The organism is Williamsia sp. 1135 (assembly GCF_002095395.1).
In the GTDB taxonomy this organism is placed as follows: domain Bacteria; phylum Actinomycetota; class Actinomycetes; order Mycobacteriales; family Mycobacteriaceae; genus Williamsia.
In genome coordinates, this window is the sequence record NZ_MJEI01000077.1 from 1 (window position 1) to 57,671 (window position 57,671).

General features: G+C 62.5%; 54 protein-coding genes and 1 pseudogene. 38 read left to right on the forward strand and 17 right to left on the reverse strand.

All coding sequences use genetic code 11. From position 1 onward, the window contains the following. Both BFL43_RS07595 and BFL43_RS07600 read right to left on the reverse strand, forming a co-directional pair. The coding region (locus BFL43_RS07595) for an IS3 family transposase (protein WP_168176492.1) at positions 1-912 on the reverse strand (912 nt) is incomplete at its 3' end. Beyond that, positions 864-1,169, reverse strand: a complete 306-nt coding sequence (locus tag BFL43_RS07600) for a transposase (RefSeq protein WP_084889730.1) — start codon at positions 1,167-1,169, stop codon at positions 864-866. The genes BFL43_RS07595 and BFL43_RS07600, both read right to left, overlap by 49 nt. Between BFL43_RS07600 and BFL43_RS07605 the strand changes: the two genes are divergently transcribed. Next, the gene (locus tag BFL43_RS07605; RefSeq protein WP_240498123.1) at positions 1,116-1,592 is read left to right on the forward strand and encodes a GntR family transcriptional regulator; all 477 of its coding nucleotides are present in this window, start codon (positions 1,116-1,118) and stop codon (positions 1,590-1,592) included. The two genes, BFL43_RS07600 and BFL43_RS07605, sit on opposite strands and share 54 nt — an antisense overlap. A 186-nt stretch (positions 1,593-1,778) precedes the next feature. Here BFL43_RS07605 and BFL43_RS07610 read toward each other — a convergent pair whose 3' ends face one another. The 7 genes from BFL43_RS07610 to BFL43_RS07640 form a co-directional block, all read right to left on the reverse strand. Then, a complete protein-coding gene (locus tag BFL43_RS07610) occupies positions 1,779-2,021 on the reverse strand; it encodes a hypothetical protein (protein WP_084891972.1) in 243 nt (80 codons plus the stop codon). Beyond that, entirely contained in the window at positions 2,018-2,347 is a 330-nt protein-coding gene (locus BFL43_RS07615) for an NIPSNAP family protein (protein ID WP_084891973.1), read from the reverse strand. Before BFL43_RS07615 ends, BFL43_RS07610 begins: the two co-directional genes overlap by 4 nt. 22 nt (positions 2,348-2,369) lie before the next feature. Then, the gene (locus tag BFL43_RS07620; RefSeq protein ID WP_240498124.1) at positions 2,370-2,873 is read right to left on the reverse strand and encodes a flavin reductase family protein; all 504 of its coding nucleotides are present in this window, start codon (positions 2,871-2,873) and stop codon (positions 2,370-2,372) included. A 52-nt stretch (positions 2,874-2,925) separates the two neighbouring features. Beyond that, positions 2,926-3,918 (reverse strand): ribose-phosphate pyrophosphokinase, encoded by a 993-nt coding sequence (locus tag BFL43_RS07625; protein WP_084891974.1) that lies wholly within the window; start codon positions 3,916-3,918, stop codon positions 2,926-2,928. Between the two features lie 90 nt (positions 3,919-4,008). Further along, a complete protein-coding gene (locus tag BFL43_RS07630) occupies positions 4,009-4,932 on the reverse strand; it encodes a PfkB family carbohydrate kinase (protein ID WP_084891975.1) in 924 nt (307 codons plus the stop codon). A gap of 39 nt (positions 4,933-4,971) precedes the next feature. After that, positions 4,972-5,727 (reverse strand): glutamine amidotransferase, encoded by a 756-nt coding sequence (locus BFL43_RS07635; protein ID WP_084892022.1) that lies wholly within the window; start codon positions 5,725-5,727, stop codon positions 4,972-4,974. 113 nt (positions 5,728-5,840) lie between these two features. Beyond that, the gene (locus tag BFL43_RS07640) at positions 5,841-6,932 is read right to left on the reverse strand and encodes an LLM class flavin-dependent oxidoreductase (protein ID WP_084891976.1); all 1,092 of its coding nucleotides are present in this window, start codon (positions 6,930-6,932) and stop codon (positions 5,841-5,843) included. A gap of 777 nt (positions 6,933-7,709) precedes the next feature. On the opposite strand from BFL43_RS07640, the gene BFL43_RS07645 reads away from it, so the two are divergent. The 7 genes from BFL43_RS07645 to BFL43_RS07675 all read left to right on the forward strand — a co-directional run bounded on the left by BFL43_RS07645 (position 7,710) and on the right by BFL43_RS07675 (position 15,857). Further along, on the forward strand, positions 7,710-9,182 hold the full coding sequence (locus tag BFL43_RS07645; RefSeq protein ID WP_084891977.1) for an aldehyde dehydrogenase: 1,473 nt from the start codon (positions 7,710-7,712) through the stop codon (positions 9,180-9,182). Between the two features lie 76 nt (positions 9,183-9,258). Next, on the forward strand, positions 9,259-10,530 hold the full coding sequence (locus BFL43_RS07650) for an amidohydrolase family protein (protein WP_084891978.1): 1,272 nt from the start codon (positions 9,259-9,261) through the stop codon (positions 10,528-10,530). Between the two features lie 82 nt (positions 10,531-10,612). After that, positions 10,613-10,801, forward strand: coding sequence for a tautomerase family protein (locus tag BFL43_RS07655; RefSeq protein WP_084891979.1), 189 nt, complete (start codon positions 10,613-10,615; stop codon positions 10,799-10,801). Between the two features lie 115 nt (positions 10,802-10,916). After that, positions 10,917-11,918, forward strand: coding sequence for a LacI family DNA-binding transcriptional regulator (locus BFL43_RS07660; RefSeq protein ID WP_084891980.1), 1,002 nt, complete (start codon positions 10,917-10,919; stop codon positions 11,916-11,918). A 781-nt stretch (positions 11,919-12,699) separates the two neighbouring features. After that, the gene (locus BFL43_RS07665; protein WP_084891981.1) at positions 12,700-14,166 is read left to right on the forward strand and encodes a nicotinate phosphoribosyltransferase; all 1,467 of its coding nucleotides are present in this window, start codon (positions 12,700-12,702) and stop codon (positions 14,164-14,166) included. A 96-nt stretch (positions 14,167-14,262) separates the two neighbouring features. Further along, entirely contained in the window at positions 14,263-14,901 is a 639-nt protein-coding gene (locus tag BFL43_RS07670; protein WP_240498125.1) for an HAD-IB family phosphatase, read from the forward strand. After that, positions 14,898-15,857: a nucleoside hydrolase gene (locus tag BFL43_RS07675; RefSeq protein ID WP_084891982.1), complete on the forward strand. Its 960-nt coding sequence runs from the start codon at positions 14,898-14,900 to the stop codon at positions 15,855-15,857. The genes BFL43_RS07670 and BFL43_RS07675 overlap by 4 nt, the downstream gene beginning before the upstream one ends. Before the next feature lie 19 nt (positions 15,858-15,876). On the opposite strand, the gene BFL43_RS07680 is transcribed toward BFL43_RS07675, so the two are convergent. From BFL43_RS07680 to BFL43_RS07695, 4 genes are read right to left on the reverse strand one after another with little or no spacing between them, the layout of a single operon-like run. Then, positions 15,877-16,827: a PfkB family carbohydrate kinase gene (locus tag BFL43_RS07680; RefSeq protein ID WP_143695163.1), complete on the reverse strand. Its 951-nt coding sequence runs from the start codon at positions 16,825-16,827 to the stop codon at positions 15,877-15,879. Further along, positions 16,824-18,320, reverse strand: coding sequence for a cytosine permease (locus BFL43_RS07685; RefSeq protein WP_084891984.1), 1,497 nt, complete (start codon positions 18,318-18,320; stop codon positions 16,824-16,826). The genes BFL43_RS07680 and BFL43_RS07685 overlap by 4 nt, the downstream gene beginning before the upstream one ends. A gap of 42 nt (positions 18,321-18,362) precedes the next feature. Then, positions 18,363-19,379, reverse strand: coding sequence for an ADP-ribosylglycohydrolase family protein (locus BFL43_RS07690; RefSeq protein WP_084891985.1), 1,017 nt, complete (start codon positions 19,377-19,379; stop codon positions 18,363-18,365). Continuing rightward, on the reverse strand, positions 19,376-20,074 hold the full coding sequence (locus tag BFL43_RS07695) for a GntR family transcriptional regulator (protein WP_168176557.1): 699 nt from the start codon (positions 20,072-20,074) through the stop codon (positions 19,376-19,378). Before BFL43_RS07695 ends, BFL43_RS07690 begins: the two co-directional genes overlap by 4 nt. 81 nt (positions 20,075-20,155) lie before the next feature. Between BFL43_RS07695 and BFL43_RS07700 the strand changes: the two are divergent. From BFL43_RS07700 to BFL43_RS07715, 3 genes and pseudogenes are all read left to right on the forward strand, one after another. After that, positions 20,156-20,459: pseudogene (locus BFL43_RS07700) on the forward strand (MBL fold metallo-hydrolase); the annotation flags it as partial. A 2,985-nt stretch (positions 20,460-23,444) separates the two neighbouring features. After that, complete coding sequence (locus BFL43_RS07710) at positions 23,445-24,365, forward strand: ParA family protein (RefSeq protein ID WP_084891988.1); 921 nt, start codon at positions 23,445-23,447, stop codon at positions 24,363-24,365. Between the two features lie 218 nt (positions 24,366-24,583). Continuing rightward, the gene (locus tag BFL43_RS07715; protein WP_168176558.1) at positions 24,584-24,919 is read left to right on the forward strand and encodes a hypothetical protein; all 336 of its coding nucleotides are present in this window, start codon (positions 24,584-24,586) and stop codon (positions 24,917-24,919) included. Between the two features lie 2,007 nt (positions 24,920-26,926). On the opposite strand, the gene BFL43_RS28865 is transcribed toward BFL43_RS07715, so the two are convergent. Further along, positions 26,927-27,073 (reverse strand): hypothetical protein, encoded by a 147-nt coding sequence (locus BFL43_RS28865; protein ID WP_168176559.1) that lies wholly within the window; start codon positions 27,071-27,073, stop codon positions 26,927-26,929. 411 nt (positions 27,074-27,484) lie between these two features. Between BFL43_RS28865 and BFL43_RS07720 the strand changes: the two genes are divergently transcribed. Then, positions 27,485-27,706, forward strand: a complete 222-nt coding sequence (locus tag BFL43_RS07720) for a hypothetical protein (protein WP_143695165.1) — start codon at positions 27,485-27,487, stop codon at positions 27,704-27,706. 1,836 nt (positions 27,707-29,542) lie between these two features. Here BFL43_RS07720 and BFL43_RS28465 read toward each other — a convergent pair. From BFL43_RS28465 to BFL43_RS29400, 3 genes are all read right to left on the reverse strand, one after another. After that, complete coding sequence (locus BFL43_RS28465) at positions 29,543-30,505, reverse strand: GAF domain-containing protein (protein ID WP_143695166.1); 963 nt, start codon at positions 30,503-30,505, stop codon at positions 29,543-29,545. Between the two features lie 80 nt (positions 30,506-30,585). Beyond that, positions 30,586-31,962: a cytochrome P450 gene (locus BFL43_RS07730; protein ID WP_084891992.1), complete on the reverse strand. Its 1,377-nt coding sequence runs from the start codon at positions 31,960-31,962 to the stop codon at positions 30,586-30,588. An 85-nt stretch (positions 31,963-32,047) separates the two neighbouring features. Beyond that, positions 32,048-32,323: a helix-turn-helix transcriptional regulator gene (locus BFL43_RS29400; RefSeq protein WP_240498126.1), complete on the reverse strand. Its 276-nt coding sequence runs from the start codon at positions 32,321-32,323 to the stop codon at positions 32,048-32,050. Positions 32,324-33,552: 1,229 nt separating this feature from the next. Between BFL43_RS29400 and BFL43_RS28470 the strand changes: the two genes are divergently transcribed. From BFL43_RS28470 to BFL43_RS07860, 26 genes are all read left to right on the forward strand, one after another. Then, on the forward strand, positions 33,553-34,452 hold the full coding sequence (locus BFL43_RS28470) for a hypothetical protein (protein ID WP_143695167.1): 900 nt from the start codon (positions 33,553-33,555) through the stop codon (positions 34,450-34,452). Positions 34,453-34,535: 83 nt separating this feature from the next. After that, the gene (locus BFL43_RS07740; RefSeq protein ID WP_240498127.1) at positions 34,536-36,218 is read left to right on the forward strand and encodes a cutinase family protein; all 1,683 of its coding nucleotides are present in this window, start codon (positions 34,536-34,538) and stop codon (positions 36,216-36,218) included. Positions 36,219-36,319: 101 nt separating this feature from the next. Then, on the forward strand, positions 36,320-37,504 hold the full coding sequence (locus tag BFL43_RS07745) for a hypothetical protein (RefSeq protein ID WP_143695168.1): 1,185 nt from the start codon (positions 36,320-36,322) through the stop codon (positions 37,502-37,504). Between the two features lie 37 nt (positions 37,505-37,541). Beyond that, on the forward strand, positions 37,542-37,814 hold the full coding sequence (locus BFL43_RS28475) for a hypothetical protein (RefSeq protein ID WP_143695169.1): 273 nt from the start codon (positions 37,542-37,544) through the stop codon (positions 37,812-37,814). Further along, the gene (locus BFL43_RS28480; RefSeq protein ID WP_143695170.1) at positions 37,814-38,719 is read left to right on the forward strand and encodes a hypothetical protein; all 906 of its coding nucleotides are present in this window, start codon (positions 37,814-37,816) and stop codon (positions 38,717-38,719) included. Before BFL43_RS28475 ends, BFL43_RS28480 begins: the two co-directional genes overlap by 1 nt. A 40-nt stretch (positions 38,720-38,759) precedes the next feature. Beyond that, positions 38,760-39,950 carry a MinD/ParA family protein gene (locus tag BFL43_RS07760; RefSeq protein ID WP_168176561.1) on the forward strand — a complete coding sequence of 397 codons (1,191 nt, stop codon included), beginning with the start codon at positions 38,760-38,762 and terminating at the stop codon, positions 39,948-39,950. Next, positions 39,947-40,585: a DUF6668 family protein gene (locus BFL43_RS07765; RefSeq protein ID WP_084891999.1), complete on the forward strand. Its 639-nt coding sequence runs from the start codon at positions 39,947-39,949 to the stop codon at positions 40,583-40,585. Before BFL43_RS07760 ends, BFL43_RS07765 begins: the two co-directional genes overlap by 4 nt. 35 nt (positions 40,586-40,620) lie before the next feature. Beyond that, complete coding sequence (locus tag BFL43_RS07770) at positions 40,621-40,911, forward strand: hypothetical protein (protein ID WP_084892000.1); 291 nt, start codon at positions 40,621-40,623, stop codon at positions 40,909-40,911. A gap of 11 nt (positions 40,912-40,922) precedes the next feature. Further along, a complete protein-coding gene (locus tag BFL43_RS07775) occupies positions 40,923-41,189 on the forward strand; it encodes a hypothetical protein (RefSeq protein ID WP_084892001.1) in 267 nt (88 codons plus the stop codon). A 20-nt stretch (positions 41,190-41,209) separates the two neighbouring features. Next, the gene (locus BFL43_RS07780) at positions 41,210-41,824 is read left to right on the forward strand and encodes a hypothetical protein (protein WP_143695171.1); all 615 of its coding nucleotides are present in this window, start codon (positions 41,210-41,212) and stop codon (positions 41,822-41,824) included. 57 nt (positions 41,825-41,881) lie between these two features. After that, positions 41,882-42,796, forward strand: a complete 915-nt coding sequence (locus tag BFL43_RS07785; protein WP_084892003.1) for a hypothetical protein — start codon at positions 41,882-41,884, stop codon at positions 42,794-42,796. Continuing rightward, positions 42,793-44,847 carry a hypothetical protein gene (locus BFL43_RS07790; RefSeq protein WP_143695172.1) on the forward strand — a complete coding sequence of 685 codons (2,055 nt, stop codon included), beginning with the start codon at positions 42,793-42,795 and terminating at the stop codon, positions 44,845-44,847. The genes BFL43_RS07785 and BFL43_RS07790 overlap by 4 nt, the downstream gene beginning before the upstream one ends. Beyond that, positions 44,844-46,349 (forward strand): SCO6880 family protein, encoded by a 1,506-nt coding sequence (locus BFL43_RS07795; protein ID WP_084892005.1) that lies wholly within the window; start codon positions 44,844-44,846, stop codon positions 46,347-46,349. The genes BFL43_RS07790 and BFL43_RS07795 overlap by 4 nt, the downstream gene beginning before the upstream one ends. A gap of 46 nt (positions 46,350-46,395) precedes the next feature. Continuing rightward, positions 46,396-48,315: an ATP-binding protein gene (locus BFL43_RS07800; protein ID WP_143695173.1), complete on the forward strand. Its 1,920-nt coding sequence runs from the start codon at positions 46,396-46,398 to the stop codon at positions 48,313-48,315. After that, on the forward strand, positions 48,312-48,659 hold the full coding sequence (locus tag BFL43_RS07805) for a hypothetical protein (RefSeq protein WP_206186638.1): 348 nt from the start codon (positions 48,312-48,314) through the stop codon (positions 48,657-48,659). Before BFL43_RS07800 ends, BFL43_RS07805 begins: the two co-directional genes overlap by 4 nt. Before the next feature lie 14 nt (positions 48,660-48,673). Continuing rightward, a complete protein-coding gene (locus tag BFL43_RS07810) occupies positions 48,674-50,722 on the forward strand; it encodes a transglycosylase family protein (RefSeq protein ID WP_084892006.1) in 2,049 nt (682 codons plus the stop codon). Positions 50,723-50,736: 14 nt separating this feature from the next. After that, positions 50,737-51,324: a hypothetical protein gene (locus tag BFL43_RS07815; RefSeq protein ID WP_084892007.1), complete on the forward strand. Its 588-nt coding sequence runs from the start codon at positions 50,737-50,739 to the stop codon at positions 51,322-51,324. A 40-nt stretch (positions 51,325-51,364) separates the two neighbouring features. Then, a complete protein-coding gene (locus BFL43_RS07820; protein ID WP_084892008.1) occupies positions 51,365-52,096 on the forward strand; it encodes a hypothetical protein in 732 nt (243 codons plus the stop codon). Between the two features lie 35 nt (positions 52,097-52,131). Beyond that, positions 52,132-53,979: a type IV secretory system conjugative DNA transfer family protein gene (locus BFL43_RS07825; protein WP_084892009.1), complete on the forward strand. Its 1,848-nt coding sequence runs from the start codon at positions 52,132-52,134 to the stop codon at positions 53,977-53,979. Positions 53,980-54,012: 33 nt separating this feature from the next. Then, on the forward strand, positions 54,013-54,315 hold the full coding sequence (locus tag BFL43_RS07830; protein WP_084892010.1) for a hypothetical protein: 303 nt from the start codon (positions 54,013-54,015) through the stop codon (positions 54,313-54,315). Continuing rightward, entirely contained in the window at positions 54,312-54,743 is a 432-nt protein-coding gene (locus BFL43_RS07835; protein ID WP_084892011.1) for a DUF4913 domain-containing protein, read from the forward strand. Before BFL43_RS07830 ends, BFL43_RS07835 begins: the two co-directional genes overlap by 4 nt. 18 nt (positions 54,744-54,761) lie before the next feature. Continuing rightward, positions 54,762-55,154, forward strand: coding sequence for a hypothetical protein (locus BFL43_RS28485; protein WP_143695174.1), 393 nt, complete (start codon positions 54,762-54,764; stop codon positions 55,152-55,154). Positions 55,155-55,188: 34 nt separating this feature from the next. Then, a complete protein-coding gene (locus tag BFL43_RS28490; protein ID WP_143695175.1) occupies positions 55,189-55,431 on the forward strand; it encodes a hypothetical protein in 243 nt (80 codons plus the stop codon). Between the two features lie 106 nt (positions 55,432-55,537). Beyond that, the gene (locus BFL43_RS07850) at positions 55,538-56,254 is read left to right on the forward strand and encodes a hypothetical protein (protein ID WP_084892014.1); all 717 of its coding nucleotides are present in this window, start codon (positions 55,538-55,540) and stop codon (positions 56,252-56,254) included. Further along, positions 56,251-56,769 carry a transglycosylase SLT domain-containing protein gene (locus BFL43_RS07855; protein ID WP_084892015.1) on the forward strand — a complete coding sequence of 173 codons (519 nt, stop codon included), beginning with the start codon at positions 56,251-56,253 and terminating at the stop codon, positions 56,767-56,769. Before BFL43_RS07850 ends, BFL43_RS07855 begins: the two co-directional genes overlap by 4 nt. Then, positions 56,766-57,185: a hypothetical protein gene (locus BFL43_RS07860; protein ID WP_084892016.1), complete on the forward strand. Its 420-nt coding sequence runs from the start codon at positions 56,766-56,768 to the stop codon at positions 57,183-57,185. The genes BFL43_RS07855 and BFL43_RS07860 overlap by 4 nt, the downstream gene beginning before the upstream one ends. Positions 57,186-57,671: the final 486 nt, after the last annotated feature.

A 57,671-nucleotide genomic window follows, 5' to 3' on the forward strand; every position in this document is an offset into this window, starting at 1 on the left:
TGACATCTCGTAGTCGATGGGACTGAGCATCCCGATCGTTGAGTGCCTCCGTCGAGTGTTGTAGTAGTCGAACCAATTGTCAACCGCAGCAACCAGTTCGCTCTTGTAGACGTAGCTGTGGCGGTAGTAGTGCTCGTGCTTGAACGTCGACCACAGGCTCTCGGCACCGGCGTTGTCCCAGCACACCCCGGTCCGACCCATCGACCGAAGCAGACCGTACTTCCCGCAGGCATTCGTCATCAAGGACGATGTGTACTGAGATCCCCTGTCCGAGTGCATGATGATGCCCTTGGTTCGACCGCGACGGGTACGAGCAGCCATATCGACCGCATCGGTCACCAAGTCAGCGCGCATGTGATCGGCCACAGCCCACCCCAACGCCCGCTTCGAATGCTCATCCTTGATCACGCACAGATACATGTCTTCGCCACCGCAAGTCAGATATGTGATGTCCGACGTCCACACGGCGTCGGTGCGGCCCTGATCGAAGACGCGGTCGACCAGATCCGGCGGGAACGTCGCGAACGGATCGACGATCGTCGTCGGCGGCGAGAAGGTGCGCGGACTGATACCAGCTAGGCCCCGCTCGGCCATGATTTTGGCGACGGTCTTCTCGGTGACGAACTCGCCCCGCGCGCGTAGCTCAGCGGTGATCCGCGGCGATCCGTAGACACCGTGGGAGTCTTCGTGGATCGAAGCGATTCGCACAGCCAACTCTTCCCGACGCTGCCTCTGTATCCCTAATTCTGTTGCCCTGGTTGACTTTAGATGCCGATAGTAACCCGAGGCTGACACACCCAGCAGGGTGGCCATTCGACTGATTGCTGTGGTGGCGCACTCCGTGGCCATCAACGCGTACTTCTCTACCGTTGATGGTTCGCCGCGAAGTACGCCGACGCTTTTTTCAAGAATGCGATGTCCTTCTCCTGATCGGCGACCTGCCGGCGTAGCCGGGCAAGCTCGTCGCGCTCGACTGCGGTCAGTGGCTCATCGCCCTCTCGCCGCGCTGCGTCCAGGCGCCGGCGCTCATCAGCGACCCACCGCCCCAGCAGGCCTTCGTTGAGGCCGAGGTCTCGTGCGACCTCGGCGATGGATCGACCAGAATCGATCACTCGATGCGCAGCATCGACCTTGTACTCGGTCGTGAACGACCGACGCTTCCGCGACATGTGAACATCCTCCCAGCGGAACCGCTGATCCCGCTAGCTCGGTGTCCACTACCTGGGGGGAACCTCAGATCAAGGTTGACCGATGAGACGAAAGTCGACTGTGTGAGCGCTCCACGGAATAGTCGGGTGCCGAACCGCCGCGTCGCGGAAACCATTGCCGCCGACCTGCGTAGCTTGATCTTGGCAGCCGAGAGCTATCAACTTCCCACCCAAGATGAACTAGTCCGCGATTTCGGGGTCAGCTACCCCTCAGTCCGCGAAGCATTGCGCATTCTGGAGACTGAGGGCCTGGTCACTGTTCGACAAGGAAGTGTTGGTGGCGCCGATATCCATCGGCCCGACGGGTTTCGGCGGCTTATCACATTGGGCTCGCCCTGCAAGCCGCAGGTGCCACACTCCGCGATCTTGCACAAGGACTTTTGAAATTAGAGCCCACGATGGCGGCAAGATGCGGGACTCGACCATGTGACCGAACGTCAGGACCTCATTACGCATGCTCCGGACGTCAACACGAAGCATCACGTGGGGCATCTGCGCCGAAATACGCGTACCGCTCAAAAGTATAACGCCCAGCCCCACCTGAAACGCCTCAGACTCACGCACATCTGCTTAACGCAGCGCTCCTGGCTTGGTGACGATCTTTGCCGCCCGGGGGCCGATGGTTGAATCGGGCGGCCACCCTGGCCAGTTCTCTTCGAGTTCGACGGTGTGGCCGGTAACGTGCCCCAGCCCGTGCAGCTGCACGATTCCGGGCAGATAGGGAAGCAGGGTTTCGTACGTCACCACCACGATCTCGTCTTCGGCTGTGCTGACTACTCGCACGTCGTGGCTGGCGTTGATCTGAATGATCACGGCGCTGCTTCGATGGGGTCGTCATCGATCACCCGCCGACGCATTCTCTGAATCAGTGCACCGTCCCTCTCGGCATCGGCGAATGCTTCTTGCCAGTCGGGATCTGACAGCATCTGGGTCCATTTGCTTTCCAGCTCTGCGAGATCGGCGAAGCGAAGGGTGTAGACCAATTCGCCAAATGAGTTCTCGCCGATCAGTGTGCGGCCGGCGCTGACCAACTCCATGTCGTATCGGATGAACGTGGGGGCAGTGTGATTGTTGAACAGGTCGATGATTGCCGGTAGACGACCGGGTACGGCGACATACTCTCGGACTTCGAAGATCATGGTGTTCCTTCGCTGCTGGCGGCTACGACTGCGGGGTGGACAGTTCGTGAAATCGACTGGCATAGAATATGAGTGGGTCCTGTTCCTCCTCGGTGCGGTGCCCGAGGATACGCAGCAGGACGAACTCATGGTCGCCGGTGGTGGTCTCCACTTCGATTTCGCACTCGAGCCAGGCGGTGGCACCGTGCAGAAACAACGCCCCGCTGGGCCCTGTCTCCCAGCTCAAGCCGGCAAACCGGTCGACATTGCGGGCGGCGAGTTGTCGGCACGCTGCCTTCTGGTTGGCCCCCAACACTGACAGCCCGATGCGTGGACGCGAACGCAGCTCTGGCCACGTGGTCGACGATTTCTGAACGAAGACGCCCACCAGTGGCGGCTCCAACGACACGTTGACGAAAGCGCTGACGGCCATGCCGATCGGTTGTTCAGATGAACCGGTGGCACACAGCGCGGTCACCCCGCTCGGGAACCGGCTGAATGTGGCTCGCAGTTCAACGGTGCCCACAATGCCGGCGGCGTCCTGCACGCTTCGGAGATGAGTGGATTCCACAACGTGCCCTCTGACTTCCTTCTGCGTTTCAGAACACATGATTTTTCCCGCCGAATACTTCGCTGACCGAGTTGTCGGTGAAGATGCGGCCGATGGTGTCGGCCAACATCGGCGCGCAGGAAACCACATCGATGGTCGACGGGGCACCGGGGCGCAGCGGGATCGTGTCGGTGACAACGATGCGCTCGAACGGCGAATCGGAGAGGTTCTCGTACGCTCGTCCGCTGAATACCGCATGCGTGGCTGCGGCAAAGACCCGGCGACTTCCGGCCTGCTGCACCGCTTCCCCTGCCGCGCGTAGCGTGCCCGCGGTGTCGATGATGTCGTCGACGATGATCGCCGTCTTTCCCCGCACATCGCCGATCACATTGGTGATCTCAGCCACCTGCTGCTGGGGGCGTTCCTTGTCCATGATCGCCAGGCCGGCGCCGATCCGGGTGGCGAACTGTTTGTTGAGCTTCACCCGTCCGGCATCAGGTGCGACCACCACCAGATCATCATCAAGATCGGCAAAATGGTCGGCGAGCATCATCAGCGCAGTCATGTGGTCAACCGGGATACTGAAGAAGCCCTGGAGCTGACCAGCATGCAGGTCCATGGTGAGCACTCGGTCAACGCCGGTTGCCTCCAAGATGCGTGCAACCATTCGCGCCGAAATCGGCTCTCGCGGAGCAGATTTCTTGTCCTGGCGGGAATACCCGAACCACGGTGTCACGGCCACCACGCGGTGGGCACTCGCACCGACGGCAGCATCGATCATGACCAGCAGCTCGACAAGTGCATCGTTGGCATTGAGGCCCTCTTCAGGATTTGCGCACATCGGCTGAATCAGAAACACGTCTGCCCCACGAACAGACTCGTCGAACCGGCAGTACACCTCGCCGCTCGAGAAGGTCTTGAGGGTGATCATTCCGAGGTCGACCTGGAGGTGCGAGGCAATCGACGCGGCCAGGGCCGGGTTGGCTCTGCCCGAGAACATCATCAACTTCTTCTGAAAACCGAAGGGGAGAGAGGTCGTCATGGTGGTCTTTCCGAGTAGTTGTCACGGGTGTCATAGGTTGTCACTGGGCGGCTGTGGCCGTTCCGATGTTCAGCCTGTAGAAGGGCACGATCACAGACGAGCCGCGTCGACCTCCTCTGCCGAAGGCATGCCACTCCGGGCGCCACTGTGGCGCACGGATAGAGATGCTGCTGCCACGGCTCGGGTACTGGCTGCGGTAAGAGTCATTCCTACCGAAAGGCCTGCTGCGAGAACGCCATTGAACGTATCTCCGGCGCCGGTGGTATCGCGGACGTCTGGCACCGCCACAGCTGGGATCGGTCCGGTTGTACCGTCCGGGGAGGCGACAAGCGCTCCGCCGGCACCCAGAGTGACGGCCAGGCGGGCACCGGTGGCCTGCGCGACCCTTACTGCGGCATCGGCGATGTCGCTGTACGGGACTGCAAGCACGTTGCACAGGTCGCGCAGCTCGGAGGCATTGGGGGTCAGGATCGACGCGGTGTGCGCGGCCGCGACGAGGTCGGTGCGCATGGGTGCAGGATTGAGCACGCAGAGCAGTCGTAGATCACGGGCCGTGGTGACCGCCGCTTCGACCGCCGCCGAGGAGATTTCTGTACTGACCAGCACGCAACTGGCCCAGCCTGCGGCACGGATGACGCCGGACCGAACGAGCGCCGGGTCGACGACGGCGTTGGCTCCCGCAGCTACTGCGATCTGGTTTTCTCCCGCACTGTCGACGACGATCAGGGCGGTGCCGGTCGCAACGTCCTCGAGTACTGCGACGTCGACGACGTCGATGTTCGCGCTGCGCAGGTCGGCCAGCGCCTCGCGCCCCAGATCGTCGGATCCGACAGCGCCGCAATAGCGAACCGGTGCGTTCATGCGAGCAGCGGCGATTGCGGCATTGGCGCCCTTGCCGCCTCCGAACTTGTCGAGACGAGGACCGACCACGGTCTCGCCCGGGCCAGGCAACCGATCCGCGACAACCACGAGGTCGACGTTGAGTGCGCCGATCACCAGGACCCCGTCGTTCATTGCCACTCCCCGGGACTTGTCGCCACAACCGCCACTTGGCTAGGACCGTCCACTGGCCCACGACAGAATCGAGTTCCACAAAATCGGGTAGCCAGTCCACTCGACGAACTCTGGCGGCGCCCAGTGTGGGGCGAGGTCCGAGGTGAAAGCGACCGCGCGACCCGCGCCGAATCCACCGGTGACCAGGATGGGATCATCCCCACTACGGGCGATGACTTCGGCAGTGTCGTCGGCGATCACTCGGTTGTATCCCAAGAGCGGCGGCCAATCTCCAGGTGTTGCGCCGAGTACGGCGTGTTCAGGCGCACAAACCTCGACCTTGCAGCCCTCGGGGACCTCGATCCGGTCGTCATACGGCAGCATGGTCACCGGCAGAACGTTGGCGAGTGGGGTCATACCGAATCGAGCCTTGCCGTCGATCCCGGTGAAGGAAAGATAGCCCCCGATCATGACCAGTCCGCCGCCTCGGCCCACGTAGTCTGCCACCACGCCGAGCCGGTTGGGTGAAGTTTGCGAGCGCAGGAAGGTCTCATCGGGAAGCTGAAACGAGTTCGAGCCGATATCGGAGATGACCACCACGTCGTACTCGTCGATCTCGTGCGCGGATGTAGGAAATCGCGACGAAATCTCGTGTCCGCGCACGTAGTTGACGGTGTGGCCGTCTGAGGCGAGATTGTCGAGGAAGGTGGTGGCGCCTTCCTCGTACTCAGTCGAGTGAAACTGGTCGAAACCTTTCATATGGATCGTGTGTTTGATCCACGATTCACCGGCGAAGAGGATGTTGAGTGGTTCCATGGTGTTCTCCTGTGTGGCGTCAGGGTTCGGGCAGAAGTCCCGGAGGTAGGTCGAGGTATTTGGGTCGCGCATCGTCAACCCGACTTCGAGTTTGTGGGGAACTCGACTGGGGCTCAGGAGAACTCGGGAAGAACTTCTCTGGCCATGAATTCCATGTTCTTGATGACGGCCCCGATGGGCTGGCCGACGGCGACCAGACACGCCATGTGGTCGACACCGAGTGCCTCGTAAGATTTGAACCTCTCGATCATTCGATCGGGCGTGGTGAGGATCGGGTCAGCATACTTTTCGAAAAGCCCATCCTTGGAGACCGACTCCTGTGCGGGTACCATTGCGCCGGCCCTGACCACAGAGTCGTCCTTTTCGCCGTCGGCGCGTGCTGCCAGTCGTTCTTCCTTGGTCTTGTTGCTGTTGCTGCCGGCATGCACCAAGGTGAGGTAGTAGTTGTATTCACTGAGCACATCATCGAAATACTCGGTGGCTTCTTCTTCTGTGCTTCCGAGCCACGTGTGACGCAGGGCCATGACCTGCTGGCGGGCCAGGCCGGTCTTGTCGATTTCGTCGTTGTAGGCCTCCAGCAGCGCTTCAAGATCGCCGTAGGGCTCGAAATTGCCATAGTTCGGTGCCGTGATCAGATTGGTGCCTTGATGCGCGACGCGGCGTACTCCGTCGATACTTTGCGAGGCGGTCCACAACTCGGGGTGGGGATCTGAGGCCGGCTTGGGAACGAGCGTGGTCGGCGGGAACGAGAAGTACTTGCCTTCGTATGACACGTCGTCCTCCATCCACACCCGTTTGATTATCTCCAGGGACTCCTCGTAGATTTCGCGCGAGTCCTTCGGGTCGATGCCGATGCGATCGAGAGGGTAACGACTGCCTCCGCGAGCCACCCCGATGCCGATGCGACCAGGTGCCATCTGGTCGAGGAAGCTCATCTCCGATGCGATGAGCAGTGGGTTGTAGTACGGAAGCACCACGATGCCGGGCATGATCCGCAAACGCTTGGTACGCGCTGCAGCCAAAGCGCTGAACATCATCGACGAAGGATTGCTCACGTAATTCTGAAAGTGGTTCTCGTTGACCGTGACGCCCTCGAAACCGAGATTCTCCGCCGCGTCGACGATGCTGAGCATGTCGTTGAGGAGCTCTGACCACGGACGGTTCATGTCGCGGTAAAAGAACGGTGTTGTGAACCAGATCTTCATGAAATGTAATCCCCTCTATACCGGTGGAATGTCTTGTTCAGGTGGGGCCCGATCTTCAGGCCCCAGCCCTGCGCCGCCGAGGCCGTCGATATCTTGAAGCCTCGTGATAAAGACCCAAACCTCAGGCGGTCAACGCCAATAGAAACGATTCTATCATGGCGGGTCCTCCGCTGTACATATCGATGCGCAGATAGGCTCGGATCACACCCGCACCCCAGGTCCCTACCGAGGACCTACTCGACGACTCCGTAACCCCCGCAGATGATTTGGACGACACCGGCCCGGCCGGCCTCAAGTCACGGCGGTGTTCTCGTGATAGATAAAGCACACGACGAACAACGCAGCCGGCAGAAGCCCCGGTCCGAGTGGTCATCCACCACCCGCAGAATAATCGATTCTTCGGGTGCTCGCCACACGAGAGGAGAACGACCTTCGAGGCCGCCGGCCCCAGCCGATGCGGTGCCACAACAGGCACCTCAGTCTGACGCTGCGGCGCACGTCACGGGCTGGTATCTTCACAACCACGAAAACGGACGCGACGGCCCCCTCTCAGCTCACGAACCCACGTTGAGGGGCGGCGCCGATCCCACCTACGGAATCGCAACGAGTTCTGCTACCTGCGGTTGCCAGGGAATACGTTTGGGTGTAGAAACGATTCTAGCCTGTGGTCGTGAAGGCGAGTCGGCCTTTGGCCCCCGCCGCTGCGTAGGTATGAGGATGACCCTTGCGTTGCCTGAGCTGACGTGACATCGCCACCTAGATGAATAGGAAACGAGAATGAGAACACTTCCGAAGGTACCGCTCTCCTTCACCGAGAGCCTGTACATCGGCGGTCAGTGGGTTCAACCGCACTCGACTACATCGATCGACGTCGTCGACTCGAGCAGTGAACTGGTGTACTACTCGGTGCCCAATGCCGATGTCGAGGACATCGGTCGCGCTATCACCGCCGCTCGCACAGCATTTGACGATGGACCGTGGCCGCGGTTGACACATGCAGAGCGGGCCCGGGTCCTACTCGACATCGCAGATGCAGTGGAAGCACGCATCGATGACGTGGTCGAGATCTGGCCGCGCGAAACCGGGATACTGGCGTCGTCGGTCGACGTGGTCATGAGAGAAGTGATCGACGCCTACCGGTACTACGCGGGCCTGGCAACAAGCTTCACATTCGAGGAGGAAGTCACGCCCACCAACGGCGCCGACTTCGGAATGATCGTGAAAGAGCCCGTCGGCGTCGTGGGCGCCATCATCCCGTGGAATTCGCCGATGGCGCTCATGGCCTACAAAATTGCGCCGGCCTTGCTCGCCGGATGCACGGTCATCGTGAAATCTTCCCCGGAGGCGCCCGGTGCGGGCTATCTCATGGCTGAGATCGCTGAGCAGCTCGGACTTCCGGCGGGGGTGCTGAACGTGGTCACCGCGGATCGCGCCGCGTCCGAGGCGCTGGTGACCGACCCCCGTGTCGACAAGATCGCCTTCACCGGGTCGACGGAAGCGGGTAAACGAATCGGCGGCATCCTCGGCAGTCGTATTGCCCGGTCGTCGCTCGAGCTCGGCGGGAAGTCGCCGGCCATCGTTCTCGACGATTTCGATATCGCAGAGGCAGCACACACGATTGCCTCGGCCGAGTGTTTTCTATCCGGACAGATCTGCGCGTCCCTGACCAGGGTGATCGTTTCCGAAAGTCGTCACGACGAGATGGTTGATGCATTGGCGGCCGAGTTCAGTCGCGTGAGCATCGGCGACCCCTACGACCCGGATGTCGCTGTTGGACCGGTGGCCACCGAGCGACAGAGGGCACGCATCGAGAACTACATCGAGATCGGACAGCAAGAAGGGGCCACCCTGGCGTACGGCGGTGGTCGTCCCCCTCACCTCGATCGCGGTTTCTTCGTCGAGCCAACGGTATTCGGAAATGTCGGGGTGACATCTCGGCTCGCTCAGGAAGAGATATTCGGTCCGGTGCTGGCGGTGTTGTCTGCCCGTGATGTAGATGACGCCGTACGAATTGCCAACGCGACCGAGTTCGGCCTCAATGCCTCTGTTTTCACCCATGAGTCGCGGCGAGTCCTCGAGATCGCGCGGTCGCTGCACTCCGGCACTGTCGGACAGAATGGCAACCGCGCAGACTTCGGCATCGGATTCGGCGGTTTCAAAAGGTCCGGGATCGGCCGCGAAGGTGGCGTCGCGGGCCTGCAGGCATACTTGGAGAACAAAACAGTTGTCCTCGACGCACGTCCCGAGTAGTGCTCGGCATTGCAGGAGTGTGGCCGAAGCCGCAGTCACCGACGGCGATTCGTACTGAACAGTTAGTAGGTAGGTAGTGAATGACATCGCCATCGAGAACGGCCTGTTGTGGCTGGGTTCTGGAGAGTGCCACAAGGCGGGCCTCCTCTACATCAAGGACGGCAGGGTCAGCTATGCCGGCGACCACCGCGCGGACGTCGTTCCCCCGGGTACAGAGTGCATCGATGCAACAGGGTGTGCGGTGTTGCCAGGTCTGATTGATTGTCATGTGCATCTGACGACGAACTCAGACAGCCGCCGGGTCGTTGCCAGCGATGTCTTCCGTGGCCAGCGGACCGGTCCCGAGAAGCTGTTACACGGCTATCGAAACTCACTGCGGGCGCTCAGCGCGGGATTCACGACGCTGCGCTGCATGGGCCACCGGGGAGTCGGCGAGACCGAGTTGCGAGACATGATCGCTGACGGTCTGATGATCGGGCCGAATCTCGTTGTCGCCCCGTGGTGGATCACCATGACGAACGGTCACGGCGACCTGTTCTACCCCCCATACACATCCCGACGCAAGTGGGATACCGCCGACGGCGTCGACGCCTGTCGGGAAATGGTCCGCTTGCAAGCCCGCAGCGGAGCAGACTTCATCAAGGTGATGGCCAGTGGCGGAATGTCGAAGGGAGAGAAGCCTCATTGGCCCAACTACACCGTTGCCGAGCTCTCTGCAGTTGTCGAGGAGGCTCATGACATGGATCTACGTGTCGCCGCGCACGCTCTATCGCTCGAGGGCATTCGTCGCAGCATCGAGGCCGGCGTCGACAGTATCGAACACGGCTCCTACCTCGACGAGGACTGCGCCGGCGAGATGGTGCGTCGAGGAATCTATCTGGTTCCCACCATGGCATTCAACGACTGGTGTCAACGCGAAGGCACCGAACGCGGCCTGACTTCGTCGGGTGTCGAGGGTCTGCGTGATGCACATGACCGAACGCTGGAGGCCTTCGGTCTCGCGCGTTCGGCAGGAGTCAAGATTGCGATGGGCACGGACTCGTCGGGAACGCTCTGCCCATTTGGGGCACATTATCGAGAACTCGAACTCTATGTTGAGCACGGCATGTCAACGATGGAAGCTCTGGCAACCGCGACCGGAACGGCGTCAGATCTGCTGGACAGGCCAGATGTCGGCTCTCTTCGAAGCGGCTCCATCGGCGACGTATTGATCGTCGACCAGGGGGTTCTCGATGACATATCTCTCCTGCGCGGGGGTATCAAATCCGTGTTGCGGTCCGGACGCGATATCAGCACCTACTTGGCAGCGTCATCAGAGGCACTCGAGCTGGAGGTGTCGACGAATTGATGTGGAGAGCGCCTGCCCTTCACGAGCGATCCCTTGTCACAGGTATCTCGATGGTTGAACAACAGGAAGAAGGGCACAAGAAATGCCATACATAGAAGCAAGCTTTTTCGAGGATCGGTTCGCTGACAACCAATTCGCCTCGGACATGGTTGCAGAACTGACCAAGGCGGTATCGGCTGTGCTCGGAGAGGACATTGCCGCGGATACGACGGTCGTGATACACGGCATACCGCGCGAACGGTGGGGCCACGGTGGCAAGATGATGGGATGATCGCGCCCGGTGTGCGTCGCGGGCCCGCCAACGATCGACACGTGTCCCACGTCCGGGTTGCAGGCGCGGGTGGCGGTAGATTGATGCCTCTATGAACAAGGGTCGGCCACCAACGATGAAGGACGTCGCTCGCCACGCGGGCGTCTCCGTCAGCACTGTGAGCTACGTTCTCAACGACAGCGGCCCGGTTGCTCCGGCACGCAAAGCCCGGGTGCTCGATGCGGTACGTGTCCTCGACTACGCCCCGAACGAAGCCGCCCGCGGCCTCAAGAGGAGATCGGCCCCAACCATCGGCCTGGTTGTACCCGAACTCTCAAATCAGTTCTTCGCGTTGCTGGTCGAGGGCGTCGAGCAGACGGTCTCTGCCAGTGGCGGATTGGTGGTCCTGTGCGCCCCGGAGGCCACGGGCGCGGCAGAATCGGTGAACGGTCGACTACTGCGCAGCCAGCGGATCAACGGCATCGTCTACCTTTCGGGTGCCATGACGTCGCCGCGGTCCCTGCTCGAGCTCACCCGACTGGGACCGGTGGTCCTCGTCGACGAGCAAGTGCCCGGTTTTGATCTGCCCGCGATCGTCTCTGACAACCGCCGTGGAGCGCGTGAGGTCGCTGCGCATGTCATCGGTTTCGGCCATCGCAGGTTAGCAATCATCGCCGGACCGAAGAACCTGTGGTCGACACAGCAACGCCTGTCGGGATACCGAGAAGCGATCGCGTCCATCGGGATCGAGCCCGATTCGGTCCCCATCCATTGGGGCGACTATCACCAACAGTCCGGATGGGACGGCGCCGACAAGTTCCTCTCCGGCCCACCCGCTGATCGACCCACCGCCCTCCTCTGCGCGAACGATCTGATGGCCGTCGGTGCCCTCGAATACTGCCGTTCACGAAACATCACCGTCCCCACCGATCTGAGTGTGGTCGGTTTCGACGATCTCCCGTTCGTCTCGCTGCTGACGCCACGACTCACCACTGTCCGCCAGCCGGCTCGCGACATGGGCCAGCAGGCGGCATCGCTGCTCTCGGACCTCATCGAGGACACCGCCGGCCCGGAATCGCCCGACCCGCTGCCGACCACACTGCAGGTCAGGGACTCGGTTGTTACGCCGAGCGACTAACCCTCGTCCCCACACCACTCCCCCGGTGTCGATGGTGCAGGACGCATCGACGCCATGATCGTCATGGCCATGGACATCACCGGTGATCCAACTCGCCACGTAGCAAGAACCTGATGCAGTAGCGGCCGCAGTAGACCTCCCTACCGAATCACTTTTGCGCTGAGCGCAATCCGGCACGAGCCGCTCATCGCCTCGCCTCGCCGCGTTCTCTTGTCAGCATCGGCAGCTCGGGTGTGCCGTTTAACTCATGCACAACCTGATGAATCCCTCCGGACACATTCAACCCGTCTGCGCGCCTGGCCCTACGGTAGAACGCATTCTAGCGATCACCCGATGAGGACCGTCGAGATGTGAACCCAACAATAAGATCTGCTCACAGCGGCCAGACCAGACGAACGAAACTAGGCCTTGAACTGGCCTTTAGTCTGGACTTCCTGAAGAGCTTCCACCGTCCGGCGGCCTGTCAGACGCCCCAGGGATTACTACGTGCCCTTGCACCTCTTGCATTCACAAGTAGAAACGATAATAGTGGTGTGTGTTACACCACATTGTCGAGGTGCATCACCTCGGCCACCTGGGCAAACAACTCCGACTCGGAGGTCCTCCGACATCGAAACATCGTGTTAACCAACGCCTTACCGTCGTCGGGGCAAGATGAACAGTGCCGTCCCACAGGGACTCGTCGACGCGCACCGGCCCGACCCTCAGACGATCTGCGAAACACCACCGGGCGAGAACGACCAGTAGAAACGAATCCACCCGCAATCGACAGGAACCAGAAATGCCGCTCAGCAGCAGCTACGACAACATCATCATCAACACCGATAACTACAAGCACTGCCATTACCCGCTCTACCCACCGGGCACCGAGTACGTGAATAGCTACATCGAATCCCGTGGCGGCGAGTTCCCAGTGACGATGTTCGTCGGTCTGCAGGCCTTCCTCCGTGACTACCTCATGCATCCCATCACGCTCGAGGACATCGATCAGGCCGAGTACTACATGCGCGAGCAAGGCATGCATTTCAACCGTGAGAACTGGATGGGGATCCTCAACGACCACGGTGGATTCCTACCCGTCGAGATCGAGGCGGTCCCAGAGGGTTTGGTGATGCCGACCAAGAACGTGCTGGTCCAGATCATCAACACCGACCCAAAGTATTTCTGGGCCACCAGCTTCTTCGAGACCGCTCTGCTGCGCGCAGTGTGGTACCCGACCACGGTCGGCACCATCAGCTGGCTTGCCAAGGCCGTCATCCGCGAGGCCCTGGACCGCACCTCCGACAATCCCGGTGTACTTCGGCACATGCTGCACGACTACGGCGCCCGCGGCGTCAGCTCGCAGCAGTCGGCCGCTCTCGGTGGACTCGCGCATCTCGTCAACTTCTCCCAAAGCGACACCGTGCCCGGCATCATCGCCGCGAAAGAGATCTACAACGCGGTGGCGCCGTCCAATTCCGGCCCCAACTCCGAGCACGCCGGGTTCTCGGCCTGGGGTCGTGACAATGAGGCCGCGGCAATGCGGAACATGCTCGAGGTCCACGCTCCGTCCGGATGCGCACTGCTGCTCACGGACACGTACGACCATGAGAACGCTGTCAAGAACATCATCGGCAAGGAACTCGCCGAAGAGGTCCGCAACTTCCCCGGACTCGTCGGTGTCCGCCCAGATTCCGGCGATGTCGTCCAGGTGACCGCGGACACGACCGAATGGTTGATGGATGCATTCGGCTATGAAGTCAACAGCAAGGGCTTCAAGGTGCTGCCGCCGTTCGTCCGCACGGTGCAGGGCGATGGCGTCAACCGGGACAGCCTACCGTTGGTGTTCGCCGAGATGGAGCGGCGCGGAATGTCTGCCGAGAACGCCGTCTTCGGTATGGGTGGCGGGCTGTTGCAGCACTGCAACCGAGACACGATGAACTTCGGGCAGAAGGCCAGCGCGGTCATGGTCAACGGTGAGTGGCGTGCTATCGGCAAGTCCCCCACCGGTGACCTGATGAAGACGTCGAAGAAGGGGCGTCTCGCCCTGACCTTCGAGGACGGCGAGTACAAGACCGTGCAGCGCGACTCGGTGAGCCCCGAGCAGAATCTGCTCAAGCCGGTCTTCCGCAACGGCAAGCTCCTCAAGAAGTGGGACTTCAGTGAGTTGATCGAACTCAGCGAAAAGGACGTACCGGAGGCGTACTACGCGGCGGCCATCGCGCCCCTACGCAACGCCGTCAGCGGTCAGGACGCCGCAGTCGCCTGAGCCCTCCTCTCTTCGACCCGGTGGTCAGGGCAATGCCCGACCACCGGGTCGATATCGTCACAAGTGCCGACAAACCTCGAAGGGATCAATGACCCTGTGACCAAGCTGCACATTTTCGACATGGACGGCACGCTTCTGCGATCGACCGCGTCAATCGAGATATCGAAGGTCAGCGGCAACATGGCGATCGCTGAAGAAATCGAAGAGAACTGGTTGCTCGGGCGGATCACCGACATCCAGTTCTGGCAGCAATGTCTGCCCATCTGGGCTGACATGACCGAGGCCGACATCGATCACGCCTTTCTGAACGCACCGTGGATCGATGCGGTCCAGGACGTCTTCGCCGACATCGCCCGCCGCGGCGAGCGCAGCGTTGTCATCTCGCAGTCGCCCGAGTTCTTCGTCAGGCGCTTCACATCGTGGGGCGCGCACGGTGCGTTCGGGACCGGGATCGAGATCGGCATCGAACCGCACGAAGACATGCTGTTGTCCGCCGACGACAAGGTCACCATCGTTCAGGACCTGTTGCTACAGTACGGACTCGGCGCGAATGACTGCGTCGCCTACGGTGATTCGACCTCCGATGTCCCCTTGTTTCGCTGGCTTCCCAACACCGTGGCCATGAACGCGAGCCCACAGGTCCGTGAACTGGCCTCCGTGGAATACGACGGGCTCGATCTGCGCGAAGCCTACGAAATCGGCCTGTCCCTGATATCTGGGCGCGCCGTGTCATGATCCCGGTCGGTGGCCCGCTTTATCTGGACTGTGACACCGGCATCGACGATGCGTTGGCGCTGGCCTTTCTGCTCGGTGCCGGCCACCCACCTGATCTGGTCGGCACCGTCAGCGGGAATGTCAGCGCCACCGTCGCAGCCGACAATACGCGCCGGATCCTGGCCCTCTTCGGGCATTCGGACATCCCAGTTGCGGTCGGTTGCGACTACCCACCCCTGCTCGGTCATCCTCGCGGCGCACCGCAATTTCATGGCGCCAACGGAATCGGCGGAGTGACCCTTGCACCCGCGCGTACGCCGCCACCGCCCACAGCCGGAGCAGTCGAGGAGATGATCACGTTGGCTCAGCGGCATCGGGGTGCGCTTCACATCATCGCTACCGGGCCGCTGACAAACATCGCCGAAGCGCTGCGCCGCGAGCCCGATCTGCCCGATGCGATCGCGTCCATCACGGTGATGGGAGGCGCTGCACACGTACCCGGCAATGTAACTCCGTACGCCGAGGCCAACATTCTCGGTGACCCCGAGGCCGCAGCAGCGACGTTCACGGCACGTTGGCACCAGCTCCTGCTGGTGCCAATCGACATCACCAACAAGCATTTGCTTAGCGTTGCTGACAAACAGCGACTCCTCCATTCCCCCAGCGCTGCAATACGTTCCGTGGGGATGATGCTGGATTGGTACTTCGACTCCTACGGGCCGGTCCATGCTGGCTTGTGGTGCCCTACCCACGACCCGTTGGCCGCGGCGCTCGCCGTCGGCGCCGTGGAGCTGACAGACGCTCCTACGGTGACCATTACCGTGGACACCAGCATGGGTCCGCAGCGGGGACGGATGACCGTGCGCGCAGTCGCAAGATCTGACATCGCGCCGTTCGTGCGTGTCGCGCTCGGGACGAGGCAGCAGTCGGCAGATACCATCATCGACGCAGTCTGCGGCCTCGCCGGGACTGGTTGACCATCTGGGAGGATTGCGGTCAGGACGTTTGATCGATAGACCGCAGAACCTCGTTTCGACGGGGGGCCGTGGATGCCCCTGGTCGTGTCACCGCAATCGCAGCTGCGTGATTGGCAAGCTTCACCGCCGCGCGGAGGCTCTCGCCTCGTGCCAGTTCCGCCAACAGCACCCCTGTGTGCGTATCTCCGGCGCCAGTGGTATCCACGGCCGTCACTGCGGGCGCAGCGATGTTCACGACCTCATCGATCAAGTGCGGTGCGGATACCAGACACCCCGCCGCGCCTTGCCTCACCAACAATATCGAGACGTTGAAGCCAGGGACGTTGCGTACCGCACCGACCAGGTTCTCGCCGCAAAGACCCGGGGCTCCGGCCACCAACTGCGCCTCGCGCTCATTGAGCGACACGATGTCCGTCTGCTCCAGCACCGGGCGCAGCCGATCCTGGGGGATCTCCAGCACCAAAGGGCCAGGATCCAGCGCAATCAGCTGAGCTCCGACGCCGGAGGCCAACCATGGCGTCAGAGCCGCGCCGCTGATCGGATACAACAGGTCGTAACCGGACACTGCCAGCAGATCCGTCTCTCGGATATCAAGGTTCTCGAGTTCATCAAGTGAAGTCCGGGCCTCCACTCCAGGCACAGTCACAAAAGTCCGCTCCGCGTCCGGTTCAACCATGACAACACAAAAGCCGCTGTCACCATCGCTGCGAGCCGTACCCATTGCACTGATGCCCTCTGCGTCGAGCGCCGCTCTGACGATCGAGCCGTAGTGACCGACGCCATAGGTCCCGGCGTACACACACGAGATCCCCTGCCGGGCCGCGGCTGCGGCGAGATTAAAACCTCCTCCTACGCGAGTCCGCGTCCCAGTGGCGACGACATCACTGCTGCGTTCAGGCAGCGAGGGAACCTCAACCATGACATCGACCAGGATGCTGCCTGTCGATACCACCCGAGCTGACGATGTCACGGATTCACCACCGGCTCTGAGGTAATCGCCTCAGTATCTGCAGTCTGCGTGACGACGGCCGGCGCACGAAAAACGGATTCTTCACCGGCGATCCGGCGCAGTACCAAGAACAGCAGCGCCGCGGACAGGCCGCTGACAAACCATCCAAGTGAGTTCTGGCCCACCCAGGTATCCGACAACGGGCCGGCAAACCACACCGTGTCACCGGACTGGGTATGGGTGAACAACAGTCCCAACACAATCGCCGCCGCCCACGCGATCAGCGCGGTCCAGCGCACCCCGCCCCGATACCAATACGGACCGGGTCCGGAAGTGTTCATCAACCCTGGCTCGTCATAGTGGTGCCGGCCGGCCAGATCCACCAGGAAAACTGCGGCCCAAGCAGTCAGCGGAACCGCGAGCAGGGTCAGGAATGTCGTGAAGGGACCGTAGAAGTCGTCGGCGATCACCGTAATGTACAGGCCGCCCACCGTAATCAGGAGGGCATCGACCGCCACCGCCGTAGTGCGTTTGACCTTGATGCCGCCGGTGATCAGATTCAAGCCCGAGCTGTACATGGACAGATCCGCTCCGGCGATCAGCCCAAAGACCGCCGTCAGCAGGTAGGGCACCAACATCCAGCTGGGTAGGGCGTTCCCGACCGCGGCGACGGGATCGTTGGACGAAGCGAGGTCCGCGTCGCCGACCGCCATCAGTGCACCCATCGTCACCAGCGCGACAAGCGGCACGGCGGCGCCGAACACAGTGGACCCGACGATGCGCCGGGATTGCACCTGACGAGGGAGATAGCGTGCGTAGTCCGCACCTGCGGCCAACCAGCCCAAACCCGTTCCGGCAGCGATGAACCCAACTCCCGCAACGACTGAGCTCATCGGACCTCCGGTCTGGTCAAACGCTGCGGCCCAGTCCACCGTGACAGCGAGGAAGACCACCACGACAACGGTCAACCCACCGAAGACCCACGTCAACCACTTCTGCACCCACATGATCGTTGCGTGTCCAAACAGTCCGATTACCGCTGCAAGCACCACCGTGACCAGGACGCAGACCACCGTCAGTGGCACCGACGCTGCAACCCCAGCCAAATCCAACAGCGCCAGCAACGCGAACGCCGCCGTGGTACACATGACGGTTTCCCATCCGACGAAACCCAGCCACGCGACGAGAGTCGGTGCCCAGTTGCCACGGACACCAAACACAGCCCGAGACAGTGTCAAACCTGGTGCGCCTCCACGTTTACCGGCAATGCTGAGCAACCCGACGAGGAGAAAGGAACCCACTGATCCGATCACCGCAACCAAGATCGCCTGAGCCACGTTAAGTCCCTGAAAAGTGATGAGCGCGGCGCCCAGGGTGATACCGAGCACACCCATGTTGGCGCCGAACCACATCCAGAACAGGCCGATCGGCTTACCGTGTCGTTCACTATCTGGAATCGGTTCGATACCCCGTGTTTCGATGACGCCAACGCGGTCGCGAGTCTGTTCGGTCATTTGATGGTCCTTGATGGAGGGGGTTTACGTGAGGTGAAAGTCTTAGCGCTTGGCCGGATTGGCCCGGAGCTCGAGCAGCGAGAGCGCTAGACCGCGCAGACGGAGATCAGGGTTCGCGACAGCGAGCTGCTCGCGCACAGGGAGAGGGATCGACGACGCGCCGACGTGCGCACCCACAATGGCGCCTGCGATCGCGGCAATCGTGTCGCAGTCGCCGCCCAGACTCGCCGCGTGACGGGTCACCGCCCATAGATCGGTTGGAAACAAAGATGCGATCGCAAGGGCGGCAGGAACCGCCTCCTGTGTGGCCACCCCGACACCGATGAGCTTGATGACGCGGTCAAGTGCCTCCTCGGGCTCGAGGTCACGAACGACGCCTAAGGCCCAATCGATTCGCGCGGCAACGTCCGGGCCCGCGATGTAGTAGCCTCTGCGACTGCCGATTTCGGCCGCTGCGATGGCAATCTCGATCGATTCGTGTAGCGGCCTGCCGTCGAGGCCAGAGCTGATTGCCGCGGCCACCGCAGCCGCGCCGGCAATCGCGATCCCGGTGTTGTGGGTGACACGACACGCATCTTCCACAGCGTCCACGAGATTCTCGAGTGGCTCGCTGAGGTGGGCGATGCCGACGGGTGCAATTCGCATCGACGCCCCATTTGTATCCCCCCAACGCCCGGTGAGATCGGGCGAGACCCCCTGCGATACAAGGGCCAATGCCTTCACGGTCGAGGGGCCCAGCAAGTCCAGCGATCCGGTAGCACGCATCTCCTCTTCCCAGACCAAGAGCGCCTTGGCGAACGCAGTGGGGTCGAGTGCACCCCCTCCCTCAACGAGCAGGTTTCCCAAAATGATCGCCTGATCAGTGTCGTCAGTGACGTGCCCGGCCGGCACACCACGACTGATGTCGTTGTCTTCGGGGCCGGGATAAAATCCGTCGAGCAACCCATACCGGGCCCTGACCACGTCCGGGGCCAAGTATTGGGTGGGCATACCCAATGCATCACCCACCGCGAGCCCGAGCAGCGCGCCTTCTGCACGATCGATTGTGGCGTCGTTCATCGGTGTCCTCCAAAGGAATGGTGAAGCCGAAAATGCTGTGGATGCAGAAGGCTTCGCACGAACTCGACAACCTGACCATGCATGTCGTAGTTCGTCTGTTCGGTTTCCAGAAAGGCATCGCCCGCCGGCCGACCAAGCATCTCGGCATCGTGTGAGCCGAGGATCGCAACACCGATAGATTCTTCACCAGCGGTAGCCAACATCCCGTGCTGTGCCAAGGTCTCTTTGATCGAACCATCTACCAGCCCTGTAGCTATCACCGTTTCGAGGGACGAACGCCATGGAATATAGCTGCGCTCCAGCGTGATGGGTTGATCGTCGCTGGTCTTTCGTACTCGCTCGACAAGTAGGAAATGATCTTTCGTCAATGACAACCTGCGGGCCACAACGGGCAGCTCGACTCGACCGAGGGCCATTAGGTCCAGAGACGTGTAGATTCCCTTGCGTCTGAGAGCTTTGGTCCAACCAAAGCCATCATCGATCTCTTCTCCGTCGTAGGTCACGAATGAACCGGCCCCAGTCCAAGTTTCGATCAGACCCTCTCGTTGCAGGGTGGTCAGGGCCTGACGAACCGTTCCTCTGCTGACCGCGAACTCGTCGGCGAGCACCATCTCACCGGGCAACCGCTCCCGATTGCCGAACTCACCTCGCCGGATTCGCCCGGCCAGTTCATTCGCGATCAGTCGATGCTTCACAACCATCAGTCACCTACTTATGTATGAACCTGTACATACAGGTTTCGAGTAGTTTCACTGAGAGCAACGAACTTGTCAAGAGAGGACGGGCAGAAGATCACCGTCGGCGGTACCGAGCTCGTGGTGATCAACACACCTGGTCACCCGCGGCTCCTGCTCGATCTACGCACCCGAACTCGGTGTCCTGTTCAGCGGTGACACCTTGTTCTCCGGCGGGCCCGGCGCCACCGGACGGTCGTTCTCGGACTTCCCGACCATCATCGAATCGATCCAGACCAAGATCTTCACCCTGCCCGCCGAGACGAAAGTCTACACCGGACAAGAAGATTCGACAGCCGTCGGCCAAGAGTCCCCGCACCTGGAAGAATGGATCATGCCCTCGTGATGAAGTCAGAATCAGCTTCATCACTGCGACGGTGAATCTTGTGGTGGTGTGCCACGTTGAGGGTCCATCGCTCGATGAGCATTCGCACCGACAGCACCCCGCCCACAGTCAGATCGCTTCGGAGCAGGCGGGCTGAGTACGTGAAGTGGTCAAGGCCCCACCGCATCGAAGAGACCCAGTCGACCGAGAGGATAATGTCTTTCGCGGGAGGCCATGGAGCACCCATTCGACTCAACAAGTGGTCCGCCAGCGGCACCTTCGCGAGCTCGTACCACGCGCGCATAGGTAATAGTGTTTGGTCTTCAGCAACCCGCTCGCGGCGCCGACTAAAACTACTCATAAGTATCGGACCAACGAGGTCCGGTCGCTTGCGTGACGCGACGACGAGGGCTTCGATCGAGGGGTCGATCATACGAGCTTGCGCAGCACGCCGATTGTGGCGGGCAGCCCGCTTGGTGGCGCGGTGGCGCGAGTCGCCTGCCTTGGCACGCGGTCGACGCTTCCTCTGTCGTCCTCCCACAAGATGTTGTTGCAGATATTTGAGGTTCGAGCTTGTTCCCTTGAGCTCGACTGCCCGATCGGCCATACGATATGGGGGCTTCTCCCCTGCCTCAGGCCCGCGGTGTCGGCTCCTGGGTTTAACCAAACCTTCAGCGCGCCCTGAACGCGAGCTTTCGCGGCTGCCCGCTGGAAGTAGCCCCACTGCGACGCGTTTATGCAGTTAGGCGGCCGCCCTCCTGCGCTAATTGGATTTAGCGCAGGATTCTTCGCGTTTTCGCGATGTGACTGTGCCAGGTCCCTAACTTCTCGCGGTCCCTCCCTTGAACGAGCCGATTGTGCTCCTTTTCGAGCTACAAGAGCACTGCCACTCGCCGGGGCATCGATGATTGCTCGTGGATGGCGGCCATGGTGACCTGCGGAAACCAGATTGCGCTGACCAAGGCCGCAGTCTTCGTGCGCAGACGTGTTGTCGAGCCATGTTCACTAAGCCTGCTAACGAACTATGCCGGCACAGATCTGCCAGTCGGTTGTCAGCTACTGGCGGTATGACTGCAGGACGCCGGAACGCGACGGTCGTTTCCACCGCCGGCTGCGGACCAACAATCCGACTCTTATGGTCGCAGAGCGGTTGCTGGGCCGCGGCGCGTGGAGCACAGCGAGGCCGTTGGCCGAAGTGCAGCGCGCATTGCGGTCCAGCGCGCGGCCTCCAAGCTCATCTTCCTCCGATGCCGTCGGGCCGATGACCCGACTGTCCGTGCCTGTAGCTCGTCGGTCGTGTATCGCAGGCCGTTCGGGCGCCAACTCTTCCGGGGTCCGCGCGGAGCCCCGTGCGCTCTCCAACCGCGGTTTTCCAGAGGCCACTCCCCCGGTGCTGCTGAAAACTACATTATTTCGTCACAGTACGATTCGGCTGGCGGGCCTCTAGAACCGACCGATCCGTGGGCTCGTTCAAGTGGTCGGCGCATTCGGGCGACCAGGCACCGACGGGCTCGCTACAAGGCTTCCCAGCCGCTCGTTTTAGTGACCGGTCACGGCGATCTCAGCTCCGGTCACAATCCGGCACAGTTCATTGGACCACCACCAGCGACCAGGAGCCAACGCTCTTTGCGCAGGCCCGTTTGACGTATGCGGGCCGGCGGACCTTCGCGGCGGGGCCCGAGGATCTCCGTCTGGCTCAATATCCGCGACTGCGCGCCCCTCGGATACCGCAGGGTCGGGGTGGATCGTCAGTTGTCTGGGGGGGGCGAGCCGGTTCACGTCGCCGAAGTTGGTCGCCCAGCGGGTCCACTGGCCGATCGCGGCTCTGGGTATTCACTTCGTCGGCGCGACTTGGTCCCACTGAACGCCGGATAAACCCCGGAAGCTTCCTAGATCATCGGACGAACTACTCGCACGGGCGAGTGATTACCGGAGTTTGCCTGGCTCCGATGCCCTCGCCCAATCGGCGACCGACGCCGGCGGCGGACTCGACGCACGGGCCGGTCTGATCCGCGTTGTTAACTGAACTGGACGCCAACACTGGAAGTTCTAGTGCATGCATTAATGCAAGGCTTAATGCAAGGCTTAAGGTGCGCTTCACTGCATATCGTAGTGCGCCCGTTGGCACTGGAGTGGAGCCTGAGTTCGTCCGCGAGTTCTATTGTGGCCCACGATCTGGCTCCCGATGGGAACCTTCGAACAACAACAGTGCATCGGCCCCGACAGGGCGGCAAGCTACGCGCCATCCGAGAACCGAGGTTGCTGTGCCGCCCCCTCGTCGGCGCGACCAACAACCGCATCGTCGTCTCCAGCGGCGGGCCGCCTCAACTGTGCCTCCTCACCACTAGACTTCGGTCTGTCGGAGGACCGCGACATCATGCAATCCACTGGGCGGCGCGGCCGGGAGATGCCTGCACATTTCACTCCGCCTGAGCCCGTTGGTCAACCAAATCGCACGTCAGTTAGCTGGCCCAGATCATGCCCCCCGGACGTTGCAGGACACCATCTACCAACCACCCCAACGTGCCTTAAGCGCAACCTTCCAAACAACGATCGTTTCGAATATCAGCAGTTCAAGGGCAGTTAACTCATGTCTTAATGCATGCATTAGTGCACGTCCTAAAAAATTGCCTACCGTCACCCCGACTGTTGGCACTAGATGTTCATGTACGTCTCGCAATTCGCTATGCCGTACCCCTCGCCTTATTGGGTCAACTAGCGGCAGGTGCGCGCCACGCCGTGAGGCCCAACTTGCAGTACACATCACGTAGTGCATTCAGATACGACCTACTGCCTCAACTGTCCTCCACCACACACAGCACTGCACGATGCATCTTGCATCGGGATTTAGATCCAGACACAGCGCATCAACTAGGTAAATCACTGCGTGTCGCTCTACCGGATGCCACGTGGTGGGCCGTACGCTGCATCACATACCTCGCATCGCACTGTGCCCTATGCCTCGCCGTAGACCAGCCAATATTCCGAGACTGAAAGCGGGAAGTCATGCATGAACTAACCCACGAGCTACAGCGTGTAGTAGCGTTCGCCAACGGAAAAGGGGGCGCAGGCAAGACGTCCACATCGGTGAACTGCGCTGGCCTTGCAGCCGCAGCTGGATGGCGCACTCTGCTCATCGATCTAGACCCACAGGGCAACGCAGGGGAGGACCTCGGCTACAACCAACAAGGTCTTACGGACAACGGTCAGCACTTACTCGATGCGATAGGTACTGGCCAAAAACTTCAGCCAGTAATTCGCGACGTTCGTCCGAATCTCGACGTCATCCCCGGCGGCGATGCGCTTGATGACCTCGAGTCCATACTCGTCGGCCGCGCGCAGCGTGCGAAGAAGGTTCACGCGACGCTGGCCGAAGCGTTGGCTCCGATCGCCGGCGACTACGATCTCATCGTCTTGGACACGCCCCCCACGCGACCGAGCTTGCTTCAGGTTGCACTAGGCGCAACGCGGTGGATCGTTGTGCCCACGAAGCCCGACCGGGCGAGCATCCTTGGACTAGGCGCCCTCGCGACGCAACTGAATCACGTTCGCGAGTTTCATCCCGATATCGACGTTCTCGGCGCAGTCCTGTTTGACGTCTCTACGTCAGCTAAGGCCGTGCGCCGCAACGCGGTTGCGGACATCACAAATGCGCTCGGCGGTGCAGCTCCTCTTTTCGGGTCAGTCATACGCCACACCGAGACTTGCGCGGTACAGTCTCGCGAGGAGGGAAAGCTGATTCACGAGCTCGCGGAGCAAGTGGAAGACGCCGAGCCTTATTGGAAGGCCCTCAAAGAGGGTCGCAAGCCCACTCGTGTGCCCGGGAGCGCACCGGCACTCGCAGAAGACTACGTGCTTCTCTGCCAGGAGATCCTGCAGCGAATCGCGCAGCTTGAGTCCACCGGCGTAGGAGAGGAAGCAGTGTGACGGACCGGACACCGTTAACCGCAGTCCCGGGGCTCGCACGGACTAGTTCACTGCCTCCGCCGCCGCCGCGCCGTTCACGGCCTGAAGCGAGCGAGTCGCGGACGACCCCCTCGACTGACGCCCACACTGAGGCCCCAGTGGCTGCCAGAATCCAGCGACAGCCATCTAAGCCTGAGCGGCAGCCCAGGCGAGCTGAGGACCGGGCAGCGAATGTGACAGTGCCGGTCACGCTTTCGCTGCCAGTCACGTTGGTGCAGCGCCTCAAGAAGTACGCCAAGGCCAACGAGGCTTCGTACGCGAGCATTGTTATGGATGCGATCGTGTCCAGCCGTGATGAGCTGGCCCTCCTTGTCTCCCGACTCCGGCCGGACGAAGAGTCGGATGGGATTTTTGTGAGGACAACGCCGCGTAAAGCTGAGGACCGGACTGCGATATCGTTCCGCACGCGGAAGGCGAATGTTACTGCGATCGATGATTTGGCCGCGAGCGATGAGATTTCGGCGGAGAACCGGTCTCAGCTTTGCCACGCTGCTTTGGATGCATTTCTCCCATAGGAATATCAGGTAGATCACGCCACCACCCGGTACCTTTCATGCAGTTCCACGTGGGCGTATGCATCGGCATACGCCATTCGACCACCGGTTGTGGTCGGAAAGCGGCCGTAGCGCATTCGCGCCGGCACCGCGATTGGTAGCGATGTGATGCCCGGGGTCGTATCTGCTGCGCGTGGACCGCGCCTGCGCCGCTTTCCTCGCAATCTCCGCCAGGCCAGCTCTTGGTCCCACCACTCACGAACTAGTCGCTCACGACGATGCCGGTGGACCCTATTCAGAGTGGTCCCGCCCACTCCAAGCGTGCTGGCGGCGTTTTTCCATGCTGGTTGCGCGCAAAGCATTCCGAGTGCATGCAGTCGCCGTAGCCATCTATCTACGGTTGCTAAACCGTATCCGGTGTCTACGGCAATCTGACCCGCGTCTGTAGAACCATTCTCCCAGCTCAGGTGAATTACCTCAGCGCACCCACCGAGTCCTCCGCCCCAGACCCAGACGTCGTGTTGCGCGTGGTTCAGGCGCGTTTGGAGCACCTGCAGAGGGGGGCGTGATTCCACTTGTGTTGCAGCTGTGTCTAATGGTGGAGCGTTTAGCCGCCAGGTCGCGGCCGACGTGCCTACTGCCTTATCCACACAGGTGATCCACGCTTCTCCCTCTAAGCGGTGGAGGGCGCGTGAGGCCGTGGCGGCGTGGACGTTCGCGTTCTCTGCAAGGCGTCGGACGTCTATGTTGATCATTTCAGTGTGAGCCGCGATACAGATGCTGAGGAAAGCGGTCAGTACACGTTGGGCGCTTGTGTAGCCAGGGCGGGCCCAGTGGCGCGGATTTGTGAACATCGCTTGTGCCGCGCCTGCGATCAGATCAGTAGTTGGGTCCTCATCCACTCGATCTAGTGCGGCTCTCGGCCACGCCGTCCGTGCAGCCGTAGTTAGCGCCTTATGCCACTGGTTGATTGCTCGGGCTTCGCACTGTCGATGATCCAGTCGCATTCGTGTGAGCCCAGGTTGATTCAGCTCCTTAGCAACATCTTTCCAGGACCAGCCGCTTGCCGCCATGCCGAGAATGATGGTCCATGCGACCGCGGAACGGTCTGCCGAGGACGGTATGGGCGCCTGGAGGAGCTTAGTTGTGCGGGGTGACAACGCTGTCTTGGCTCGATTCAGTCGTTGGTTGGACCCGGCCCCAACTAACTCGATCTCTGTCGGACCCGACCCCGCCAGGTTCAAATCGTGTCGGGGTTGCGTTGGGAAGCGAGCGTGAAGCCAATCGATGAGCTCTGGGGGAGCAGGGTTTTGGTCCATTGCCTGGAGAGCACGATTTAGGTCCGTGCCGGTGAGCAGGGGAGTGGCGCTGCCGTTCAGTCGATGAGACGAGCCTGGGATTCGCACGGCACCTGATTGAGGGTTGCTCAGTGGAGTGATGTCGAGCGTTGGTAGGTGCGCACGAATTGCGCGCCCTACGCCTGCGACTAGCGGCGCTTCGACGCCTTTGTCGCAAAGCCGCACCCAGATATGGACTCCACCGGCTGGACCCGACCGCACAACTAGGTGCGGTACGTCGAGATCATCGAGCACTTTCGCCAGGATCGACCAGTCAACATCGACGGCGTCGCATCCGTAGCGCCCGACATCGAAGTCAAACGCCAGCAGGCGATAGTTGCCCGCGCGATCAGCCAGGTACGTGGCGATCGGAAACTCGGGAAGACTTTTCGGCCAGGTCGTCGACCGGTAGGAGTGGGTGCGATCGGAGTCTATCCGGGCAGTCGTTCTCGGCGACCAGCGCCGCCACCACGTCAGCATCGTTTCGCAGTGCGGGGGAGGTGATCGTGATCGGCGCGCGACACGCGGTGTTTAAGGATTGCGAGCTCATCTGCGCAAGCAGTATCCTGAGATCTGTCAGGCAAGACAGTCCCTCCGGGGATGGCGTGAGCCAAGAGATCGAGCTGGTAACTCGATCTGCCAAACGTCAGATTAAGAGCCCTCCGGCTGGTACCCGGGGGGTTCTTCTTGTTTAGTGCTCACGCTGGCTATTGAAATGTGCGATCAGGTCCTGCTGGAGGACGTAGGTTCCCACCTCTCGTTGGTAGTGGTTGGCCTTGACCTCATCGATGGCGGGCGACGACGTCGAGGGTTCGTGCAGGGGAGCGTTGGTACCCACTCCCCGGGATGTGAATCACATCGATGTAAGTATATTGGCGCGTTTTTCGCGCAGTTTTAATGGCTCGTCTACAGGCGCGTCAGGCCAACGACTGACCTGCTTACCCCCATTCAGCCAGCTCAGCGGCTTCCAACTACCAGATTTTCGCGCGATTTATGAGACAATAAAGTAGTGGAGCGCAAACCTGGGACCCGGCGGGTAGCCGAGGCAGTGCCGTCCGCGCCCACCGTCGAGAACAGCTCCAAGCGCGCAGCAGTGGTTACTGCGTACTGCGCACGGCCCCAGTGCCGCAGCGAGTTCCGCCGCACCATGGGCCGAGGGCGCCCGCGCAACTACTGTTCCGACAACTGCCGACGCGAAGCTGAGAGCGATGCGCGTCGCCTGGCCGCGCAACTCGAACATCATCGATCTATGGCAGAAATGCTGACTCGTGACCTGGCCACGTACGACATTGAGACGCCGGCGGCGAATCCGAGCTCTGCGGGGCCCCCGAACATTGAGATAGCTGCTGCGCGCGCGGAAGGCGTTCTCATCGGGCTCGACGACGGAAGTCCTTTGGCGACCGAGTTCCGAAAGCTCCTCGATGCGGTTCGGAGCAGCACCTCTGTGGACCAAGAGCACAAAGCGTCCTGACCGCTGCGGGCTAGAACAGCACAACCGGCTTCCTTCCTGCCAAACCGACGGCTCTCGCGACTGCAGTCACGGCCGGCGGCCGCGGTATCTACTGATGGTCGCATCGTTGAGCCGGCTCGCTATACGGCAACACCCAGCCGTGCTCGTCACACTTTGCGCACGTCAAGCCCGTGTCGCGCCATGACTCGTACTCCAGCTGTCTTGCATCATCAGCGGCGGCTGGGCGGTCATCTAGATTTTCGTGACGGTTGAGGATCCCGGCCAACAGAAGGATCGGGCGGCTCGGGCTATTTGCAATCCATCGTCCCAACCCGATTTCATCGACAAGTAGCTGGTTCAAGTCCCGGTCTGTCCATCCATGCGCCGCCGGACCTGCGAGGACGTGAGACCAGGCTGATGATGAGTATCTGTGCGCCCACCGGGGCGTGCGAGGGTTCCTACGCCACCTCGTTGCTAGCAACAGACCATGTTTGTCAGGTGCCTTGTATCGCCGCCGTGCTGTGGTCGTTGCGCGCGGAGCGCTCTGTTTTTGCTCTCCGGCTTTGCCGGTGGGGGTTAGTGAGTTGTTCGATACGAGAGGTGAGCGCCCTAAAGGGCGCCCTTCGGGGTGGGGTGCCGCAACACTGTTACCAGCGTACTTATCCACAACCTGGGGATTGTGAAGCGCGTACACCGAAGTCCACCCGCGGCCCCTATCTCCGACTCGGTACGAGGCGAGGCGTTCGTCGAGGGTCCGTTGGCGGCCGCGGACTATCTCAGTAGCCAAGCCCAGCAGTCGTAGCACCTGGCGCGCACGCTGGATGGTCCGTTCGGAATACCCGGAGATCGCTGCCACGCGCTCAATACTCGGCCGGCAGTTACGGCCGGTCCTAAAGTCAGCATGCACTGCGTGAGCGGCTGCGATCTGCATCAGCACACGGAGTGAAATTCCGTTCTTTGGTCCGCCGAGAATGGGAACAATGTCGGCATAGCGGTGCGCGTACGCGATCGGGATGGCCCAGGTAAGCCAATGGTCGTCGCGATTCCAGCAGGCCACACCCGCGTGTGCGAAGTCGCCAGGCTCCAGGGCGATCGCCTGGAGGCCGAAGCAACCCAGTTTGCGCAAACGGGCCGAAGCGGTCGTAGACCGTCCGCGCCGCGGGCGTAGGGGTGTTGATCCGCAATATTCACGCAGAATTAGTGATGCGCCGGATTTTGTTTCCGACACGCGATGTGCAGGGATTGCAGCCGCGCAAGGGTCGGCTGTACCCTGGGCTCTGTCCGACAAGACAGTCCCTTCGGGGAATGGGGCGGCCGCAAACCGTCCTGGCTCTCAGTTAGCGCTGAGAGTTCGAAACCTTACGAAACCCTCTGGCCCGCCAGCCAGGGGGTTTCGTGTATTCCAGGAGTCGACGAAACCGCGTGTGAAGTTGTGATCGGACTTCCGGGTCTTATCCCGTCAGCGGCAGTTGCTCCTCCTTCGAAAGATCAGGGCCAACCATTAGTTCGGGTTTGCCGCCTAGGTCACAAAGCAGGTCAGCGACGTATCTGCTGACTGTGCTGTAGCCCGCGCGCGCCGCAAGTTCCGGAACGTCAATGGGAGCTGGAACCCGCACCATGTGCTCTCTGCGCTTACCGAGATTGGGTTGAGCCATCAGTGAACTTCCTTCCTTGCGGCCGTCCAACGCGAACCTGTCTATCGTGGCGCATGCCTGTTACAGGTACAGGTAGCGACACGCCTGAAACAGGTACAGATAACTGGCAACTCAGCGCAGATTCCAAGAACAGACGCCGACGACCTTCTTGGGCGCTGGCGAGCTGGATGGCCCAACGCAAGCGGAAGCCGCGTCGAACGTGTCACAGCCCAAAAATCGAACGGGCTCTACGCATAAATGACCCCACGACCAAGCCGCTGCCAAGGGCGTCTGGATAGGGCCTAAGAGTCAGGTCAATCGGTTCATATACGTTGTCGACGTTGAGGATTCGTATGCTGATCGACTGGCTGTGCTCGGCCGAGTCGAAACTATCGGAGTCGACGAAGTCTGCCAGCTTTGGTAGATCGTCTGGATGAAAGATGCTGACGCCCGCTTGACGGTAGTTGTACTGGACCCAGTCTGGGGGCGGAGTAAGAAACATTGCCAAAGTTCCCTGTTGGGGAGCAATAACCGCAACATTCAGCCCCAAGCTTTGCGCGCTGTCTAGCCCGATTTGGTGCAAGGTAGGGGGCTCCACCGGCCTGACGTCGGTGACGTCTTCCCAGATCGTGAACACGCCCGGCGGATGTGCGATGACGTTGACCTGCCAGCGCATCAGACGCCCCTCGGCGTGTGGAACAGTCACAAGGGACTGCGATCTGTGTCCCGGCTCCGGCGCAAACAATTGCTGCAATACCGGCGCGTACTCGTCGTAACGGTCACCCAGACTCAAAATTCGTGCCAGAGACACTTCCTCGGTATAGACCGATTCTCGCCCCGACATGACATTGCTTTCATAGGGCTGGACGCAAATCTGTCTGTCGAAGTCCCAGATGCATCCGGCGATGGATCGAGGAGGCGGGGGAGTAGCGCCGCTTGGCCCACACCAGAACTGCACGCCGTGGCACAGACCTCGAGGTGTAGGTACGGGTATCACCACAACACGTGCGCTGCGGCCCCCGTCGCCGGGAACATCGACGTCGATAGCCTGCCTACGAGCGGCAACCTCACGAATCAGCCTCTTAATCGGGACAAACGCGGGTGCCCTGCGCTCGACTGATTGCCACTCTGCTTGCCTGCCGGCCACACTGACGACCGTCATTCCACCTTCGGTGATGGTCTCCACGACCACCCACCCGTCTTGCGGATACCCATCTTTTACGCGCGCCACAAACAGCCCCCTTCCCCGACCCCGACCGTCCGCCTCTAGGCGACCGGCTGCGCCCGCACGGCGAAACCCTCAGGCTTGAGGGTTAACATTTCGTGCACGCGGAGCTCAGATGAGCCCTCAATGTTCAAAGTGAATCTACGAGAAAGCTCGGCTACCGCCAAGGTGGCCTCGTGAAGAGCAAACATCCGACCGATGCACGCCCGTGGCCCAGTGCCGAAAGGTTTGTAGACACGATTCGGGTGTGACGCCGGTTTCGAGTTCTCCCAGCGCGCCGGGTCAAATGCGTCCGCGTCATCTCCCCACGTTCCTTTGTCGCGGTGAACTCCGAGGGTGAGGACGAAGACCACGGTCCCGCGCGGTATTAGCCTGCCCGCAAGTTCCTGGTCGGCCGTGGCCTTTCGGAAGTACCCGGGAGCGACAGGCCACAAGCGCAGTGTTTCGTCAATGAGCCGGCGCGTGAGCTTGAGTCGAGCGACATCCTCGAACTCGACCGGCCCTTGACCACATAGATCCTCGACCTCCGCTCGCACTGCTGCGAAGTACTCGGGCTGCTGCGACATGTAGTAGAAGCAGAAGCTGAGCAATCCAGCGGTAGTGTCGTTGCCGGCGGCCAAAAAGGTCAGTACCTGGTCGGCGATGTTCTCATCCGGCAGCGCGTCGAGGTCGTCACTGCCGTGGAGCATCATGTCGAGTAGGTCGTTGCTTCGCTCACCCGTCGCGTGTCGTTGTTCAATCACCCGTTGCGCGTACGCCCGTAGCTCGGTCGTGTCTCGGCGAAACTGCGACAGACGACTCCGAAAGATCCACTGAGAGAAAGGCAAATCGTTCGCTGAGCGGCTCACGTTGGTAAGTGCTCGAGTCAACGAATCAGTAAACCCGAAGTCGTAGTCGGGCCGCAGGGCCCCGATCTCGGTGCCAAACCCGGCCTGGCCTATCACCTCGAGGGTTAGTCGACTCATATCGCGCGAGACATCGATTGATTCGGTTTGGTTGGCCCACAGTTTAGAGAGGCCGTTAACGCACTCGCTCATTGCTCCGTGGTAGCGCCGCATGGCCTGGGGTACGAAGCCGGGGCGCAGAACTTGGTTCGCGTGACTCCACAGGGGGTCGGAGTTCGCTGCCGTGAGCAAGCCAGACCCCGTGAGGTTCTTGCGCATCGAAAGAAAAGGACCTGCAACAAGTTTGGACCAGGTCTGCTCGTTATTGACTTGTTTGGCCAACTCGCCGGAAGTTACAACCAGGAACCTCTGCGTGCCGAACTTCAGCTCGTAGACCGGTCCTAGATCCCTAGAGAGCTCAAACTCGGACTGGGTCGGACTCGCCGTTGACACGGCAAGAATGTCGCCCAGGCCGGGAAGTCGTCGTCGGGGATGTGGGAAAGTTGAGGCTGCACGCTGAGTGTGGACAGACATGCGCACTAGTGTGCACGGCGCCAGCGTTCATGCAACCCAACGGGTCCACTCGAGCGCCAGCACCGTAGATGAATACTTGCGATATTTAGCTGCCACCTCGGCGCGCCGAGCGCCGAGCAGCGCGCTGGCGTTCGCGATCGGCTACCGTCCGCTCCCACGCCTCGACAATGGACTCCTCGTCCACCGAATAGAGGTTGACCATTGAGGCCACCACGTTCGGATCGGGTTGGCGACGCCCCCGCTCGATCTCGCTGAGTGCACTTTGTGCGATGCCCAATCGCTCAGCCGTAGCGGTCTGAGTCAACCCCGCGCGGACCCGCAGGTCACTGACGTAGAGATTGGCACTGACACCAGGGGTCAAGTCAGCTGGCGTTAGCTCTAGAGTCCGGGCGGCCCGGGTCAGTGAGGTAGGCGAAGGCGTGGTGACGCCGGTCAACCAGGACGACACAGCTTGCCTTGAGATTCCGATTTCGTCCGCGAAGTCTTCGATCGTCAGATTGTGTCGATCTAGGGCGTTCCTCAACGCAGCCGGAGAGAATCCGGCAGTACCGCCACGTGGCACGCGTTCCGCCTCTCCACTTCCCCTGTCTAGCCTTCCATTTTGACTAAAAACGCGCACCGGATTAGCCGCGCGAAATGAATACTTGCGCTCAACTCTTGCGCCGACGGCTCTACTCGCTCTACGCTCAACCCATGCCGGACACAAAACGCCACGCTGAGTCCAGCGCTTGCACTTCTATGTCATGCCTGCCTATGCTCACTGGGCACTCCGCATGGAGTGCTTTCCCGCAGGCTGACTACTCGCCAGTGGACGATTCGAGGCGTTGCTTCTGCACGCCTAGTCGAACGTTCCTAGGGGGAATCTGTGATGAGCAATAGACCTGTCGATTTGTCTCGCATTGCGCGGATCGCGCTGCGGCAGAAGACCGCAACTCGACGCAGGTTGTCTGTCCTGTTGCGGCGGTCAATAACACCGTCACGTACAGGCGCCGCGACCGGACCAGTGCCCACGTCAGGCCGCTCGACCATGTCCAAGTCAGCGTTAGTCCGCTTCGGCGACACACCCACCTGTCATGAGACGGAACAGCGAAACGTGTTGATTAACAAACGTTCCACCCGGTTCGGCACTCTTACATCGATGGTGTCTAGGACCGAGTCCACTGCGCCGGCGACGGGGACATCCACGACTCCGGCATCGAAGGCTGGCTGATTCGGCGATGCCTGCCTACGAGGATGAGGGGGTGGTGACAGTGGCGGCTGCTGCCACCCCCTCTGAACAGAGCAATTCGGCGCGGAATGCCAAATCATGGACCGTCGATCGCCTCGTCCCAGAAATTACCCGGTGGCAGGCAGGCGTCGCATGCGACAAGTCGGCTTCTGGCGGTGAAGGGGAGCTTAGGACGTCGAGTCGCTGTCGCGCCATCAAGTCCTCACGACCTCGCGCAAACAACACGTCGGCGCAGCCACCTTAGAAATAGGTCGACCCCGAACCCATCTTCGAAAGATTGGCGTCCAGGAAGGGCGGGTTCGGGGTCGTGTCAGGCATCCACGCCGTTAAGTGCGGACTGCTGACCCCTCCAGGGTAGGCGGTTGCGCCGCTATGTGAAGGACCTTGGGGGTCAAAGTGTCTATGTCACCGCCGTTTGTGCAGGTCATCTCGCGGTGCAGTTGTCATTCTCTGTTGGTTGGGTGGCCAACCAACAGCGTGGTCCGCCCATGAAGAGCGTTGATGACTGCCAGCAGATCGAATCCACCGCAGCTGACAATCGCGTGGTCGAACGCCTCATTGAGGCTGAAGAGCATCTACCTCTCTTGTCGGAGATTCGCTCTGCACCTGGCCGGCAGTCCAAAGCCCGGCTCGTGCCGGTGTCGCGCTGGCGTGAACGTGGACTTCTGACCGCAGCGGTGGTGGGCATCGCTGTCGTCACCATGTCTGCAGTAGGACTTGCGTGGTGGGGGGTTGAAACTCTCTCGACGTCTACGTCGGCCCCAGCAGCTACAGCCGATCCCATCCTCGAGCTGTCTCCGGAGCCTCAGAGCACGATCCCTGCACAGATGGCGACCACGACCCAGTCGAGCCCGGATGTTGCAGCAGTCGTCGACGGGCAGTGCCGTGAGCTACGAGACGGGGCGATCTCGGTCAGTTCCGGGCGGGGCGGCGTCAGCGGGGGAGCTGCGGTCATTGAACGGTTCTTGTTCAACGTCTACGTATTGCGCTCCGCCTCGGCCGCACGATTAGTGGTCGACGTTCACGGTGCCGTAGCAACGACTTCTGCGCTCCAACAATGGATCAATAGCCGACCTCAGGGCACGCGGCACTGCGTCAAAGTGACCGACCGGGCAAACGGCGTCTGGGCCGTTGAAACGACGGAGATACGCCCCACAACCTCTGAAACACACCGTTTTTACCAAATTGTGCGTACCCATGACGATCCTTCGAGCCGTACGTGGATCACGTCGATTTCAGCTGATCCGAAGAAAGGGAAGTGATTATGGCGAGGTCTCGAGCTGCAGTTTCGGCTGCATTGGCAGGCACGATAGCGCTATCGATCGGCGTTGTATGGGGGAACGGGGTGGCGTGGGCTGATTCGCCGTCGTCCACCCCTGTTACCGCGACAGCAACGGGCGAACAGTGTGCGGTGATCCATGTCATCGCCGATCAGGGCACCAACGAGTCCGGCGATAAGCAGGACCCGAAGGCCGATGCCGGGATGCTCTCGAAGGTGGTTGTGCCGGTCGCGGCGAAGTTCGGAAACGATCCGAGCAAAATTGACCGTACCTACGTGCCGTATCCGGCGGACTTCGGCTGGCGCGGAAAGTCGTACGCAGAGTCAGTCACGACCGGTGTGACCAACACTGAGAAAGTCATCGGTGACGAGGCCAAGCGCTGCCCGGGAACGAAGTTCGCGGTCTTGGGTTACTCCCAAGGCGGTCAGGTCGCCGACACGGTGCTCCGCAAGATCGGCAACGGCCAGGGTCCGATCGATTCGGACCGCGTCGCGTTGGGGATGCTCTTCAGTTCGCCAGACCGGCCAGATGGCGCGGGTCTTTTTCCGGGTGCCGACGACCAGGCCGCTCCCGCTCCCGTACCGGGCACGCAGGGAGCATCAGTGACCCAAGTCCAGGCAGCCGATCAGCAAGCGGGCGAGGGCGGCGGGATCGCACCCCCTATCGAAGGGGTCGCCTCCGGCTTTGGCGACTTGACGGGACGCGTTGCGTCGGCGTGTATCCCAGGTGATCTCGCCTGCGACGTACCTGCTGATGCCCCGGTGGCCAAGCTGGTCGCCAACGTTGCCGGCCAATTGAACCTCAATCAGGACGACCCGGTGGGGATTCTGCTGTCGGTGGCCAACGTTGTTGGTACAACCACCATTAAGACGGCGGCAGATGTGGTCAACGAGGACATTTCCACTACCGACGGCACCACTGCTGGCCTGCAATACCAGCCGCAGGAAACCGTATTGTCCCGGGTGACAACTGCATCTGACCCGCAGTACCAGCCCGATATCTTTGCGGCCGTCGGCAAAGTCCTTGGTATCGCCATGAACACGGCCATCACGGTGGCCAAGAAGGTGCTGACACCGGCCAACATTGCTGAGGTCGCCACGGTCGGACTGGCCAATCCAGCAGCAGGCCTTGCGGTGTTCGGCGCCAAGCTCGGATCGGCGGCCCTGGAGATGCTGCCGGTCAACCTCGTCGATAAGGCAGCGCCATTGATTGTCAATGAGATCAAGCAAGACATCACCGACAATCAGGGCCTGGTTCGTATGGCCGCTGACGTGTCGTACTGGAATGTTGCCAAGCACAACATGTACGACACAACGCCGCTGGCGGCGACCGGTGCTTCTGCGGTCGAGTTCGGAACCAACTGGATCATCGCTGCGATCACCGATCTGCTGAGCAGCGCGATCGCCGACTCCACACCTGATGCGTCCGCCTTCACCCCTACGGTCCCGGTCAACGGAGAGGGCTCTTACAACGGTCTGCCGGGTCTGCAACTCCCAGCAGTGCCAGCACAACCGGCCACCGATCCGTCGTACCAGCCCTGGCAGCTCGACGGTGACGACAGCGCCGACACCACTGCCACGCCCAGCAGCAGTACGTCAACGACCTCGACGAGCACCTCGAGCACCACCTCGACGTCCACCCCGATCACATCATCAGATGCGCCAGCGGCCGATCTTGATCTCGGTCCAGGCGAAGTAGCACCGAAGTCCACCTCTGCTGTTTCGACTGCGCCATCTGCGCCGTCGTAAGAACCGCGACCTCACCACCCACTCAACGACACCAAACACGAAGGGATACACCTCTCATGCAACAACATCGAGCACAGCACAACTTTTCCACGTCTCCGCGGATGGTTACAGCCACTTTGCTGGCAACGATCGCAGTCAGCACAGCATTCGCCGGCCAGGCCCTGGGCGCACCCGAGGACGGTCAACCGGGCGTCACCCCACCCTCGACGACCGAACCCGGTCAGCCCGGGGTCACACCAACACCCGAACCGGCACCAGCTCCTCCCGCGCCTGAGCCCACTCCCCAGCCCGCGCCAGAGACCGAACCAGGCTTCTTTCCCTCACCTCCCCAGGAAGCGGAGCCGATCCTTTGGACAGCCCCGGAAGAGCAAGGCCCACCGTCGGCCCCGACACCACCACCTCAGCTGCATGCCCCGACACCAGAAGCACCGGTAGCGCCGAAGATCGTGACCGATCCGGGCGACAACATTCGCCTGGGCGACTTTGTCGCGGAAGTACCTACCGAACTGAACATTCCAAAGTCGGTCGTCATCTCCGGCAACGAGTACAGCGCCTACACCGAAGCGAAGCTGGCCCAGTTCTTCCGCTCCATCGGTTACTCCGACAAAGAGGCCGACCGGCAAGCAGCAACCGCCGTAGTCGCCGGCTTCGTCGGCGGCGTCGCAGCAGCCGTCGCAGTCGGGGTCCCGACATTCCTAGCCGTCGCGCTGTTCACCGTGCCCTCCGGCGCGCTGATCGGTCTGGGTATCGGTTCAGCGATCCCACCGAACGGCCTGAACACCCTTCCCGGTGCCGCGATCGGTGCCGGCGCAGGCCTTGGTGTCGCCGCAGCAACAGCACTGGCGGCGGCCGCGGCCGCAGGCACGCTGGGTGCGGTCGCGGGCGCCGCGCTGGGATGGGCGCTCGGCGGGGGCAACGCCGACAGCAACCCGAGAGCTCCCTGGGAACACGACCCCGAGCACGCACCAATCAATCCTGATGCCAACCAGTTCGAGCTAGTCCTCGATGCCCCCTCGGCGTCAGATGCGGGGCTCCCGGCCGTGGACTACACCGTGAGCACAGCCGGCGACGTCAACTTCTCGGCGAACATCGCAGGCCTTCCACCCATTTCGGGTGGGTGGACCGCCGAACAAGCAGCCGCACCCTATGAGGTCCTCGGCCCACTGGCCGAACCCGCGAAGAACCTGGCGGCAAACGTAACCAAGCAGATCGGCGACGGACTCACGCAGGCCGTCGACGGCCTCAACATCACCTACCCGCAGACCGTTCCGGGCGCAGCGGCCTAACAGGCAACCGAAATACACAGAGTTAGGAGCCGATCTCATGACCACTTTCACCACGGCCTCGCGGACAGCACGCATCTGCGTAACAGGCGCAACTGCTGTTGCCGCAATCATCTGCGGGATCGGAGTCAGCGGGGGCGCACAGGTCATGGGATCGGCTCCCACTCGAACTATCCAGCTCAGCGAAACCACCACGGTCAAGGCAGTCTCAGTGCCATCAGCTGAGCTGCTCGGACTCATCGCCCACACACGCACCGGCAATCCCGCTGACGCCACGCAGGTCTCGCCAGTGATGTTCGGGACTGATCAGTGATGCCTACTAATTACCCGAACTCTGCGCCCGCACGTAAACCGTGGGAGCGGCCTGCCTCGGCCGCGTTTGCGCCGCCGAATCCTGGCGCACCAGCACGCGAGGCAGCCACCACCGGCACGGCCTCAACAACAGCGGGCGAACCTGCTTCGTCTGCCACCTCTACCTCTGCCACCTCGCGGTCGGCAGCGGCCACCCAGAACGCAGAACGGGCTGCTGCGCCGACACCCGGGCCGCAGCGACCGCAACAAGCACCCGCCGACGTCATCGCACCGCCGTCTGAGTCGGTGTCGCCGTTGCTTGCCCCGCGCCGCCGCCCCCGCCGCCGCACTCGAGGCCTGCTGATCGCGATTACCGCTTTCGTGCTCGTGGTCGCCGGGTCCGTGGCTGCGGGAGCGTGGGCGATCGGTTCGATGTCCTCAACGACGGCCACGTCGAGCCGGCCGAACACACCCGCGGCCACGCACACCGGCGAGCACGCTCCGACGGCCGCCGCACCGACTGCCGACCCCACAGATCCGTGTCCCGACACCACCAACGGGAAGGTCACGACCGGTGACGATGAGGGCGATGTGGTCGGTGGCGCCGAGGTGATCAAACGGTTCAACTTCGCCTATTACACGTGGAGGTCCGGTATCAGGGCCCACGAGGTTGTCGCCCCGGACGCCCAGGTGGGATCGGTCGCTGACCTCGAGGCGGGAATCAAGACCATCCCCGCCGGTACCACGTTCTGCTTGTCCGTCACCGATCGAGGCGAGGGCCTGTGGGCGGTGGAGCTGGCGCACAACACCCCTAACCCCGCGGACCGCAGGGTCTGGTTCCAGCTCGTGCAGACCGTCGACAACGACGGCCGAACGTGGATCGTCTCGATCGACACAGACAAACGAAAAGGACTGTCATCGCCGTGAGCGACAACACCTTCCATCCCAAATCAGTTAGGAGCGCATGATGTCACAAGACTGGATGGCCAACCTGGGTGTCGACGGCACCGAGGAGCCGGACGACATGGGGGACCCGCACGCGCAAACCGCACCCCTGCCATACAGCCAGCGCTCACCCCGTGCCCCACATCTGACGGCCGCGCCAACGGCGGACCGCGAGCTCTCAGCTGCCTCTGTCCAGATCGACCCCCCTCGCCGTTGGCCGCGCTCGGAAGGCTCGCTCGATGGCCAACCCGTCCCGGTGGGCGTCCAGGTCGGAACGACGTTGTCCCCGGAACTGCTCGGTCGTCGAGTCAAGCCCATCCCACGGTCGGGGTGGCGGCGAGTGGTGCACCGCTGCACCTTCGGAGCGATCAACCCCGGAGAGAACCCAGCCGACGTCCGTGAACGGGCCATCACCTACCGCTTGAACGCACCGGTGGCCAGCGATCATCGAATTACGGTGTTCACCACCAAAGGCGGCGCCGGCAAGTCGACCACCACGTTGGGTCTGGGATCTGCGTTCGCGGACGCACGCACCGACCGGGTGTTGGCAATCGACGCCAACCCCGACAAAGGCATACTCGGACAGCGCCTTAACACGATTGTCCCTACCGATCAGGCATCGACGATCTACGACCTACTCGCTGCCGGTCAGTACGCGCGGTATTCCGATGTCCGGGCTCACACCCTCGAGGCCGATACCGGCCTGCAGGTCGTCGCCTCCCACGCTGACCCTGCACGCTCGGAGGCGCTGACTGGCGAGCAATACCAGCAAGCAGCACAGATGATCGCCGCACACTTCCAGGTCATCTTGAGCGACTGCGGCACCGGCATCACCCATGACGCAATGCGCGGTGTGTACGCCGATACCGATTCGTTGATCGTGCCGACCCTGATCAGCGATGACTCGTTGAGCAACGCGGTGTTTGTCCTCGATTGGCTGGATGCCCACTCGATGCGCAATCTGTCCGCGCGGGCCATCGTGGTCATCAACCAGGCCAGCGGGCGCCGCAAACCGACCCCGGATGAACAACGAATCATCACCTACTTCCAAAGCCGGGTCCGGGCCGTCGTCACCGTTCCCTTCGACCCCCACCTGGCCGAGGGCGGACTGTTCTACTGGGACCGGCTCCGACCGAAAACCGTTGACGCATACCGCAACCTCGCATCGCTGGTCGCCGACGACTTTCACACCAAAAGAGAAGGCGCACTATGAGCGCCCTCGCACGCGACGACGACTACGCGCCGCCCACCCGGCCGCAACCTCGCCAACACGTCGTAGCGCCCCCTGCCGCGCACAGCTTCATCGACGTATGGCCCGAACCGGTATGGCTGCCGGCCGGAGCCAGCGCGCCCTCGTTCTGGCTCGTCGCCGCACACGGGGGAGCTGGCGCAAGCTCCCTGGCCCGGCTCTGGCCGCTGGCCGGCGATGCACAAGGGTGCTTTCCCGGCGGGGCAACAGAAGAGTCACCGTTCGTGGTCATCGTCGCTCGCGAATCAGAAGTAGGACTCTCTCGGGCCCACGACCTCATCAATCAGCATCTGTCCGGCCATGGCGGACAAGGCACCGTGCTCGTCGGCTTGGTCCTGGTCGCGGCCAAACCCGGCACCGTCAGCACCAAGCTCCGCCATCACACCACCGTGATCAGCGGCCTGGTCAGCGACCGGGTATGGCACATCCCGTGGATCCCGCAGTGGCTGGAAATCACACCACCCGACATCACACCCATCGCCATCGACGAACCCGTTCCCGCCAAACGACGGGACAAAGACCTCAAAGAGGCCATCGTCGCCGCCCACGAAATCCGCGACGTCATCAGAACTTTCATCCGCACACGAAACACCCATTAAACAGACGCACCCGCGTCAAAGGAGGAGAACCCAGCATGAGCACCACCTACCTCGCAGTTGAAACAATCACCGTCCTCGCTATCGACCAGCCCACACCTATCCAGCCACCGGGTGGTGAGGGCTTGCTCAAACTCGTCGGCGCATCGCTGTGGATCGTGAGCCTCGGATTCGTCGCTGGCATCATCCTTGGGTCCGGCTGGATGTGGTTCGACGCAATGAACGGCGCTGGAGCTCGCGGCGGTATAGGCGTCAAAGTCGTCATCGGAGCGCTCATCGGTGCGATCGTCTGCGCCTCCGCTGCTGCTCTGATCACATTCTTCTCCTAGCCGAGAACCCCATGGCCTTCATCGTTCTCGCTGAACCCGCACCGCCCTCGCAACCACTTCCCCCCGACGCCGACGACGCACTGAACAAGCTCCTCGGCTACGGAATGTGGCTCGGATTGCTCGGTTTACTCACCTGCTTGATCGTCGGATCGACGCTGTTCTGGGTTGCCTGGCGTCACGGTTTGGGCCGCGGCGCTAAGAAGGTCGGCTGGGTGCTGTTCTGCACCGTCATGTTCAGTGCCGCATTCTCGCTCTCCGGATTCTTCCTCACCTTCTAACCGATTGGGACACAAACGCTATGAAGCATCTACGAACGCCCCTCCTCGCTCTCCTGGCCCTGATAGCAGCGGTGACTATGGCTGCGTGCGGTTCCGACTCAGGCAGTGACGAACCGTCGGCGGCCACCGACACCACCGCACCTCCCGCGCAAGTCACCTGGGTGAGTTGGCAGGGCGCGAGGCTGCCCGTCTCCGCTACCGACGGCCCGGCCAAGGTCACCGGAGACCTGGCCACCGGCTACAGCAACACCCCGCAAGGTGCAGCGCTGGCCGCGTTCCAGGGCACCATTCGGCTATCGCTGGCGCCTGATGAGTCGTGGGCACAAGTCGCCAACAAACTCGTCGCGCCAGGAACAGGCCGCGACACCTACGCGGTGAATCGAGCACTGGTGTCGGTGAGCGGGCCGGCACCGCAAGGCACAGCCCCGATCGTGCGCGGCTACAAGTTCACCAGCTACAGCCCGCAGCGCGCCGACGTGTCGTTGGCAGTCGAACAGGACGGCACGCTCGCCGCCGCTCAGCAAACGGTGGTGTGGACAGGCGCCGATTGGCGGGTCCTGCTGCCCGAGCCCGGCCACGAACCGACCCCCACGCCGCTGGCGAACCTCGAGGGATTCGTCTCCCTGACGGAATAGCGCCACCCGCCCCCGCCGACATCGATTCCGCAGCGACGCCAGAAAAGGAACCAACTCATGGCCTCGAAGTACTCCACTCCACCGGAGCCCGCCACCGAGCGCACAGAGCGCAACCCTATCTGGACCGTCGTCGCCCTCGCGGGCGTCATCGGCGTCGTGATCTGTGTGGTCATCGCAACCGTTCTCGCGCTGCGAGGCGATGATTCGCCGGCGACCGACCGTCCCGAAGGCGCACCGCCGCCCGTATCTGCGACCACCCGAGCACCCGGGGAGCTACCGGGGCAGTCGGATCCGCAGTATGCGGGTCTGGGTACGCCCGTCACAGATCCGTTCGGTCGCCGGGTGGACGTGCCCAAGTGGAGCGGCGGGTGGGCATTGGCCCAAGACCCCTGGCGCGCTGGGCCAACCTGGTCGCCGAACACACCCGTCACCGCGCCTGCGGGCTTGATGTGGCAGAAGGTCAATGACGGTGTCATCGTCCCCTTTACGACGTCCGACGGACCACGCACCGTGTATGCGGGGCAAGCCATGGGCTTTCGGCAGAGCCCGCAAGGAGCCGCTATCGCGGTGCTCAACATCTCGCTGCGGATCGCGGGAAGCGTCAACGAAATGGCACAGATCATCTACGACGAACAGGTCGAGATGACCACCGAGCAACGCAGCCAGCTCAACTCCGACCTCACCAAACAGGGCCCGTACTACCGCGAGCTCACCGACGCGGCCATGACCTACCAAGCCCAGCCCGACGCCTTCCGCATCGTCGACTACGCAGACGACTACGCGATCGTCGAGTTCGCCGGTCGAGCACCGGATTCAGAAGCAGGCAGCACCCCTGTGCAGCAATGGATCACCTCACGATGGCAGGCGGTGTGGGACTCGTCGTCCGGTGACAACGGTGACTGGAAACTCCAACTCCCCACCAGCGACAACACCGGCACGACAACCTCACTCGAAGGGTGGACGCAATGGTGAGCAACAGCACCCGGCGGCGCACCACGGTCGCAGGAGCCCTGGCGATCGCCGCCTCGTTTCTACTGGCCCTGGTCATCGGCGGCGGCACCGCATCAGCTGCACCCGACGACGAGATGTGGAAACCTCTGTCCGAGCAAGAAGCCAAGTTCGACTTCGGGGTTCTAACCGGGTCGTACTACCTCGCCAACCCAGGCGCAGCCGACCAGGACTACCTTCCTCCCGGAACGGTCCGCGAGGACCGTCAGCGCGTGTGCCTGGCCGGTGCCACCCCCGGCTGCAAGAAGGGCACGACGGCGCCTTTGGCGGTCAACGCGGGCGATCCTGCGCCGACCGACCCCGCGCCCTCGGGCTTCCAGTACGTCACCGCACAAGACGCCGCTGACTACAAGATTCCAACCACCGCATTGGTGCTGACCGGTGACCAAAAACCGCCGGCCGGGTACTCAATGGTTCAGAAGTCGAAGTCGTGCACCACCCTCAAACCGAACTTGAGTGCCACCGGTGGACCGCCGACGCTGGTGACCGAGAAGTGCGGCGATGCCAGGCAGTTCGCCATACCCAGCGGCACTCCGGCACCCACGGAGACCGAGAAGGCCTTCGATGCGAACGTGCCGAAGTCGCCCGGCCTCGACACCTCGGGCGGTGGTGATGGCGGCGGCACCTACGGCTTCGATGCCGTGTGCGAGCGCATGTCGAAGAACAAGGGATCCTGGCTGGCACCGACACAGGCGATCACCCGGGCAATCGGCAACGTGGCCGAGCAGACCTGCAAGGTCTCCAACGTCGTCAGCCATCCCACCGACGCATTGGCGGCCATGTGGAAAACAAGCTTCGGCAAAGCCGTCAAGTCGATGATCTCCGGGGTCGCAGACGGCTGGGGCGCGGTCCTGAACTGGTGGTTCACCATTCCGACACCCAAGCTCGCCGGGACACAATATTTGACGACCCTGCAAGCATGGTTTGCCCCGTTACAAATTGCGGCACTGACGATCTCGCTGATGATCGCCTCAGTCCGCATTGCCATGGCCATGCCGGGTGGGGAAACCGCCGAATCCCTCGAGGTCGCCAAGGTTCTGATGCGATCGGTGTTCGCGATCGCGCTGTTGCCCACGATGATCACTTTGGGCACGATCGCCACCGACGCCATCGCACTGTGGCTCATCCGAGAATCCGGTGGCGACGATCTGGGCGGCAAAGTTCGGTCGATGCTGATCGACGACAACTCCACCTGGGGACCAGGATGGGTTCTCGTCATCGCGATCCTGGGTCTGGTCGGAGCAATCACCCAAGCAGTGCTCCTGGTCATCCGGCAGGCCTTCTTGATGGTCATCGTCGGGGTAATACCGCTGGCCGCCACCGCATCCGGAAGCAGTTTCGGACGCAATTCGTTTGAGACCATGCGCAACTGGGCGATCGCGTTCGTCCTGTTCAAACTCGGCGCCGCTGCGATCATGGCGTGCGCCTTCTGGGCCGCCGATCCTGCCAGCGATATCAGCAAGCTCCAGGGCCTGATCCTGTTGACCGTCGCAGCCGTCTCATTCCCCGCGTTGTTGCGGGTGATCGGGGTCAGCAACGACGGGGCGGGCGGCGGCGGTGGGTCGATGATGCCGATGCTCGCTGGTGGAGCCATGGCCCTGGCCAGCGGCGGAACTTCCGTGGCCGCTAAGGCCGGTGGAGCCGCGATCGGTGCGATGGGCGGTGCTGGCAAGTCCATGGGCGGCGGGGGAGGCGGGGGCGGCTACGCCGGGCCTGCTCCCAAGAGTGGCGCTCGGGAAATGAAGGGCGCCAACATCAGTCCGTCCAGCGGCGGTCAGTCCGGTGGGCAGAGCGGCGGGTCAGGTAGCGGCGGTAAAGGGACCGGCAGCGCACCGGCTCCGCGGGTGGAATCGGCCAAATCATCGGGGGGCGGCAGGACTGCACCTGGCTCACCCGACGGCGGATCCAAGGCACAACGCGCCAGTAGCGGTGGCGGCCAGTCTGGGCCACCGCCGGCCACCGTCGGCTCACAGATACCGCAACGCTCCCTCGGACGAAATGAGGTGCCGTCATGACCGGACCACAGACCCAGTACCGCGTGCTCTACACCGGCTGGTCCATTCCCCGGTCCTCGTTCCTGTTCGGGATGAGTACTCGCGCATCGATCTGGTTCCTGGTCATCGCGATCATGTTCATCGCCCTGATCATGTTCGGTTTCGGTGTCGCAGTGGCTGTCACGTTCGCCGCCATTGCCTACCTGGTGTGGTCACCGATGGTGCTGCGGTTCGGCGGCCGCAGCCTCTACGAGTGGTCAGGCCTGGCCCGTCAGTGGCGCACACACACCCGCAAAGGAGAAGACATGTTTTTGTCCGGACTATTTTCCCGAGTACCCAACGGCACCAATCGCCTTCCAGGCCTGCTGCACAGCAGTGAATTGCACGAAGGCTGGGATCAGCACCGATCTGGCCACAAGTACGGCGTGGTGCACTTGCCCGCCACCAAGCAGTCGACCGTCATCATCGAATGTTTCCCCCAAGGCAACGAAGCCATCGACCAAGAGTCAGTGAACGTGTCAGTCTTCAACTGGGGAACATTCTTGAACTACCTCGGCGACACCAGTGATGTCGACGGGGCCACCGTCGTCATCGAAACCGGTCCCGAAACGGGGAACCGGTTGCGCCGCGAAGTCGCCGAACTGGTCCGCCCGTCCATGCCCGGCGGGCCGCTTCCTACGGCCATGATGACCGAGTCGGCCGAGATCCTGCCGCATGGCTCAGTGCGCATGTGGGCCCGGGTCGCGATCACCTTCAAAGCAACCTCGGCAGCCCGCCGCGACGACGTGGGGGAGCAGATCGCAGAGATCTCCCGCCGCCTCGGCGGACTGCTGACGGTGCTCGATGAAGCCAATCTCAATCCCCGCATGCTCGGATCGGATGAGATCGTGGCGCTGACAAAACGGGCGTACAGCCCCAGCACTCAGAATGTGTTGGAGCTGGCCGACATCGACGAGGGCGGGCACGACCTGGGTTGGGAAGACGCCGGCCCGATGGCACACCGCGACAAACGGTCAACCTACTGGCACGACGGTTGCTTCAGCACCACCTGGGAAATGTCGGTGGCACCAAGCCAACCGGTACCAGAGACCGTGCTGCGTCCTGTGGTCGACGTCAACGGTGATCTGGTCCGCAAACGAGTGGCGATCGTCTACCGCCCCCACAGCCCCTCCGATGCCGCCAGCTTGGTCAACAAGGACTACAAGAACGCATTGTCCGGCCGCAACAGCGGCAAGGGAGTTGCCAGCGTCGAGGCCGACCTCCGCGTCGAGGCGACCGAGCAACAGCGACAGGAACAAGGCCGCGGCCACGGACTGACCCGCTTCGGCGTCATGGTCACCATCACCAACCCCGAAGACAGCGACGTCCCCCGCAACGAGGCGATCGTCCGAGATCTGACCATGCGGGCCAGCCTGCGGGTGCGCCGCATGTACCTGCAGCAATCAGCAGCATTCGCAGCAACCATCGGCATCGGCGTTCTACTCCCCGACCACGCCTCGGTATCGCGCAAACACGCTGAATAGCAGCCCCGTTCATCGAACAGAACCCTCCAGAAAGGACACCGCAGCCATGGGCACGGTGCTAGGCAAACACCACGCGGAGACCTCCCAGATCGCCAACCACGACGAGGACGCCGTCGACGAGACCGCTGCCGGTAGCCGCCGAGACAGGCGGCGCAACCAACGCAAGCCGTCGGGACCGACGCTGCTCGACCCCGAGCAGCGTCGCCACCTCGAGCACAAAAAGTGGTCCGGCAACCGCGTCGAGAGCTGGGTGGCCGACTTCAAACTCAAAGCCGATGTTCGCAAACGGAAAACCCTGGCCGCCAGCAGTAGAAGGCGACTGGTGTCCCAGAGCAGGGGAGGGGTCAAACCCTTCCCCGAATCTAAACGCGGCGGTCTCGTCGGACGGCTCAGTGGGCATGCCGGGCCGGTGGCCATGCCGGTCGAATACCGCGCCACCACCGTGCAGGCAGCAGGCATGTGGCCGTTCCCGGTCGGAGCAGGAGCCCCACTTGTAGGCATCCCATTGGGTTCGCACCTATACACCAGCGCCCCAGTCTGTTTCGACCCGCTGTCGTGGATGACCCGGGCCAAGTTCTTGCACCAGCCCTCAATGATGCTGTTGGGTCTTCCCGGCTTCGGAAAGTCGACACTGGCCCGCAAGATCATGCTCGGGTTGATCGCCACCGGAGTGACCGCGCTGGTCCTGGGCGACATGAAGCCCGATTACCGCAAGCTGGTCGAATCCATCGACGGCGGACAGATCATCGACCTGGGTAACGGGGCCGGCCAAATGAACCCCCTCGACATGGGACCGCTCTCGCAGATTTTGCCCACCCTCGACGCAGCGGTCATCGACCGTCGGCGCCTGGCCGAACAGGCCCTCGACGAGGGCCGCACGGAGGTAGCTGATCAACTCGCCCTGAGTGCTGACAAGGCCGCCACGATCGCCCGCCGGGTGCGTGCCCGCATCTCCGGTGACCGGCTGCGTCGCATCAAATCGCTCTCCGAACTCACGCGCGGCCGCCACATCGAAGACTTCGAGGAAGCAGCTCTACGTGAGGCCTTGTCCCTGTGCGACGAAGCAGGTCAACAGTCGGGAGTCCAGCCCGAGCTCAAAGATCTGATCGCGGTCCTCGACACGTGCCCGCAGCCGATCCTCGACGCCTACTGCGAGAGTGACCGCGATGCGTGCTTGCATGAGTCCAAACCGTTGCGCCGGACACTCAAGTCGCTGCTCAAGGGCGGCTTCGGCGATGTGTTCTCCGGACAGACAACCACCCCGATCAATGTCGATGCCACTGCGGTGTGCATCGATGTATCCGGCATCGAAGCTTCTGACCGCAAGCTCAAAGGCGCTGTGCTGCTGACCTGCTGGGAGCACGGCTTCGCCGCTACCGCCGCTGCTCACTTCCTGCACGACGCCGGATGCGGACCCAAACGCAACTTCCTCGCCGTCCTCGACGAGATGTGGCAGGTTCTGCGTGCTGGGGTCGGGATGGTCGAGCGGGTCGACGAGCTGACCCGCCTCAACCGTGTCTGGGGCACCGCACTGCTGATGTGCACCCACACCGTCACCGACCTGATCTCCCTGGCCAACGAGGAAGACCGGGAAATCGCTCGCGGATTCATCGAACGGGCCGCGTGCCTGGTCGTCGGAGCATTGCCACGCAAGGAGATGGGCCGACTCTCCGACATCAAACCCTTCACCGACACCGAGATCGCCGACATCACGTCCTGGTCGTCACCACCGGCACTGACCGGCGATGCCCGCACGAATACCACACCGCCAGGTCAAGGCAAGTTTTACATCAAAGTGGGGGAGCAAGGCGCACCAGGACTGCCGCTGCGCAGCATTCTCACCAACGCCGAAATCGTCTCGGGTATCCACGACACCAACCAGCGGTTCGACCTGGTCGAACAGTGGACCCAAGAATATGCCGCCGCTGATGCTGATGCTGACTGGGCAGGGGCCGCGTCGGCATGAGTGAACGAGGCCGCAAGCGCACCTACACCAGCCAGTTCCGCCTGACATGCCTGACGAAACTCAGTGAACAACTGGCGCATTCGCGCTCACGAGAAGAAGCCATCGGCGTGACCGCCACGTCGATGGGCGTTCCCATCACCACCCTGCGCCGCTGGGCGCACGAAGAACTTGGTCCAGCTAGAGCCGAATCTGCCGACGAACCCCTGCGGGTGCGCGAGCTCACCCGCGAAAACGAGGTGCTGCGTGCAGCGGTCGCCGAACTGACCCGGCTTGCCAACGGCGAAGGCGCGGTGCCGTACTCGGTCAGCTACCTCGACGGTCGCGACCTTTCGGCCGGGCGATAGGGGCGGGTGCGGCGATGAAGAACTCCGGCAAGCTGGTTTCTTACGTGGCCATAGCCGGCGTGGTGCTGGTGGTCATGATGTTCGTGATGCTCTTCAGCACCGACGAAGACGCCGACTGCGATACCTACAACGCTGCACCTAATGCCACCGGGCCGGCCACCAATCAAGACGCTCTCGCGCCCGGAACGACCGTCAAGCCGATGAAGACCGGCGACTACACCCCCACCAGCCCGTTCGGCATGCGCGAGGGTGCGATGCACCAAGGCGTTGACTTCGGTTCTGCACCAGGCAAGCCGATCTACGCCTCCGCTGACGGCACCGTCGCCGAAGCGAAAGAAGCCTCCGGGTTTGGCATGTGGATCGTGCTCGACCACAACGTCGGCGGCAAGATGTGGAGCACTGTCTACGGTCACATGTTCCCCGAGGGTGTACTGGTCAAGACCGGCGAGAAAGTGACCGCCGGCCAACACATCGCCGACGTCGGTTACAACGGCGGAGTCTCCCCGCCCGGACCCGGCGGGGCACACCTGCACTTCGAAACGTGGGAGGGCGGAAGGCTCACCGGAGGACACGCAGTAGACCCGCAGCCGTGGATCGATTCCGCCCGCGAGGTGGGGTCAGCGCCGCCAGTCAACGCAGGCAGCGGCGTCAATGCAGGCACCGCGCCGAACCAGAGCGCCCCGGCAGATCCCACCGCTGTGTCGGTTGCGGACTGGGAGAAGATCGCCGAGCACGAATCCGGTGGCAACTGGGCCATCAACACTGGAAACGGGTACTTCGGTGGCCTGCAGTTCAATCCGGGCACATGGACAGGGGCCGGCGGCGGTCAGTACGCGCCCACCGCAGACAAAGCCACCAAAGAGCAGCAAATGGAGGTGGCCAATCGCGTCCTGTCGACCCAGGGGTGGGGTGCGTGGCCACAAACCTCGGTCGCGGCCGGTGTCCGCGACAAAAAGCCCGCAGCCGCAGGAACCTTCGTCGGCGCCACCGGCACCAACGGCGGACCCACCCAACCCACACCCCTGGCCGCCGACACCCCCTCCGGCGGGGAGTTGCCTCCACTGCCCGCGAGCAAAGGCACCGAAGAGCACTGGCAGATCGACACCATCCGCCTCGCCCGGGCAGTAGCCGTCAAATTCCCGCAGGTCAAGACCATCGGCGGGTGGCGTCCCTACGACGCGTTCCCGGACCACCCCTCAGGCCGGGCCGCAGACATCATGATCCCGAACTACACCAGCGGTGAGGGCAAAGCGCTCGGTGATGCGATCGCCAACTACGTGATGGCGAACAAGAAGATCTTCAACGTCGAGTACATCATCTGGGTCCAGACGTACCGGCCCGCTGATGGACCCTCCAACGTCATGGAAGATCGCGGCGGCGACACCGCCAACCACATGGATCACGTCCACGTCACCACCGTCGGTCACGGGATGCCCGGACCCGGCCAGACCTACGGGATGGCACCGGGAGGGGCGGGCAGCGATCCGTCAATCAACACCGGCGGCGCGAACTGCACCGGAGGCACCATCAACGCTGTGGGGGAAACCGGTTCCGGGGCAGATAATCTCGCGGCCGGGAAAGTGCCCGCCGAGTTCGAACCCTGGTACCGCAAAGCCGGAAAACTCTGCCCCCAAATCGGATCGGCATTCCTTGCGGCACAGGGAAAGCAGGAGATGGGTTTCAACCCCAAGGCCACCTCGCCCGACGGCGCACAAGGTCCAGGCCAATTCATGCCTGGCACCTGGCCGAACTACGGCAAAGACGACGACGGCAACGGCAAGGTCGACCCCTACGACATCGGTGACGGAGTAATGGCCCAAGGCCGATACATGTGCGCGATCGCGGCCACCGTCGACGGTTGGGTCAGTTCCGGTGAAGTCTCCGACAACACCCCCGGCGGACGCAAAGCGCTCTACCTGGCCGCCTACAACGCCGGTGAAGGCGCGGTGCAGCGCAACCGAGGATTCCCCACCGACGGTGCCGACTACATCAACCAGACCCGCCCCTACGCCGACAAAATCCTCGCCATGGAAGCCCAATTCGCCAGTGGCGGACTGACCTAACAGGAGACCATCCAATGAACCGCACCGCTCTTGCCATCGTTTTATCGGCCATCGCTGCCATCGCTCTCGTTCTGGGCGTCATCGTGTGGCTGATGTGGCCGGACAACGACACCACCGGACCTGCAGCGCCTCCGCAGAGCACCCACAGCGATGACCACGGCTCCGACCACGATCACGAGATCGCCGATCCACTGGACCCACAGAACGCCGACATCAACGCCACTGCCGAGCAGGCGCTGCGCACCATGTTCACCTGGCAACCCGTCTCCGACTCCTCGCCCGGCGATGCGGTACTGCGAGCCCAGCCATGGCTGGGCGGCGAGCTGGCAAACGCATCGGGCCGCGACACGAGCGTTCGCCCACCGGCCGATTGGCCGGCCTGGCAACGCTCGGGCGACCTGGTCTCGGCCAGCGCCGTAGTCATCGCTTCGGTCTCAACGACCGACACCAAAGCAGTACGCACCGTCCAGGTCGACCAGAACGTCATGCGCCCCACCGGCGACACCGTCGCCTACTCGTCCTTTACTGCCCGCGCAGAGCTAACCCGCACCGACAACGGTTGGCGGGTAACTGGATACACCGTGCTCCCCACCACCAACTGACGACTGACGACTAACACAAACCAACCCAAGGAGTCACCCGATGTCCGATCACACACCCACTCTCGGTGGCGGCGAAGTATTCGAAGAAGTCACAGTCGCCGCTCGCCAGGCGCTGTCGATGGCCCGGCGCCGCTCACCCCACACCCAACGCAGCTTCTCCCGCGGCCGCGGGCGCGGGCAGCAGTTCGCGCGATACACCATCGCGCGCACCCGACGCGTCCGCAGCGACACCGACCGCACCGCCAACCACCCAGATACTCAGCGCGCGCTCGCCGAACGCCTCGACGCAGGCGACCTCTCGCGCGCGGCCATGCTAGCCCGGTGGGCCACCGCTGTCGCCGCCGCCGAAGCCGCCCACCAGATTGTCGCTGAACTCGCCGACACCGACCCCACCCTCGACGCCGCCACACTCGACGCCGCCCAAGCCCAAATCCACGCCGACGCCTGGGAAGAACGCCTTCGGACCGACGAGGGGATCGACGTCAGCGGTCTGGCCGCACAACCGGCCGCAGACCTCGATGCCGACCTCGACAAGGCAGACATCGACTCCTCACCTCTGGCCACAGCAACTGTGGCGGAGACCGCTGAACTCGCTGCCGCCGACCTCACCCCGGTTCCCGTCGACGCACACGTCGGCGATCTCCTCGAGCAGACAGGGCTCGGCGTGGAACCACCCACCTCGCAGTCGGAGGCATCTGGCTCTTCCTTCGCCGCCGACATCGACTACGCCTCGGGCGTCGACCTTGACGCCGGCCACGGCATCGACGACTAAACACCCCTGGCACCTTCGAACGCAAAGGAAAAATCATGCCCAGCAGTACAAGTCGTCGCCAAGGTGGACGCAATGATCTTACGACCACCATCGGCTTCATCGCGGTCATCGTCGTCGTCACCGTCCTGGCGCTGTTCTACGGCAGTTGGCGCTTCGGACGGTGGGTCGCCGGCATCACCGAACCGGCTCCACTTAACCCGGTCAGCGCCCTGCTGCAGGTGGCTAGCGGCGAGCTGCGGTGGCCGCTTGCGTCGACGATCACCGCCGTCGTCGTGGTTGTGCTGCTCGGGACGATCGCCACTGCCACCGGCGTCCTGTGGACCAGGCACCGGCCCGACACCCGCACCCGTGAGTTCGACCGCAACTCCCGATACCTGGCGACCCCGGCAGAAATGAAGGGCGTGGTGATGGGCCCGGACGCCAAACGAACCGCCCAACGCCTGCGCCCCGAGGCCGACATCAGCACTGCCGACGACGTTGGGCTCTCCTTCGGGGCGCTGACGCCCTCGGATCGGCGGTTGCTGCTGTCGTGGGAATGGTGCGCACTCGTCGTGGCCGGACCACGAACCGGCAAAACCCACGCACTGGCGATCCCCATGATCTGCCAAGCCCCCGGCCCGGTCTTCGCCACCACCAACAAACCAGACCTGCACGATCACACCCGCTACGTGCGCTCAGACCAGGGCGCGGTGTGGATCAGCGACCTGCAACGCATCGCAGGAAACCACGGCCAATCCCGCATGGACAGCACCGGCATCGTGCAGAACTGGTGGTGGAACCCACTGCGAGGAATCGAGGCGCTTCGCGACGCACGCACCGTCGCCGGGTACTTCAAGTCCGCGTCCACCGAAAGCGGAGCCCGCGTCGACTCTTACTTCGACGGGGGCGCACAAGAACTCCTGGCGCTGTACATGTTCGCCGCAGCAGCCGCAGACGGCGACATGCTCCACGTCTACGGCTGGCTCTCCGACGCCACCCTTGACACCCCAATCGAAGCCCTCAACAACGCCGGTCACACCAGCGCAGCCTCGCAAGTTCTCACCGCACAAAACCTGAACCCACGGCAACGCGACGGCCTCTACGACATGGCCCGGCGATTCGTGAACGTCATGAGCGACCCCGGATACGCCGCATCGGTACTGCCACCGAGGCGAAAGATCCTCGACGGCGACAACTCACTGGGCAACAGCAACATCACCCACGACGGCCGCGAGTTCATCCCCGATCAGTTCGTGCTCTCCACCGACACCGTCTACGCCATGAGCATGGAAGGCCCCGCCGCCGCCACCGCACTGACGACCGCGCTTGCCGGGTGCGTATTCGAGGCCGCAGTCAAGGCTGCCCGCGCCAACAACGGACGCCTGGGCGTTCCACTGGTCGGCATACTCGACGAAGCCGCGAATGTGTGCAAACTGCAGGAACTTCCGGGCTGGTACTCCCACTTCGGCGGGCAAGGCATCTGCCTGGTGACCATCTTGCAATCCCTGGCACAAGCTGACCGGGTCTGGTCAGCCAAGCAGCTCCAAGAACTCATCGGCGCAGCGAACCTGCACTACTACGGCGGCGGATCCAACGACATGGACTACCTACGGCAGGTATCCGATCGCATCGGCCACCGCGACGTGCGCCGCCAGTCACGATCACGCTCGGGCGGCCACACCAGCTACAGCGAGAACTTCTCCAAAGAGCCAGTACTAAGTCCTGATGCGCTCGCTCAGATGCCGTCCGAACGAGCCATAGCCATGTTCGGCAGCTATCCCGCAGCCATTGTCCGCAAACAGTTTTGGTGGGACGGACCCCTCGTCGACGCGATTGAGGCCTCCAAGGATCGGTGCCGACAAGAACGCGGAGAACACGCCGCGCCCGTCGGTGCGACAGCCTGACACCTTCTCTCACCATCGAAAGAGGCACCACCCATGACACCCGAACCGCACCCTCGAGCAGCACACCGGCTGCATCGCATACGCGGCGCAGCACGTTCCCTGGCTTTCACGACGGTCGGTGCGGTGCTGCTGACAGTCGGAGTCGGCATCGCAGCCATGTCACTGCAGGTACCGGGCCACAACCCTGACCGGCTCTGGACCCAGATCATCTCCACCACGGCCGCCATCGCCACTCCGCTGTTCATCCTGGCGATCGCGGCGTTGGTCGCCGTCCGCATCGCCACCAGCATCTTCCGCACGAACACCGCTGCCCCGAAAGGCGCTGACCTGTCATGACCCATGCAGACTTCGACGACACCGACCTAGACGAGGACCTCGACGACGACGCGGAGCCCATTCCGGACCCACAGTTCGAACGTTTCGAGGACTGGGTCGAGCAATGGCTGACGCCCACCATCGCCCGCAAGCTCACCACCGAAACCCTCTGGTGCCCGCAATGGTGGCAACACCCCGAAGTAGCCATTCGCCTGGCCGCCTTGCACCGGGGCTGGGAAGCCGCGCGGATCAGCGACGAACCGCTCGCTCAATCATCCTGGTGGGTCTACCACTTCAGCGCCCACTGGCGCGACATCAGTGCAGCTAACGGGCCCATGCACAAATGCACCAACGGCAACCACACCACCACCAAAGCGCTGCCCTCAGTGCCCGCACCCGACGGATGGTTCGACCCCACCCGCACCCCAGAACCAGTCAGCACCGTCTAAACGGAGAACACACCGAACATGCCCATCGCCTTTCTCTTCCTCACCCCGATTCTTTGTTGGCCAGTCTTCCTAGCGGGAGGGTCAAACGCTCTGGACGGGCTCAAGACCGAGGCCTGCTCGACCGGGTTGGCGGTAACCACCTTGCTCGCTGCACCCCTGGCGCTGGTTTCCAGCGTCGTCGCGATGTTCGCCGGCCAGGTCAACGCAGAGGTCTCGTGCAATCGAAACAGCGGATGCACGGGAGATCCGTTCTCGCCGGTGACGTGGACCGTGGCTGGACCGGCCCTGATCGTCACCGCAGCAGCGACCGTGATCACGACAGCAGGAGCAGCGCTCATCCATCGAAACCTATCCCGCGAAGAGTACGAAAGGAGCTGCCCGACAACCACTGCCATCACGTCCGACCACTAGCCATCCGATAGCACACCACCTAAGGAGATCCGCCATGAAGAACACACTGCGAACGAAAATCGCCTCGCTAGCTGTCGCGGGCGCTGCCACGGCGGCCGTACTGACCGGGGCAGGAGTGGCCAACGCCGATGACCCCGCCTGGCCCAATTACCGGGTCGGCCCGTACAGCTCTCAGCAGGAGTGCGAAAACGCACCGAGTCCCTTCATCCAAGTCTCACCGTGCTTCTGGGTCCCCACGCCGGTCAACGCTTGGTACTTCTGGGGCGAAACTATCTGACCGTCGGAGCCGCTGACACCCCTCGGTTGTCAGCGGCTCTGCACGCCTGCGGAGACGACCGAGCGCCACGCAACTATCGAACTCGACCCAAGGGGAGATCACACTCATGGCAACTACCCGACGAACCAAAACCGGTGCAGAGGAATGGAAGACGGCAGAGCGCGCGGTCCGTGACAACGCGGCGGCGCTGCGCTCGATGACCACCCATACTGAGCTGTACACGTGGGCCAAGGAGAACAAGCTGGCCACCAAACGTCTGTTTCCGCCGTTCAAAACCGAACTGCGCAAGCAGCTGCATATCGACTACGAACGGCTCCGGGAGCAAGCGGTCGCCGACCGCTACGCCCAGCTCACCGCAGCGGCCGTTGACGCCCCCACCATCGCCCTGTGCTGCGCCGGGGACGCCGAGGTCAGCACGTTCGCCGTCTGCGATCTGGAAGGGGGAGACCCCTGGTACGGCGACTTCCACGACGAGGATCCGATCTACAAAGAAGGCGACCAGATCACCGCCGACATCTCTGCCGCCAGCAAGGCCATCTATCTCGCCGGACAAGCGCGCGAATACGCCGAACTCGAGGCAATCAACCTGGTGATAACAACCAGCAACCACGAACTCGATGCGGACAGCCTGCGCAAAGACGCTGTCAGGCATCGCGTCCTGGTGTCGGTAGAGGTGACCGATGACAATCCGGCGCTGGCAATGTGCCGCGACCTTCCCGGGTTCCGCACGTGGCGTGAGGTTTCCTTGACTGATCTTCTCGAAGCAGCCGACCACACCGACGTCGTCGTGGCGGACGAGCAAAGCCAGAACGTGGCCTCGTGAACGTCCACGCCGGCGGTCTACTCGCAGTCATCGCGGCGGCAGCAGCACTGGCCTGTTCAGCCGGGACAGCCAACGCCGACGGGCAGATCCCGGAGCAATACCACCAGGCGTTAGCGTCCGCGCCGCTGGCGTGCGGCCATGAGGAAGTCACCGGCGAACTCGTTGCCGCGCATATGAAGGCCGACTCCCACTGGGAGCAGTTCGCCCAGTCGCCGGCCGGTGCGTTAGGACCCGCGCAACTGTTCCCCACGACGTTCGCTGTCTACGGCGCAGACGACGACCGCAACGGTATCGCCTCGCCGTTCGACATCGCCGACGCCATCAATGCCGCAGTCCGCGTGGATTGCGCGATCGTTGCCCACCTCAAAAGCATTGGCCACACGACAGATCCAGTCTCCATCATCAGCGCATACGTCGGCGGCCTCGCGATGGTGGACGATCGCGGCGTCCACGAACAAGCCACCCGCATCTGGGATCAGCGGCCAGCGCTCCCGACAACAGGCGGCGCATCGTGACCCCCTCTCTAACTCTGCGTCGACGGCCTCCGTGCCCGGCCGCACACCATGGCCACGAGCCGCAGGCGGGTCAACAGATCGAGGTTCTGCATGGACACCTCGACGAGCAGCTAGCTGTCGACCGCGTTGATCTGGAACTGATGCGCGCAACAGTGCGCGAAGCCGCACCCGCTGTGCCTGTCGCGGTCGACCTCCTGCACGTGGGCAGCGCCCGTGAGGTGATCGTCGTCATCGACTACACGACCTCGGCCGTGCCGCCGGCGACACGGTGCGCCGTCCGCGCGGCATGTCGGCGCATCGCCGCGAGCCCCGACCGCTATGGCCTGCTCGATGCAACCGTCGACACCACGGGTCGACAGTGCCATGCACTATCGCGGTGCGGGATAACTGCGGGGCAGGGGCCTCGCGATGAGTGAGCAGGTGAGCGAGTTCGCTGGGCTTGTGTTCATGGGCGGCGCTATCGTCGTGTCGGCACTGACCGCGATGGCAGGAATGGCACTCGGGGTTGCCGCGCGGCGGGTGTTCAATCTCAATCCCGTCGGTCGGCGGTATCACGGCCTAATCAGGGGTGCGGCTGTGGTTGCCCTCTTGGTGTTGAGCTATGGAGCTGCGGCGATGATCAGTGGCCCGTTCATCGCGCCCTGCCCGCCCGACATGGGTTCGTGTCGAGTGGTGCCGGGGATAAGTTCTGCGCCGTCGTGGACGCTCGCCGGCCTCTTCGCTGCCGCCGCCACAATCCCGGTCGCCGTGTGTTGTGCGTTCGTCCCTTCGATTCACGCGCCGAGTCAAAGAGCGTCTCAGGTGTCAGAGCCTGGTGGTATCGATGCTTCAGCACCACCCAGCGGCGAGGGGGTGGTGATATCTGGCCCTGCTCACGACTAGTTCAGCCCAGGGCCCTGACG

What these genes read in the sequence shown, in the direction of transcription:
- BFL43_RS07625 (WP_084891974.1), bottom strand. Translation starts at nt 3,918, where the DNA reads ATGACGACCTCTCTCCCCTTCGGTTTTCAGAAGAAGTTGATGATGTTC.
- BFL43_RS07630 (WP_084891975.1), bottom strand. Translation starts at nt 4,932, where the DNA reads ATGAACGACGGGGTCCTGGTGATCGGCGCACTCAACGTCGACCTCGTG.
- BFL43_RS07835 (WP_084892011.1), top strand. Translation starts at nt 54,312, where the DNA reads ATGACCCATGCAGACTTCGACGACACCGACCTAGACGAGGACCTCGAC.
- BFL43_RS07825 (WP_084892009.1), top strand. Translation starts at nt 52,132, where the DNA reads ATGCCCAGCAGTACAAGTCGTCGCCAAGGTGGACGCAATGATCTTACG.
- BFL43_RS07690 (WP_084891985.1), bottom strand. Translation starts at nt 19,379, where the DNA reads ATGAACGACGCCACAATCGATCGTGCAGAAGGCGCGCTGCTCGGGCTC.
- BFL43_RS28480 (WP_143695170.1), top strand. Translation starts at nt 37,814, where the DNA reads ATGCCTACTAATTACCCGAACTCTGCGCCCGCACGTAAACCGTGGGAG.
- BFL43_RS07645 (WP_084891977.1), top strand. Translation starts at nt 7,710, where the DNA reads ATGAGAACACTTCCGAAGGTACCGCTCTCCTTCACCGAGAGCCTGTAC.
- BFL43_RS07665 (WP_084891981.1), top strand. Translation starts at nt 12,700, where the DNA reads ATGCCGCTCAGCAGCAGCTACGACAACATCATCATCAACACCGATAAC.
- BFL43_RS07770 (WP_084892000.1), top strand. Translation starts at nt 40,621, where the DNA reads ATGAGCACCACCTACCTCGCAGTTGAAACAATCACCGTCCTCGCTATC.
- BFL43_RS07710 (WP_084891988.1), top strand. Translation starts at nt 23,445, where the DNA reads ATGCATGAACTAACCCACGAGCTACAGCGTGTAGTAGCGTTCGCCAAC.
- BFL43_RS28490 (WP_143695175.1), top strand. Translation starts at nt 55,189, where the DNA reads ATGAAGAACACACTGCGAACGAAAATCGCCTCGCTAGCTGTCGCGGGC.
- BFL43_RS07820 (WP_084892008.1), top strand. Translation starts at nt 51,365, where the DNA reads ATGTCCGATCACACACCCACTCTCGGTGGCGGCGAAGTATTCGAAGAA.
- BFL43_RS07730 (WP_084891992.1), bottom strand. Translation starts at nt 31,962, where the DNA reads ATGTCTGTCCACACTCAGCGTGCAGCCTCAACTTTCCCACATCCCCGA.
- BFL43_RS07640 (WP_084891976.1), bottom strand. Translation starts at nt 6,932, where the DNA reads ATGAAGATCTGGTTCACAACACCGTTCTTTTACCGCGACATGAACCGT.
- BFL43_RS07635 (WP_084892022.1), bottom strand. Translation starts at nt 5,727, where the DNA reads ATGGAACCACTCAACATCCTCTTCGCCGGTGAATCGTGGATCAAACAC.
- BFL43_RS07815 (WP_084892007.1), top strand. Translation starts at nt 50,737, where the DNA reads ATGAACCGCACCGCTCTTGCCATCGTTTTATCGGCCATCGCTGCCATC.
- BFL43_RS28485 (WP_143695174.1), top strand. Translation starts at nt 54,762, where the DNA reads ATGCCCATCGCCTTTCTCTTCCTCACCCCGATTCTTTGTTGGCCAGTC.
- BFL43_RS07805 (WP_206186638.1), top strand. Translation starts at nt 48,312, where the DNA reads ATGAGTGAACGAGGCCGCAAGCGCACCTACACCAGCCAGTTCCGCCTG.
- BFL43_RS07720 (WP_143695165.1), top strand. Translation starts at nt 27,485, where the DNA reads ATGGCAGAAATGCTGACTCGTGACCTGGCCACGTACGACATTGAGACG.
- BFL43_RS07765 (WP_084891999.1), top strand. Translation starts at nt 39,947, where the DNA reads ATGAGCGCCCTCGCACGCGACGACGACTACGCGCCGCCCACCCGGCCG.
- BFL43_RS07675 (WP_084891982.1), top strand. Translation starts at nt 14,898, where the DNA reads ATGATCCCGGTCGGTGGCCCGCTTTATCTGGACTGTGACACCGGCATC.
- BFL43_RS07850 (WP_084892014.1), top strand. Translation starts at nt 55,538, where the DNA reads ATGGCAACTACCCGACGAACCAAAACCGGTGCAGAGGAATGGAAGACG.
- BFL43_RS07655 (WP_084891979.1), top strand. Translation starts at nt 10,613, where the DNA reads ATGCCATACATAGAAGCAAGCTTTTTCGAGGATCGGTTCGCTGACAAC.
- BFL43_RS07605 (WP_240498123.1), top strand. Translation starts at nt 1,116, where the DNA reads ATGCGCAGCATCGACCTTGTACTCGGTCGTGAACGACCGACGCTTCCG.
- BFL43_RS07800 (WP_143695173.1), top strand. Translation starts at nt 46,396, where the DNA reads ATGGGCACGGTGCTAGGCAAACACCACGCGGAGACCTCCCAGATCGCC.
- BFL43_RS07780 (WP_143695171.1), top strand. Translation starts at nt 41,210, where the DNA reads ATGAAGCATCTACGAACGCCCCTCCTCGCTCTCCTGGCCCTGATAGCA.
- BFL43_RS07775 (WP_084892001.1), top strand. Translation starts at nt 40,923, where the DNA reads ATGGCCTTCATCGTTCTCGCTGAACCCGCACCGCCCTCGCAACCACTT.
- BFL43_RS07785 (WP_084892003.1), top strand. Translation starts at nt 41,882, where the DNA reads ATGGCCTCGAAGTACTCCACTCCACCGGAGCCCGCCACCGAGCGCACA.
- BFL43_RS07810 (WP_084892006.1), top strand. Translation starts at nt 48,674, where the DNA reads ATGAAGAACTCCGGCAAGCTGGTTTCTTACGTGGCCATAGCCGGCGTG.
- BFL43_RS07795 (WP_084892005.1), top strand. Translation starts at nt 44,844, where the DNA reads ATGACCGGACCACAGACCCAGTACCGCGTGCTCTACACCGGCTGGTCC.
- BFL43_RS07830 (WP_084892010.1), top strand. Translation starts at nt 54,013, where the DNA reads ATGACACCCGAACCGCACCCTCGAGCAGCACACCGGCTGCATCGCATA.
- BFL43_RS07745 (WP_143695168.1), top strand. Translation starts at nt 36,320, where the DNA reads ATGGTTACAGCCACTTTGCTGGCAACGATCGCAGTCAGCACAGCATTC.
- BFL43_RS07600 (WP_084889730.1), bottom strand. Translation starts at nt 1,169, where the DNA reads ATGTCGCGGAAGCGTCGGTCGTTCACGACCGAGTACAAGGTCGATGCT.
- BFL43_RS07760 (WP_168176561.1), top strand. Translation starts at nt 38,760, where the DNA reads ATGTCACAAGACTGGATGGCCAACCTGGGTGTCGACGGCACCGAGGAG.
- BFL43_RS28475 (WP_143695169.1), top strand. Translation starts at nt 37,542, where the DNA reads ATGACCACTTTCACCACGGCCTCGCGGACAGCACGCATCTGCGTAACA.
- BFL43_RS07615 (WP_084891973.1), bottom strand. Translation starts at nt 2,347, where the DNA reads ATGATCTTCGAAGTCCGAGAGTATGTCGCCGTACCCGGTCGTCTACCG.
- BFL43_RS07685 (WP_084891984.1), bottom strand. Translation starts at nt 18,320, where the DNA reads ATGACCGAACAGACTCGCGACCGCGTTGGCGTCATCGAAACACGGGGT.
- BFL43_RS07660 (WP_084891980.1), top strand. Translation starts at nt 10,917, where the DNA reads ATGAAGGACGTCGCTCGCCACGCGGGCGTCTCCGTCAGCACTGTGAGC.